Consider the following 56758-nt stretch of genomic DNA (forward strand, 5'->3'; position numbering starts at 1 on the left):
GGAACTGAGCGAAGAACGGTGTCGTGGCTCCGGGTGCGATGCCCGTCGTGAATTGAGTACAGAGGCACCTGCCATCCGTGTCCCGCAAGGACAGGTATCGCTTCTTCCCTGCTTGGTCTACGAGAGAGGCCCCGGCAACTGATGCCCCGTTGCCAACCATCTCCTCCTCGGCCCCCTGCCAACCCACGGCGGTGAACTGCTGTTTCGAGCCGTTCGTGACGCTGCCCCTGACGGTGACGAATCCACCTGCGTCACGCTGGGCAGAATTGATGACAAGGTCGATCTCTCCCGGCCCCTTCACGCTGGCAATCACTTCCGACGTTTCAGGGCTCTCCTGCGTGTCCGGCGATTTAGGCTGCTGTGACGCCGAAGCGTTGGGCTGCTTCTGCTCGCCGTCCGACTGATCGTCCTTGCCGTCGCCTCCCCCGCAAGCTGTCAGGACGACAGCCATGGCTACGGAAGCGGCGGCTGCAGCAGCCCTTTTGAGACGAATCCGGGTCATGGCTGCACGCATCGGCGTGTCCTCTCGGTGTCGATCATCTACTTGTCGGCCAGGTGGACGGAGAAAAGGTCTGCCAGGTCCGGCAGCAGATCGAGATGCTCCGGGTCGATGTCGAAGTCGTCGAAGTCTGCGTCATCGCAGACGACTTTGTACGCCATCTGCTCCTCGCCCTGCCCCGTGTCGTCGTCGTTGTCGCTCTCCTCGGCCGGACTTGGCTCGGGACGCGTGTCCTCTTCGACGCGGCATCGAGGTTCGATCACCGCTCGCGCGGTGGCCTTGGCCTTGGCGGTCTTCGTGATGGCGATCGCCGAGTCGCCGACAGGCTTGTTGGTCTCGACCGTGACGGTGTACGACGTCTCCGGCACATCCTCGGCGAAACAGTCGATCGTGCTGGCGTCGTTCTCAGCGGCCAGCCAGTCGGCGGCACCACACGAGTCCGAGCCGGCTCCGCGCCCGCTCAGAAGGTCGTCCCACTTGTCCAGGTCGAAGACCCCGGGCCAGCTCAGCTGATCGCGGGCGTCGGTGGCCGCTGCCAGCGCCGCCGCGTCCGCGGCTGTCTGCGCCTCGTTCTTCTTCATCGACGCCTGACCTACGGCGAAGTAGGCGAACGCAAGGAAGAGCAGGCCCGCCACCACCATGATGTAGATGGGGAAAGCCTGCCCTGCCTCGCGCTTCTGCCTTGCTCCTACTTGCCGCCAGTGATCTTGGCGATCTGCGTAGTAATGGCCCCACCGATCGCCGCACCGATGTTCGTCAGCATCAGCACCCCGATGATCGCCACCACCACCACGATGATGCCCAGGTACTCCACCGCGCCCTGCCCCCGGTCCCCGCGGGCCTTCATGCGCTCCACCGACGTGTTCGCCCACACCTTGGCGTTGACGGAAGCCTTCAGCATCAGCTTGCTCATGGTGTTCCCCTCCGGGTCCGGCCGACCGACGGCCGGCCGGCGCGTGTGTCTCTGCGGTGCCGCCTCGGGAACCGGCTTCCCCCTGGCCGGTGTCCGAGCCGACCGGAGCAATGTACGCCGGAACGGCTCCTCCGGCCGAGGGCCCCAGGACCCAATCCCGGGCCCAAAACGGTCGTTGAGCCCGCAGTCCCGCGCGTACCGCACCCGTCGCGGGGCCCCTCCCCCGTTCAGCCATGGCTGTCTGTCCCCCTCGGTCCAGGACCCGAGCCCGGTGCCGTGCCGAGCCAACGGGCTATCGCCTCACTGCGGCTGCTGCTGTGCAGCTTGGTGAAGATCCTGTTGATGTGGTTCTTGACGGTCTTCTCGCTGATGAAACAGGTGGCGGCGATCTGCTGGTTGTTCATGCCCGAGGAGATGAGCTCCATGACCTCCGCCTCCCTCGAACTCAGGTGGTACTGCCGTCTGTTGGGTGTCGGCGGTCGGACGGGTCCGCTGTCAGACGAAGACTGTGCCACAGCGGGTTGCAGTCGCGAAAGGCTTCGCGGATGTCCTGTGGGTTGCGGCGGGGCCCGCGTCGGCGTCGGCGCGGCGTCCGCGCCGCTCTCCGGGAGTGGTGCCGGGAAGCCGGGCCCGCGGCGCGGGCCGCCCGTCGCCCCTGCCTCTCCGAGCCTCTCCGCGAGCTGCCCGGGTTGCCGGTCCGCCCCTTGGCGCATATGGGCGAGGAGCGCGTTTGCCGCTGTGGCGGTGAACGGGGCCCGGCCGTTCTTCGTGTCGCGTACGGACTGGACGAGTTCGTCAGCGGTGAACTCGCCGTGCACCAGGTAGCCGCCCGCGCCCAGGCGCAGGGCCTCGTGGACGATGTCGCTCTCGCGGCTGTACGTCAGCATCATCACGGGTGCAACCTGCACCAGGTGCGGCAGGGCGGAGATGCCGTCCACCCCGGGCATCCGTACGTCGAGCAGGATGACGTCCGGGCGGTGGCGTACGGCGGCCTCGTACGCCGCGCGCCCGTCGGCCGCCTCCGCCACGACATCGATGTCGGCACGGCCGCCGAGCAGGACCCCGAGCCCTGCGCGGACCACGGGGTTGTCGTCCGCGACGACGACCCGCAGGGGCCCGGGGGCCGTCGTGTCGGGGGCGGTAGGGAACGCGGGCACCGGCTGCCCGGGGCCCGCAGGGAGCTGGGTGGCCGGGAATGCGGGGGAGCTGGGCTCCGTGCCGAGCGGGGTGTCGTGCGAGGACGTGCGCCGGAAGTGGTTCCGTGCCGCCCGGTCCTGGCCCGGCGTACGGGAGACGTCGTCCGGCATTCTGCGACCTCCTCTCAGGTGTCGTGGTGACGAAGGTACGGGGGCGGAGGGGCGGGAGGGGCGCGATTCGGACGACGTACACACTCCGTCAGGGGTCCGCGTCCGCCGTCGGGGGTGGAGCGAGCGCCCCCGTCCCGGTTGGAGCGAGTGCCGCCGTCCCGGGTGGAGCGAGTGCTGCGGTCGGCAGTTCCACGCGGACCTCGGTTCCCTTGGCGGCCCGCCCCTTGCCGATGCGGATGCGGGCTCCGATGGAGGCCGCGCGTTCGACCATGCCGACGAGCCCGAAGTGACCGGCCCGCCTCAGGTCGTCGAGGGCGAGCCCGGTGGGCAGCCCCTTGCCGTCGTCGTACACGCTGACGCGCAGGACGTCGCCCTTGACGCCCGCGAGGACGACGAGGTAGGTGGGCCGGGCGTGACGGCCGGCGTTCTCCATCGCTTCGGAGGCCACGGTGAGCAGCTGTCGGGCCACGACCGGGGGTACCGGGGGCACCGGGGTGTCGCCGAGGGTGCGGAACACCGTGTCCACCCCGTGTCGCCGCTCGAAGTCCTCCGTCCTGCCGCGGAGTTCCGTGATGAGGTCCACACCTCCGTCCAGCCCGGAGTCGCGGCGCAGGTCGGAGAGGAGTTCACGGGATTCGGCGGCGGCGCGGCGTGCGGATCTGGCCACCAGTTCCGCCTGGTGTCTGACGGTGAGCGGGTCCGCGTGCCCGGAGGAGTGGGCCAGGCCGTCGGCGGCCAGGGCCAGGCCGTGCAGGGTCTTGGCGACGGAGTCGTGCATCTCGCGGGCGAGCCGGGCGCGTTCGTCCTCGACGGCGACACTGACGGCGAGGCGGGCCCTGGTCTCCGTCAGTGCCTGGCTCGCCGCTCCGACCCGGAGCATCAGATTGCGCAGGGCGACACCGGCGGCTCCCGCGAGGACGCAGAAGACGGGGAGGAGGAGCACGTCGGCCGGGCTCGACTGCGGGTGGTGGTCGACGCCGTACGCCGCTGCCAGGATCAGGCACTGGACTGCGGCGAAGATGCCGGCGACCCGCCAGCCGTAGAGCAGTCCGGCGAGCAGCGGTGTGCAGACGACCGCGTAGCCGAGGGTCGATTCGGGGGTGGCGGTGAACAGGAGCAGCGCGCCGAAGACCGTGTCCACCGCGAGGAGCAGCGGGTAGCGCACGAGGAGCGGCCCGAAGCGTTCCCAGTCTCGGTAGAGGGCGTACGAGCCGACGAAGGTCACCACGACGGCTGATCCCACCAGCCAGGCGGCAAGGCCGGGGGCGCTGTTGCCGACGGCCTGCGGGGTGCCGATGGTGATCATGGCGAGCCGGAAGAGGAAGACCTGCCGGGCCATCGCCTGGAGGGCGTTGACCTGGATGGACACCGTGGGTGCGGGGCCCGCAGGGGTGGACAGGGTGTGGCGGGGGTCCGTGGGTTCGGGTTCCGGCTGCAGGGAGAGGCGCATCGGCTGGTCGCTCACTCCCCCGTGAGGGATCCGAAGTCGGTGCCGGATCCGAGCAGCATGGCGGCGCCCATGAGGAGCACGGTCGCGGGGATCATGAAGGTGGTGACCATCAGGGTCGCCTTGGGGACCGCTTTGGCCGCCTTGCGCCGGGCGTTCTGCGCGTCGGTGCGGCGCATGTCGTTGGCGATGGCGATGAGGGTGTCCACGATCGGGGCGCCGAGTTCCTCGCCCTGCTGGAGTGCGGTGACGAACATGGCGACCTGTTCGGAGTCGTTGCGCCTGCGCAGTTCGTCGAACGCCTGGCGGCGGCTGACGCCCATGTCCATCTGCCTGAGGGTGATGCGGAGTTCGTCGGCCCACGGTCCCTTGTACTTCTCCGACACCCGGTCCAGCGCCTGCCGGAATCCGAGTCCGGCGGAGACGACGACGGCGAGGACGTCCAGGAAGTCGGGAAGGGTGCGGTCGATGTCGTCCCTGCGTTTGCGGACGGCGGCCCAGATGCCGACCTCGCCCCAGAACAGGCCGAAGGCGACCATGAGCAGTGCCATGAAGATCTGGCCGCTGGTGAGCATCACGAAGGCGGCGAAGCCTCCGAGGGCGCTGTAGACGGCCCGGCGGGCGGCGTAGCGGTCGATGGTGAGGCCGCCGGGGTTGCCGGCCATGTCGATCTTGCGGCGCTTCTCGTTGACCCGCTTCGGCCCCATCGCGCGGAGCACCAGGGGCGCCCAGCGCATGCCGAGCCGGTCGATGCCGGAGCCCACCGCGGTGGTGCGGGTCGAGCCGACCTCCAGGGCGAGGGCGAGGTCACCGGGGAGGGTGGCCTCGGCCCGGTACATCCGTACGCCCTTGAAGACGCCGAGCACGCTGAGGCCGACGACGAGAGCGAGCAGCAGTTCCATACCGGTCCCCTCCTCAGATATCGATCTTGGAAATGCGGCGGATGGCGATGAAGCCGACGGCGTAGAGGCCGAGCGAGACGATGACGGCGATCTGGCCGGCGAGCGAGCCCGTCATGCGGTCGAGCGCTCCGGGGAGGATCGCGTTGACGAGGAGCATCGCGCCGACGCCGATGGCCGGGACGGCGTAGGCGGTGGCGTTGATCTGCGACAGCTGGGTGCGGACCTCGCGCCGGGTCTCCTTGCGCTCCTCCAGGGTGATGGTGAGGTTGCGCAGCGAGGAGACGACCTGGCCTCCGGCCCGGTTGGAGAGGATCAGCGTGGCGACGAGGACCACCAGTTCGCGGGAGGGCAGGCGGGTGGCGAGCTCGTCCAGTGCGTCGTCGAGGGTGCGGCCCACGCCCAGCTGGTCGGCGACGATGCGGAGCTCGTCGCCTGCGGGCGCCTCGAGCTCGTCGGCGGCCATGGCGATGGAGGTACGCAGGGAGAGACCTGCCTGGGTGGCGTTGGCCAGGACCCGTGAGATCTCCGGCAGCTGGCTGATGAAGGCCTCGGTGCGTTTGGCGCGGTGCCAGTTCAGGAAGGTGTTGGCACCCCAGATCGCGGAGATTCCGGCGAGCGGTCCGAAGAACGAGGCGAGGACGGAGGCGGCGACCAGCCACAGGGCCGCCACCGAGGCCACGACGTAGAGGACGTACTCGCCGGGCGTGACGTCGAGGCCGGTGGCGGCGAGCTTGAGCTCGATCCTCCTGCCCGGCTTCGTACGGCGCAGGCGGCGGTCGAGCCCCCGGAAGCGGCGCTGCGGGCCGCTCTCGGTCTGCCCCGTGGAGGTGAGCCGGTCGACGAGGGCCTCGCGCTGGGCCTTGCCCGAGGTGTACGCGTGCAGGCCCATGACGCCGAGTACGCAGCACAGCAGCGTGACACCGATGGTGAGCGGTGCGAGATTGTCCATGTCGGGGTACCTATCCGGCCTCTCGGGTGGCGAGGTATTCGTCTGACGGCGCGACCCCGAAGGCCTGGGGGACCGGCTGTCCGGCCATGTAGAGCCGGTCGGCGACACGACGCGGGAGCGGGAAGGCCTGGAACTCGCCGTGGACCACGCCGTCGACGTCCATCGGCCGGGCCGCGAACCGGGCGACGGTGACGATCCGGTAGGGGGCGCGCCCGTGCGAGTCGAGCACCGCGATCTCGGTGACCTTCCTGGTGCCGTCGGCGTGCCGGGTCAGCTGGACGATCACGTCCACCGCGCTGTTGATCTGGTCGTGCAGCGCCTCGAAAGGGATCTTGATCTCGGACATCGACGCGAGGGTCTGGAGACGCATCAGCGCGTCCTCGGCACTGTTGGCGTGCACGGTGGCGAGCGAACCGTCGTGGCCGGTCGACATCGCCTGGAGCATGTCCAGTGCCTCCCCGCCTCGGACCTCACCGACGACGATGCGGTCCGGACGCATGCGCAGGGAGTTGCGGACCAGGTCGCGGATGGTGACCTGGCCCTTGCCCTCGACGTTCGCGGGGCGCGACTCCAGCCGGATCACATGGTTCTGCTGGAGCTGGAGTTCGGCGGAGTCCTCGATGGTGACGATGCGTTCGCCGTCGGGGATGAGTCCGGAGAGCGCGTTGAGCAGCGTGGTCTTCCCGGTGCCGGTGGCACCGGAGACGATCACGTTGAACCTGGCCTGGACGAGGCCGGCGAGCAGCAGCAGCATCTGCTGGTCCAGCGAGCCGAAGCCGATCATCTCCTGGAGCGTGAAGGACCTGGGGAAGCGCCGGATGGTGAGCGTCGCGCCGGTGAGGGAGAGCGGCGGGATGATGACGTTGACGCGTTCACCGCTGGGGAGACGGGCGTCGACCATCGGATTGGCCTCGTCGACGCGCCGGTTGACCGTGGAGACGATGCGCTCGATCGTCTGCATGAGCTGCTCGTGGCTGGCGAAGCGTATGGGGAGCTGCTCGACCCTGCCCGCGCGCTCGACGAAGATCTGGTCCGGTCCGTTGACCATGATCTCCGTGATGGAGGCGTCCTCCAGGAGTGGTTCCAGTACTCCGAGCCCGAGCGCCTCGTCGACGACCCGCCGGATGAGCTGGGAGCGCTCGGCGGTGGAGAGGACCGGCCCCTCGCGGCTGATGATGTGGCCCAGCACGCGTTCCAGCCGGGCCCGGCGGTCGGTGGCGGCCAGCGAGGACATCTCCGCGAGGTCGATCTCCTCGAGGAGCTTCGCGCGGTACGTGGCGACCAGGTGGCCGTCCTCCCGTCCCCCTCCGCGCTCCTCGGGGGCCGTGATGCGTGCCCGCAGGCTCATGGGCGGTACTCCTCGGATGGGATGGGGTGCGCTCAGTCGTCGCGGGGCATGGTGGCGGACTTCTCGACGGTCCGGTCGCCGAGCAGTCCGAGCAGGACGTCCGGGATGGTGACCGTCACCGTGACCGTGACCGCGTCACCGCCGGACGGCGCCGAGATCCGGGACCGCTCCGCGACCCAGCCGGTCATGGAGGCCCTGCCGACCTGTGCGTAGGCCCCGGACACCTCCTCCTGCGCGGCGGTGCGGGCGGCGGCCCTCGCGCCGGTGCCCGCCTGCTGCGCGGTGTAGGCGATCAGGCCGAGCTGGATGCCGGCGAGGCCGATGAGGATGAGGACGGGGAGGAAGCCCAGGTACTCGACTGCGGTGGACCCGTGGTCACCGCGCATGCCCTGACCCGGGGCCCGGCCCCTTCCCGGCCCGGCCGTTCGTGAGTCCCGTACGGGTTTCATGGCACGTCACTTCCCTTCCGCGGCCGCGCCGGCCCTCGCCGTGACGGGAACGGGGAGGCTGGCGAAGCCCGGGAACAGGACGGGGGCCTTCAGCGTGACGGTGGTCGTGACCACGTCGCTCGCGCCGCCTCCGCCACCGCAGTCGATCTCCGCGGGTCCCTCCCAGGCCCCGGGAAGCCGTTCGTTCACCGCCGCCTCGCACCGGCTCTGCCGTTCCCCGGCGTCCGCGGCGACCGCTCTGCGTACGCCTTCGTCCGCCGCGCCGCTCGCCAGGGTGAACGTGTAGCCCACCAGCACGGCCTGCCAGAGCAGCACCAGCGTCACCAGGATGATCGGCACCATCCCCGTGAACTCGACGCTCAGCTGGCCGCGTTCGTCGCGCAGCCGGGTTCGTATCCCGCCCGGCTCTCCCCCGTGCCCCTTCACGTCCGGCCTCCCCCGCCGGTCGTGCCACCCCTGCGCCTGCGGCCTCCGATCGAGCCCCTGTCGCCGCGCGGCGTGCCCGCGCGGGACTCCGTACCCGGGGAGGGCTTCACGAGTCCGAGCTCCCCGGCCAGGGCCCAGAGGGCCTGCTTCACGCTGGAGCGCGGGTCCAGTTCGTGCATCCGGCCGGAGTCCACCGCCCCCTGGAGTTCCTTGAAGTTGGCTGGTACCGCCGTGCCCGCCATCCGGGTCCCGGTGATCCGCTGGATCAGGGCCGGCTGGATCTCCGTGTTGCGGTTGAACCGGTTGACGAGTGTGAGCGTCTCCTCGGCCTTGCGGATCTGGAGCCGGTCCCACATCCGCACGATGCGCTTGGCACCCCGTACGGCGACGACGTCCGGGGTCGTCACCAGCACCGCGGTGTCGGCCATCTCGATCGCCGCGGCGTTGGCCCCGCTCATCTGGCTGCCGCAGTCGATGACGACGACCTCGTAGCGCGAGCGCAGGGCGCTGACGATCTGGCGGGCCGAGCGGTCGCTGACCTCCTCGCCGCGTTCGCCCTCCCCGGGCGCCAGCAGCAGCGCCAGACCGGTGTCGTGCGAGAAGACGGCGTCGGAGAGGACCCGCGGGGATATGTCGGCGATGGCGGCCAGGTCGACCACGGAACGCCGGAACTGCACGTCGAGATAGGCGGCGATGTCGCCGGCCTGGAGGTCCAGGTCGACGAGCGCGGCGCTGTGCCCGGAGGCCTGTGCGGCGAGGGCCAGCTGTACGGCTGTGACGGTCGTCCCGACCCCGCCCTTGGCCCCGCTGACCGTGACGACCGTGCCGCCGGGCCCGGTGAACACATCGCCGCCGGAGCCGAGGTGACGCCGTACACCCGTGGACCACTGCGCGGCGGCCTGCACACGGTTGACGAGTTCCTCGTAGCTCAGGGGAAGGGTGACCAGTCCCCGCGCTCCCGCGTCCATGGACGCGGCGAAGAGCCCGGGACTCGCGTCGGTGGTGATCAGCACGACCCCTACGGCGGGGAAGCGGAGGGAGACCTCACGGATCAGCTCCAGGGCGGGCACCGGGCCGATCAGCTCATGCACCAGCACGACTTCGGGCAGTTCCTCGACGGCCTCGCCGGCGAGGCGGGCGAGGGTGTCGATGAGCTGCGTCGAGTCACCGACCGGCGCGGCCGGCTCCGCGTCGGGCAGCTGGCTCAGCAGGGTGGTCACGGACCTGGCCGCGTCGGCGTCACCGACGGCCGGGAGGATTCTGGTGGTCATCCCATCCTCACTTGTCCTTGTCGAGCGTGTAGGTCCGGTCACCCGGGCTGATGGTGCCGTCGCTGCCGGGAGCGATCAGTGCGAGACGGACGTGCTGGGCGAAGGACTCCGCATAGGCGACGCGCTGGGTGTCGACGGTGTTGAGGGCGAACGTGATCGGCACGGCCTCCGACGCCCGGTTCCTGTCGTCCCTCTTCGGCTCCAGCGCGGTCAGCTCACCGACGTCGAGGACCTTCGCGTTGGAGACGATCACCTTGGACTGGGACGCCGCACCGTCCTGCTCGCCCGCGAAGGTGGCGTAGATGTTCACCCTGTCGTTCGGCCGGATCTTGCCCGCCACTCCCGTCGCGGCGTCGATCATGATGGCGATCTCCTGCTCCCCCGGGCGCAGTTCGGGGCTCTTCACCATCATGTCCGACTGCATCAGGGAACCCTTCCGCAGCTGGGTCACGGCGATCTTGCCGTCGACCTCGTCGATGTCCCTGACAGCGTTGTCCGACAGCCAGCGTTCGGGCATGGAGACCTTCTCGAACTGATCGGCCGTGAGCGCCTTGTAGGGGGCCACGTTCGACTTGAGCCGGTAGGCGTCGACCTCGGGCCCGACCTTCGAGTTGACGTCGCTGATCACCGAGAGCACCCCGGCGAAGGCGCCGAAGGCGCACAGGACCGAGAGGAGCAGAAGTATCACGCCGCGGCGCTGGCGGGAGTTCATGGACCGGACAACCTCGTTCGATTCGGGTGCGTGGAGCAGCGGACAGAGGGTGGTGAGCGCGGTGCCTGCGGAAAGCCCGGGCGCCCTAGGAGCCGGGTGGGGCGGGCGCCCCCCGGCTCAGGGCGCGCGGGGAGGGCACGCGGTTCCCGGCCGGTGCCAGCGGGGAGGAGCAGAACCCGCAGCGGTCGCCGATGAGTTCCATTCCGCACCAGTGGCACCTCTCCCGACGTACGGAGGAGACGAGCTGGTAGACCACGGAGATGTCCGGGAGGAAGGAGGCGAACTCGACCACCTTCCCCGTGCCCCACCAGTGGGGCGAGGCGGAGGGCAGCGTGCACTCCTGGACGGCCTGTACCCCCCAGGCCGGGGCGAGGGTCTCCTGGACCCAGTCGGATGCCAGCTGCCCCCTGGCGATCAGCAGCTGGGTGGCGAACGGAGGTCCGGCCGGTGGTTCGGCGGCCGGAGTGATCCTGATCAGCTGGGGGCTGGGACCGGCGAGTACGGCGAACATCGAGCCGGGCACCCATGACCTGGCGTGCGTCCTGAGGCTGACGGGGACCCGGTCGAGCCTCGCCACCGAGTTCAGCAGGGCCCCGGCGTGGATGTAGTGGGTGAGCAGCCGCGCCGCCGAGGCCACCACCCCCGGACTGAAGTCGCAGATGGACAACTGCCGTAGCTGACGGACCAGTACGGCCACACCCAGCGGCGGCAGGTCCACCTTGAGCAGGGCGATGCGGTCGCTCTCCAGCACGGACCGGATGGCGTGCAGCCTGCGTTCGTGGGCGGGGCTGATGCCCGTGGGGTAGACCGCGACCACGTGGCCGTGCTGCTCCAGGAGCAGGTTCATGTCGCCGATCGCGAGGTCGAGGGGCTGGGCTTCGGGTGCCTGCAGATGGGCCGCTGTGGGCGTCTGCTGATCGGTCGGCGGTAGCACCAGATCAGCACTGGTCACTGCTATTGCGGTCGGCACGCTCTTCCCCGTTCGGCACCGGCCGTCGTCGGGGGTGACTCCGGCCGCACTTCGCTCCTGCTCCGTGCTTCTTCCCCAGCACTTTAACCACGTCATACCAGGCAGAGAACAGTTATCGGAACCCAGTACGAAGTCGTACGGCACACGCGTTCGCAACGCCTCCGTACGAAATCGGACGAAAAGCAGAGCCGTTAACTCCTGTACCACTGCGCAGAGTTACCCCGCCCCCTCGGGTTTGGAATCCGGCGGAATTCATCCGCGCAGGTCAGTGCGGACTCGGTGCGCATTCCCCGGCTCCCCGCGATATCCGCTCCGTCACATTACCGGTGCATGGCCTCGTCACCCGCGCGAGTGTTACCCGGGAGCCACCGAGCGGTCACCCGAAGGTGAGCGCCGAGAGGGCCCGGCATCCCGGATCTCCCGGCCCCGCACATCCGTGTCGCCAGAGGTCTTGACAACTTGATTGGTCTGGACCAGTTTATCGGCCAACGGTGGCCACCGTTCTCCGCCAGCACCCCCAACTCCCCCACCGGAGGCAGCAAGTGGAACGCTCCGCAGGCAGCAGCAGGCACAGAAGACGCCGGGTCCGGCCGCTCCTCGGCGGTGCCGTCGCCGTCGTCGCGGCAGGAGCACTGGCCGTCACCGGGCTCTCCGGCGCCGCACAGGCCGCCGACGTCAACGTGGCCAAGAACGCCGGATTCGAGTCCGGGCTCGCCAACTGGACCTGTTCCGGCGGCAGCGGCACCACCGTCTCCTCCCCCGTGCACGGCGGCACCTCGGCCCTCAAGGCCACTCCGGCCGGGCAGGACAACGCCAAGTGCACGCAGACCGTGGCCGTGAAGCCCGGCTCCACCTACACACTCAGCTCCTGGATGCAGGGTGGATACGCCTACCTCGGCGTCAGCGGCACGGGCACGACGGACGTCTCCACCTGGACGCCCGGCGCGAGCAGCTGGACGCAGCTGAAGACCGGCTTCACCACGGGTCCCTCCACCACCTCCGTGACCGTCTACACCCACGGCTGGTACGGCCAGGCTCCCTACGTCGCCGACGACGTCCAGGTGACCGGCCCCGACGGCGGCGGTGGAACGGACCCGGAGCCCGCGGTCCCCGGCGCTCCCGCCGGGCTGTCGGTCGGCACGACGACGTCCTCCTCCGTGGCCCTGTCCTGGAACGCGGTCTCCGGCGCGACCGGCTACACCGTCTACCGGGGCGGCACGAAGGCGACCACCTCCACCGGCACCTCCGCGACGGTCACCGGGCTGTCCGCCGACACGGCGTACCAGTTCTCCGTGAGTGCCTCCAACGCGGCCGGTGAGTCCGTCAAGTCGGCCACCGTGAGCGGCCGTACGTCCAAGGCCACCGATCCGGGCCCCGGCCCGGCGACCTCGGTGCCCAAGCACGCGGTGACCGGCTACTGGCAGAACTTCGACAACGGCGCCGCCGTCCAGAAGCTCAGCGACGTCCCCGCGAACTACGACATCGTCGCCGTCTCCTTCGCGGACGCCACGGCCACGCCCGGTGCCGTCACCTTCAACCTGGACTCGGCGGGACTGAACGGCTACACCGTGAGCCAGTTCAAGGCCGACATCAAGGCCAAGCAGGCCGCCGGCAAGAACGTCATCATCTCCGTGGGTGGCGAGAAGGGGGCCGTCGCCGTCAACAGCGACGCCTCGGCGACCGCGTTCGCCGACTCGGTGTACGCGCTCATCCAGGAGTACGGCTTCAACGGCGTCGACATCGACCTCGAGAACGGACTCAACGCCACCTACATGACGAAGGCGCTGCGCTCCCTGTCGGCGAAGGCGGGCTCCGGTCTCGTCATCACGATGGCACCGCAGACGATCGACATGCAGTCGACGTCCGGCGAGTACTTCAAGACGGCGCTGAACATCAAGGACATCCTGACCGTCGTCAACATGCAGTACTACAACAGCGGTTCGATGCTGGGCTGCGACGGCAAGGTCTACTCGCAGGGCTCGGTGGACTTCCTCACCGCGCTCGCCTGCATCCAGCTGGAAGGCGGCCTCGCCCCCTCCCAGGTCGGCCTCGGTGTGCCCGCCTCGACCCGCGGCGCGGGCAGCGGCTACGTCGCCCCGTCCGTCGTGAACGCGGCTCTGGACTGCCTGGCCAAGGGCACCTCCTGCGGTTCCTTCAAGCCCTCCAGGACCTACCCGGACCTGCGCGGCGCGATGACCTGGTCGACCAACTGGGACGCGACCGCCGGCAACGCCTGGTCGAACGCGGTCGGCCCGCACGTCCACGGGCTGCCGTAGACCCCACCGCCCCGTAAGGACGACGAACCAGCAGCGCCACCGCTCCCCCGGTGGCGCTGCTGCGTCGTCACGTACCTCTACACCGCGCTCACCAGGGCAGGTCACGCACCTGCTGGACGCACAGCACGACGAACAGCAGTCCCGCCCCGCCCAGCATGCCGTTGCTGAGCCAGCCGTTGCGCCATTCCCTGGGCGTACGGGAGGAGTTCAGAAGCCAGATCAGGGTCAGGGCCAGGAACGGCATGAAGAACGCGCCCAGGACCCCGTAGCCGATGACCAGCCCGAAGGGCTCGTCCAGCCACAGCAGAGTCATCGGGGGGAACGTCAGCCAGAGCAGGTAGGCACGGAAGGGTACGGACCGTTCCTGCCGCCCGACCGTCGCACTGCCGGCCTCCCCCTCGTCCGCCGTCTGCGTGCCGGTGTCACCGCGGCCGGCCCGGATCCGCTCCACGAAGTCCGCGAACATCAGGCTGACGCCGTGCCACACGCCGATGAGCGACGAGAACGACGTGGCGAAGAAGCCGACCAGGAAGAGCTTCGCGGTGCCCGCGCCGAAGCGGTCCTCCAGGACCTGGCCGAGGTCGATCAGCCCCCGGTCGCCCTTCGTCAGGGCGATCTGGGAGGAGTGCAGCAGTTCGGCGCCGACGACGAGCATCGCGACGACGAAGATGCCCGTCGTGATGTAGGCGACCCGGTTGTCGATCCGCATCACCTTCATCCAGGAGGAGTCGGACCAGCCCTTGGCGTTCACCCAGTACCCGTACGCCGCCATGGTGATGGTGCCGCCGACCCCTCCGATCAGCCCGAGGGTGTAGACGAGCGAGCCGTCGGGGAGCACGGGGAGCAACCCTGCGAAGGAGGCTCCGACGTCCGGTACCACCCGGATCGCGACGTAGACCACGACGACGAACATCACGCCGATCAGGACCGTCATGACCTTCTCGAAGACGGCGTACTGGTTGAACCAGACGAAGACCAGACCGATCAGCCCGGTGATGATCGCCCAGGTCTTCAGGCCCGGTCCGTCGGGGAACAGCGCCACGATGGGCAGGGCGCTGGAGGACATGGCCGTCGCCCCGTACACGAAGCCCCAGATGACGACGTACACCGCGAAGTAGCCGGTGGTCCACCCGCCGAGGGTGCGCCAGCCGTCGAAGAGGGTGCGGCCCGTGGCGAGGTGCCAGCGGCCCACCGCCTCCGCGAGGGAGATCTTGACCAGGCAGCCGATGACGGCCGCCCACATGAGGGTGTAGCCGAATTTGCTTCCCGCGATGAGCGTCGCGACCAGGTCCCCGGCTCCGACTCCGGTGGCCGCGACGACGATGCCGGGTCCGATGTACTTCCAGCTGGACTTCCGGGGGCCGCCGGATCCCGACTGCCCGGGTGCCGTTCCGGTCCCTGGCCCGGTGCCTGCCCCGGGCCCTGACTCTGTAGTTCCGCTTGTCTCCGCCATGTCGATCAACGAAGCGTAAAGAATGGGATCGCACAAGGGTGCGCGCACGCCCCGTTCACCGTCACGGGGCGTGCGCGCCACAGGGCGATTCCTAGATCACCAGGCTCAGCGCCGCCGCGACCACGAAGCCGGCGACCGAGAGGACCGTCTCCAGGACCGTCCAGGTCTTCAGGGTGTCCCGCTCGGAGATGCCGAAGTACTTCGAGACCATCCAGAATCCGCCGTCGTTGACGTGCGAGGCGAAGATGGAGCCCGCCGAGATCGCCATGATGATCAGCGCGAGGTGGGCCTGCGACATGTCCTGGCCCTCGACGAGCGGGACGACGATGCCGGCGGTGGTGACGATCGCGACCGTCGCGGAGCCCTGTGCGACCCGCAGGACGACGGAGATCAGCCAGGCGAGCAGGATGACCGGCAGACCGACGTCGTTGAACGTGTCGGCGAGCGCGTCGGCGATGCCGCTTCCCTTGAGTACGGCTCCGAAGATCCCGCCCGCGCCGACGACCAGCAGGATGTTGCCGACGGGCTTCAGCGAGGACGTCGAGACCGACTCGAGGGACTTACGGGACCAGCCGCGCCGGATGCCCAGCAGGTAGTAGGCGAGGAACAGGGCGATCGTCAGCGCGACGAACGGGTTGCCGAAGAACTCGATGACGGAGCGCAGCGTGGACGGGTCCAGCGCGATGGAGGAGAACGTCGCGGCCAGGATGAGGATCAGCGGGGTGCCGATGATCGCGAGCACGGTGCCGAGAGGGACGGGCTTCTCGTGCGGGGCGACACCGGCCGCGCGCTGTTCGGCGACGACGGCGGCTCTGGACTCCTCGGCCGCCTCGACCATGTCCTGCGGTACGTCGACGAAGATGCGCTTGCCGATCCAGGCCGCGTAGACCCAGGCGGCGAGGACGGACGGGATGCCGACGAGGACGCCCATCAGGATGACCCAGCCGAGCGAGACGTTGAAGAGGCCCGCGGCGGCGACCGGTCCGGGGTGCGGCGGCAGGAACGCGTGGGTCATGGACAGGCCGGCCAGCAGTGGCATCGCGTACAGGACGACGGACTTGCCGGAACGCTTGGCCGCGGCGTACACGATCGGCGCGAGGACGAAGATGCCGACGTCGAAGAAGACCGGGATACCGAAGATGAGGCCGGTGAGACCCATGGCGAGCGGGGCGCGCTTCTCGCCGAAGAGGTTCAGCAGCCGGGCGCTCAGGACCTCCGCACCGCCGGACACCTCCAGGATCGCGCCGAGCATCGTGCCGAGGCCGATGATGATCGCGACGTGCCCGAGGATGCCGCCCATGCCCGACTCGATGACGGAGACGGCGGCGGACTTCTGGACCGTGCCGAAGAGTTCGGTGACGGAGAGACCGGCACCCAGGCCGACGGCTATGGACACGGCGAGCAGCGCGACGAACGGCTGCAGCCTGACCTTGATGATCAGGTACAGCAGGAGCGCGATCCCCAGGGCGGCGACGGTCAGCAGACCGGGGGTCCCTCCGATCAGGAGGAGCAGTCCACCGGTGTGGGGTGGCACTTCGGGTGCGGGGGCGGCGGCGAGCAGCATGAGCGGTCAACTCCGTTGGTGACGGGGTCCTTCGGGGCAGGGGGGAGCGCGGCACGGCGCCCGTGTGCGGGGCGCCGCGCCGTGAGGCGAGCGGTTCCGGGGAGCCGGCTGCCCGGGAGTTCCGGGATCACCGGTCCGGCGCGTCGGGGGGCGGGCGGACCCGACGGTCAGCCGAGGACCGCGAGGGCGTCGATCTCGACGAGGAGGCCCTTGGGCAGGCCGACGTACACCGTCGTACGTGCGGAGGCGGGGGCCTTGAGGCCCTGCTCCTCGAAGTACTCGTTGTAGATCGCGTTCATCTCGGCGAAGTGGTCGACGTCCGTGAGGTAGACGCGCATCATCATGACGTCGTCCCAGCTCGCGCCGCCCTCCTCCAGGATCGCCTTGACGTTGGCGAAGGTCTGCAGGGTCTGCTCGCGCAGCGTGGGGCCGGCCGGGGTGGGGGCCTGGCCCTCCACGGCGGGCAGGAAGCCGACCTGGCCGGCGACCTGGAGGATGTTGCCCTTCTTCACGCCGTGCGAGAACTTCGCGGGCGGCGTGGTGTGGGTGCTGGGGGTGAGGGCGGTCTTCTCGGTCATGGTGCTTCAGGCTTTCTTGGTGGGGGTGGTGCCGGAGTACTCCCGGCTGATGGTGTCCGCGGTACGGCGCACCAGCGGGAGCAGGGTGAGGAGTTCCTCGGCCGTGACGACCACGTTCGGTGCGGACACCGACATGGCGGCGACGACCCGCCCGTCCGCGCCCCGGATGGGGGCGCCGACGCAGTTGATGGACTCCTCGTGGCCGCCGAGGTCGGTGGCCCATCCCTGTTCGCGTACGACGGCGAGCTCCTTGAGGAAGGAACCGGCGTTCGGGACCGAACGGGACGTGTACATGGGGTAGTCGAGCCGTTCGGCGATCGCGCGCCGCTCGGGCTCGGTGAGGTCGGCGAGGAGCAGCTTGGCGACCGCGGCGACGGTGATCGCGACGGGTTTGCCGATCCGCGAGTACATGCGCACGGGGTAGCGGCTCTCGACCTTGTCGATGTAGAGGACCTCGTTCTCCTCGTACACCGCGAGGTGGATGGTGTGCCCGCACTGCTCGTTGAGCGCGACCAGGTGGCTGTGGGCGATCTCGCGCACGTCGAGGTTCTCGACGGCTTCCTGCGCGAGCGCGAAGAGGCGCGCGCCGAGGCGGTAGCGCTGGTCCTCCTGCCGGTAGACGAGGCCGTGCTCGTGGAGCGTACGGAGCAGCCGCAGCGCCGTGGACTTGTGGACGCCGAGCCGCTCGGCGACCTGGCCGAGGTCGGCGGGGCCCTGGGCGAGCAGTGGCAGGATGCTCAGCGCGCGGTCGACGGTCTGGCTCATGTGGCTCGTACCTCCTCGTTCGCCCCGGCGGCGAGTGTCCAGCCGGGGCCGAGACGAAGTGTGCCCCAGGCGTCGTCGTCCAGGGCGGCGAGCCGGTCGGCGTACGCGCGGGACGGGGGGCCGGTGAGGTCGCCGGGGACGGTGAGGACGGCGGCGGCCATGAGGTGGCCGTGCCGTGCCCGGTCGCGGACGGGCAGGTCGCGCAGGGTGGCGGAGAGGAATCCGGCGGCGAAGGCGTCGCCGGCGCCGACGGCGGCGACGACGTCGACGCCGAGGGAGGGCACGGTGGTGACGGTGTCCCGCTCCGTGCCGTCGTCCGTCCGCGAGAAGACCGTGACCCCGTCCGAGCCCCGCTTCACGACGAGGACGGAGGGCTCCGGCAGGGCCGCGCGGACCGCTTCGGTACCGAGGACGCCCCAGGCCTCCTCGGCCTCGTCCTCACCGACGAAGACGAGGTCGCAGCGGCGGGCGAGGGCGAGCAGCACCTCCGGCCCGGCCGCGCCGTCGCGCCACAGGCCGGGGCGGTGGTTGACGTCGAAGGAGATCAGCGGGCGGGCGTCGCGCGGGGCGGTGAGGTTCTCCAGGAGGGCGAGGCAGTCGGTGGAGAGGGCCGCGGTGATGCCGGACAGGTGCAGGATGCGGGCGGCGAGGAGGTCCTCGTACGGGACGTTGTCCGGGGACATCGCGGAGGCCGCGGAACCGGCCCGGTAGTAGGCCACCTCGTGGGTGTCGGTGGCCCGGTCCGTCGCGGTGCGGAAGTAGATGCCGGTGGGACGGCCCGGGTCGCGGCGCACGGCCGAGGTGTCGACCCCGTAGCCGGCGATCGTGTCGACGAGGTGGTCCCCGAAGCCGTCGGCGCCGACCCGGCCCACCCACTTCGCCCGGTGGCCCGCGGCGGCGAGCGCACAGGCGACGTTGGACTCGGCGCCGCCGATGCCGCGGCTGAAGGAGGGGACGTCGGCGAGGCGGCCCGGCTGCGAGGGCAGGAACGTCACCATGGACTCGCCGAGGCAGACGACGTCCGCGGTGGCTGTCCTGGCTGCGGATCCGGACACTCTGGGCTCCTCTTGGTCGGCCGTGGGCGCCGGTGCTCACCATTGACCCGGCATCGGCCAGGATGTTAGACAGCGTTAAGCGATATGCGCAATGGTCGTTGCAGAGAATGCAACGATGACGTCTCCGAGGAGGATCCCTTGGCCGCCCAGCAGTCCGCCGAACAGCCCGTGACGGCACTCGCCGGTGAAGTGGTCGACCACCGCTTCAAGGCGCTGCCACCCGACGCGGAAGGGACGACCGTCGGCGCCCTCGCGGCCGAGCGCCGCAACCTCTTCACGGGCGGCTTCACCACCCCCGTGCTGGCCCTGTCCGCAGAGTCGGTCGAGGCCAACCTCGCCCTGCTCGAGACGTACGCGGAGCGGCACGGCCTGGCTTTCGCGCCGCACGGCAAGACGTCGATGTCCCCGCAGCTCTTCGAGCGACAGCTGGAGTACGGCGCGTGGGGCATCACCGCCGCCGTCCCCCACCAGGCCCGCGTGTACCGCGCCTACGGAATCCGGCGGATCTTCCTGGCCAACGAGCTCGTCGACGCGGTGGCGCTGCGCTGGCTGGCCGGCGAGCTGGACACCGACCCGGACTTCGTCTTCGCCTGTTACGTGGACTCCGTACGCGGCGTGGAGCTGATGGACGAGGCACTGCGGGATGCCGGTGCCGTGCGCCCGGTCGACGTCGTGGTGGAGCTCGGCGCCGGTGAGGGCGCCCGCACCGGTGCCCGTACGGAGGCCGACTGCGCGGCGGTCGCCGACGCGGTGGCCGCCGCGCCCACCCTGCGCCTGGTGGGCGTCGCCGGTTACGAGGGCGAGGTGCCGGACGCCTCCCCCGAGCGCGTACGGGAGTGGCTGCGCCGACTCGTCGCACTGGCAGCGGACTTCGACGCGGCCGGCCGCTTCAGCGCACTCACCGACGGCGAGGAGATCCTGGTCAGCGCGGGCGGCAGCGCGTGGTTCGACGCCGTCGCCGACGTCTTCGCCGACGTCCCCGAGCTGAGCCGGCCCGTCCTCAGGCTGCTGCGCTCCGGCGCGTACGTAAGCCACGACGACGGCCACTACCGCCATCTCACCCCCTTCAACCGGATCCCCGAGGAGGGCACGCTGCAGCCCGCCTTCCGGCTCTGGGCGCAGGTCGTCTCCCGCCCCACCCCCGAGCAGGCCTTCGTCAACGCGGGCAAGCGCGACGCGGCCTACGACCTGGACCTCCCCGAGGCGCAGGTCGTCCGCTCCGCGCGCGACGGCTCGGTGCGGCCGGCCACCGGCATCACCGTCAGCGGGCTGTCCGACCAGCACGGCTGGGTGCGCACGGAGCCGGGCGCCGAACTGGAGGTCGGCGACTGGATCGGCATGGGCCTCTCGCATCCCTGCACCTCGTTCGACAAGTGGCAGCTCATCCCGCTGGTGGAGGCGGACGGCACCGTCACCGACTACATCCGCACCTTCTTCTGATCCCGGCGGAGCCGCACCCCACCCCGAAAGGCCACATCTCATGGACCTGGTCATCCGCGACGCCCGCGTCGTCGACGGCACCGGCGCCCCCTCCTACCGCGCCGACGTGGGCATCACGGACGGCCGGATCTCCGAGATCCGGCGCGAGGGCGACGGGCCCCGCCCCACCGCCCCCCGCACCCTGGACGCCGACGGCCTCGCGCTCTCCCCGGGCTTCATCGACATGCACGCGCACAGCGACCTGGCCCTGCTGCGCGACCCCGACCACAGCGCGAAGGCCGCCCAGGGCGTCACCCTGGAGGTCCTCGGCCAGGACGGCCTGTCGTACGCCCCGGCCGACGACCGCACACTCGCCGAGGTCCGCCGCTCCATCGCCGGCTGGAACGGCGACGGCAGTGACATCGACTTCGACTGGCGCACCGTCGGCGGGTACCTGGACCGCCTCGACCGGAACTTCGGCGGCCAGGGCATCGCCGTCAACGCCGCCTACCTCATCCCGCAGGGCACGGTCCGCATGCTCGCGGTGGGCTGGGACGACCGTCCCGCCACCGCCGCCGAGCTGGAGCACATGAAGGAGCTCGTCGCCCAGGGCATGGCCGAGGGCGCGGTCGGCATGTCCTCGGGACTGACCTACACGCCGGGGATGTACGCGAAGGACGCCGAACTCACCGAGCTGTGCCGGGTGGTGGCGGCGCACGACGGCTACTACTGCCCCCATCACCGCTCGTACGGCGCCGGAGCCCTCCAGGCGTACGAGGAGATGGTGCGGCTCACCCGCGACGCGGGCTGCGCCCTCCACCTCGCCCACGCCACGATGAACTTCGGCGTGAACAAGGGCAAGGCCCCGGAACTGCTCTCCCTCCTGGACGACGCCCTCGCGGCCGGCGCGGACATCTCCCTCGACACCTATCCGTACACCCCCGGCTGCACGACCCTCGTGGCGATGCTGCCGAGCTGGTCGAGCGAGGGCGGGCCGGAGTCGATCCTGACCCGGCTCGCGGACGACGCGACGGCGGAGCGGATCCGTCATCACGTGGAGGTCCTCGGCTCCGACGGCTGCCACGGCGTCCCGATCGAGTGGGACAGGATCGAGATCTCCGGCGTCGGCAACCCGGACCTGTCCGGATACGTCGGCCGCACGGTGGCCGTGTCCGCCGCGCTGCGCGGTGAGGAGCCCTGGGTGACGGCCCGTCGGGTGCTCGTCGAGGACCGGCTGGGCACGACGATCCTCCAGCACGTCGGTCACGAGGAGAACGTCCGGCAGATCATGCGCCACCGGGTGCACACCGGCGGCAGCGACGGCATCCTCCAGGGCGACAAGCCGCACCCCCGCGCGTACGGCACGTTCCCCCAGTACCTCGGCCGGTACGTGCGGGAGCTGGGCATCCTCCCGCTGGAGGAGTGTGTCGCCCACCTCACCTCCCGCCCGGCCGCCCGCCTGCGCCTCCCGGACCGCGGGCAGGTCCGCGAGGGGTACCGCGCGGACCTTGTCCTCTTCGACCCGGCCACGGTGGCGGCCGGATCGACGTTCGAGGAGCCGCGCACGCTCCCGGTGGGCATCCCGCACGTCCTGATCGACGGCCGCTTCGTCATCGAGGACGGCAGGCGGACCTCCACGCTGGCGGGCCGGGCGGTGCGTGGCACGGGCTGAGCGCAGGGGCCGGGTGCGGCCGGATCCTGCCAGGGCAGCGCCGGAAGATGCCGCCACGGCTGCGGATCGCAGGTCGCGCGAGGTGGAATCGTTGTTCCGTCGGGATCAGTACCGCGCACGGTTCACAGGAGACCTCGATGGCACAGACCGACGGAGCCGACATGGTTCCGGTGACCGCCCTCGGTGTGGGGGACTCGCCACGGCTGCGGGGGCTGGACCTCTCACACGTCCAGCTCCTCGCGGAGCATCTCGACGACCTGCCGCCCCTCCTGGTCCAGCGGTCGACGATGCGGATCCTGGACGGGAGGCACCGTCTCGCCGCCGCCCGGTTGAACGGCACGGAGCTGCTCCCGGTGCGCTGGTTCGACGGCTCCGACGAGGACGCCTTCGTGGCGGCCGTGCGACTCAACCGCGGCCAGAGCCTGCCCCTGGCCGGAGTCGAGCGCTCGACGGCCGCCACACGCATCCCGACCTCGCATCCGCACCGGTCGGACCGGTGGATAGCGTCGGTGTGCGGGGTGGCGCCCCGCACGGTCGCGGCTCTGCGCCGGCGTCCAACCGGTGACGAGCAGCAGTTGGACATGCGGACCGGCCGCGACGGGCGGCGCCGCCCCCTCTCGGCGGAGGCAGGGCGGCGGATCGCGACGGAGATCATGCGGCGGCAGCCGGAGGCGAGTCTGCGTACGGTCGCGCGTCAGGCCGGCATCTCCGTCGGCACGGCACTGGACGTGCGGCGCCGACTGGCCGAGGAGGGCGGTACGGCGTCCCCGGCGCAGTCCCCGGGGGCTGCGCCCGCACCGTCGGCCGACGCCCCCGGAATCGTCTGCCCGTCGCTGATCAGGCATCAGCTGAACCGCTTGGTGAGGGACCCGTCCCTCAGGTACAGCAGCCAGGGCCGCGCCCTGCTGCGTCTCGCCTCCGCGACGTTGGCGTTCACCGAACAGGCCGAGACGATCGCCGGGGCGACGGCGGGGCACTCGCGGGAGCCGCTGCACCTGGTCGCGCAGGCATGTGCGCAGGGGTGGGCCCGATTCGGGAGTTACGTCGCCCCGGACGCGGACACCGTGGCCTGACCCGGGCCCGTCGGGAGGGGAGCACGTCCCGCAGGGACACGGGGCCGGCCCGCGGGCAGACCGGCCGCCAGCATCGTGGAGCCCAGCGGGGTCAGCGTATGCAGGACCGACATGGCGTGGCGGCGACTGACCAGCAGCCCCGCGTTGCGCAGGGCGGTGGCGTGCTGGCTGGCGGAGGAGGCGGAAACGCCCGTCGCCAGGGCGAGTTCACCTGTCGTGGCACCTGTCCCGGACGCGGCGGCGGACAGGACGGCAGCGCGTGTACGCCCGATGAGGGCCGAAAGCGGTTCGCCCCGGCCCCGGTCCGTGGAAGGCGGCCGGCGAGGCGATTCGTATGCGTGCCCCAGCGCGTACACCAGCACCGGCTCCAGCCGCGGGTCCGCCAGGGCCACGGGGTTCCCCCGGCAGAAGTACGAGGGAATCAGCCGGAGCCCCCGGCCCTCCAGGTACAGATCACGGTCCACCGGGTAGCCGACCGTCAGCACGGGCGGCTTCCATTCCGCCCCGCTGCCCGGGCTTCGCAGCAGACCGTCGAGTCCACCGTCGAGCAACGTCCGCGCGCGTACAGCCCGTTCGGCCTCGAACTGGGCCTGGATCTCGTCGCCGTGCGGGGCGACGACCGCGTCGTGGTACGCACGGATCGTCCGCGCCAGACGGCTCCGGGCATCTCCCTCGGCGAGGCGGGCGCCCCATGAGGGGCCGCCACCGGCGCCGGACAGCCGTCGCACCTCGCCCAGCACCCGTTCCGGAGATGTCGCCAGGATCCCCTTCAGCCCGGCGTCGATGCCTTCGGCCGACTCTGCGGGGGTGAGGAAGTCGGGGAAGTAGCCGGTCTGCGGGACCAACGGCAGCAGCAGACTCCGCACCGGACCCGCGAGACCACCCTCGTGCAGCCGCGCCCGGGCGGCCCGGTACCAGGGCGCGTAGGGCCGGCGGCCCTGACGGCTGCGCAGGCGGTGGAGGCTCATACAGACCTCCCACAGCGGGTCGGGTGATGCCGCCACCCGGACTCTGGTCAGATCCGCGGCGGTGAAATGTATGCGAAGCATCAGTGTTCCCCCGGTTTCCCAGCGCTTTTGAGGCAGGACCGAAAAGCCTGTGTTCGCATTCTCACGGCCGAGATACTTGCAGGGCAATTGAACGCGGCTCGGACGCCGCACCAGCCGTAGGGGGCGCGCTCACATGAGGCGGAAGGCCTGCATCACCGTTGCCGTCGCGGCAGCCGCCTGCACCGTGGCAGGTTGCGGCGAAGGAAACGGAACGACGGACACGGAGAAGTGGCGGAACAGCCAAGCGGTCGTGATCGCGGACAGCGAACTCCGGGACCTGACCGTCCCCGAGGAGATGGAAATCGAGTACGCCGAGTACGCGCTTGTCAAGAAGTGCATGGAGGACAAGGGATTCACGTACTGGATGGGGCCGGTGGCGAGCGCCGACGCCCGCAGAGCGGGCCGCTACGTGAACGACGACATCGCGTGGGCGAAGAAGTACGGCTACGGCCGGCCCTTCGACGAGGCGGCCGAGAAGGACCGCCGGGAGCACCCCAACGTCAGGTACCCCAACGGCCTCCCGCGGAAGGACCGCATCCGCTACAACACCTCTCTCAACGGCGACTACGACGATGTGCTGCGCGTGGATCTGCCGGCCGGCGGAACGATGGAGACCCCCCGGGAGGGCTGTTGGGCCGAGGCCAGGAACCGGCTCTACGGAGATCTCGAGACCTGGTTCAAGGCGAAGAAGACCGTCACGGGACTTTCACCGCTCTATGTACCCGACATCCTCGCGGACGAGAGGCTGAGAAAAGCGGTCGCCGCCTGGTCTTCCTGCATGAAGAAGGCCGGCCTGCCCTTCTCCTCGCCGGAACAGCTCCGCGAGAAGCGGATCGCACGCACCGAGGGAATGAGTTCTGGAGAGGCCCGGACCTACGAGACCGAATTGGCGGTGTCCGACGCCGGGTGCGCGGTGGAATCTTCTCTCGGAAAAACGGCGCGCGCCCTTGAGCGTGAACACCTGTCCGTGTTGCTGAAGGAATACGAAAAAGAGAACACCACCTATCAGCGCATGCGCCTGACCGCGCTCGCCCATGCCCGTGAACCCGACGGCCGGTGAGTCCGGCCCGCCCGGGCGACAGCGCCCATCAGATTTCCGCGGCAGAGCAGTCGCGGATTCGTTCGGAAAACGACACATGAAGGAGCACCACCTCATGCGCAAGGCTTTCGCCGTTCTGACGACCGTCGCCGTGGCATCCCTCGGCGCCCTGGTTCCCGCCACCTCCGCCCAGGCGGCGGACTGCTCCGACGCCATGGCCGGTGCACTGTCCGGCTACATGTACGCGTACGACGGCACCAACTGCAACGGCCACCTCGGCCACGCCTCCGGCGACGACTCGAACTGGGGGGACTCCGCGCTGAGCTTCCAGGGCGGGGACAACAACAAGGCGTCCTCGATCCTGAACAACGGCAACAACTACGAGGTCAAGTTCTACAGCGGCACCGGCGGCACCGGCGGGCAGATCTGCCTCAGCCGGTCCGAGGGCTGGGCCTCCAACCTCTCCGACGACTCCTTCACCAACGGCGCCTCGGCGAACAACAGCATCAGCGGCCACGCGTGGTCCAGCGCCTCCGCCTGCGGCAAGTGGGCGGTCTGACCGCTCCCGTGGGCGGGAGCACACCGCTCCCGCCCACCTGAACCACCTCGGCCCGCCGGCCTCGTTCCCCGGCGGGCCGAGGTGCGTCACAGGACATCAACGCCGCTGTTTTCCAGTGCTGTTCGCGGCTTTTCGCCATCGCCACGCCGATGCCAGGGACTGCTTTACCGGCTGTCGCGCCACTTCTACACTCCGTCGAAAACCCGGAGGTCACTCGGCCCCGCCGAGCCGACCGGTTCACCACGGAGTGTCCCCATTGGCTGAGCACGAAATGCTCGTACTCGGGCTGTCACACATCGAGGAAGACGTCTACCGGCATCTGCTCCGCAATCCGGGCATCGGGGTGGAGGACATCCACGTCCTCCTCCGCCACGAGGCCGGGGCGACCCGCCGGTCCATACAGAGGCTGCGGGAACTGAGGATCATCCAGGAGGCCGACGGGGTGGCCCGGGCCTGCGAGCCCGAGCTCGTGGTGGCGCGTCTCGCGGAACAGCGGCTGGAAGAGCTCTACGACGACATCCGCTCGCTGACCCATCTGCGCCCCCTGGTGGACTCTCTGGGCCGGGAGATTCCCGGGCCGGTGGATGAGGACCACAGGCGCGTCGAACGCATCACCGGCCTGGAGGCGATCCGCACACGCCTCGACGAGCTGGCGTTCTTCGCCAGGGACGAAGTGCTCGCCGCCGAACCGTACGACGCGCTCACGCCCGAGAACATCGAGAACTCCCGGCCACTGGACATGCGCTGCCTACGCCGCGGTGTCAGCTGCCGCAGCCTCATCCGGCGCACTGCCCTCAAGGACGGGCCCACCCGTTCCTACCTCCTGGAACTGACCGCCGCGGGCGCGCAGATCAGGGTCCTGGACGCCCTGGACGAACTCATGCTCGTCTACGACCGTCGCACCGCGCTGGTGCCCCTCGACCCCGGCAACACGTCCAAAGGGGCTCTGTGTTCGGCGGAGGAGGGAATCGTGACCACCGTGGTCAACAACTTCGAACGGCTCTGGGCGGGGGCGGACGACCTCACGGCCCTGCTCGGCCGGCGTGGCGAAAGCACGCCCGAACCGGGACCCACCGAGACCCAGGGGAAGGTGCTGCGCCTGATGTGCACGGTCGGCAAGGACGAGATCGGCGCACGCGAGGCGGGCGTCGCCCTGCGCACCTACCGCCGTCACATCTCGGACCTGATGCAGCTGCTCGGTGCGGAGAACCGAGCCCACGCGGCGCTGCTCGCCCGCGAACGCGGCTGGGTCTGAGACAGCGGCCGTCGGCTCCCCCGTCGTGCCGGGAAGCCGACGGCCTCGATTCTCCGCACCGGGCCGGTCAGCCGTTGGTGCAGGCAGGTCCTCCCTGCCAGCCGTTGATCGGGTCGCGGCAGGGGTCCTTCGGCGGGTACTCCACGGCGCCGGCCAGCGGGCGCACGCCTGGCTCCGTGACGCCCGTCCGCCCGTCGTGCCCGGTGTCCGACCAGGACGCCCCCGCCAGCGTGAGCACCAGGAGAGCCGCTCCCGCGATGGTTCCACCGATACCGCCGTAGATCACACGCATCATGTTTCCCCCAACCCGCCCGGCACCCCAGTCCCCGTACAGCTGGGGCGTCACGGGTGAACAGCCGCCAGTCTGGCAGCCGGAAGGCCCGTGCCGGGGGGCCGCACGAGGCAGTCTCCTGCCAACCGCCGGGCAGGATCCTGCAGGGCTTCGGGGGCGGCCCCGCGGTTACGGCTTGGGCAGGGCGCAACCGGCCCGGTTCAGGTCGATCTGGTTGCCGGTGCCGATGCACGGCACCATGTTGTACGTCTGCTGGGCGTAGTTGATGCCCTTACGGACGGTCACCGTGCCGTCCGCGGCCACCTCGCACGGGTTGTTGTCCGTGCACTGTTGACCGTCCTCGTTACCGGTGTTGTTGACGGCGACGACCTTGCCGGTCGCGTTGTCGATCACCGGGGACCCCGACGTACCGCCGATGGTCTGGCAGGCGGAGGTGTAGCGGACCGAGTCCTTCCAGGTCCATGCCCCCTCCTTGAGACGGTAGGCGAAGCCGTCCACGGCGCAGCTGTAGGTGCGCTTCCAGTACCCGGAGGCGACGGTGATCGCCCTGCCCTGCGCCGGGCGCGCGGTGTCGAGCTCGAGGGCCTTGATGCCGTAGGAACTCTCGATCTGGGCGTAGGTGCGCGTCAGTTGGTACAACGAGACGTCGGTGTCCGTCATCGTCCCGTAGGCGATCTTGGACGCCCGCAGGGTGCCGACCCCGCTGCCCGCGGCGTTCAGCAGAGTGAAGCTGCGGGTCGACGCCTTGTTGAGCACGACCTGGCCCGGGCCCGGGAAGCCGGTCTCCAGGCAATGCCCGTTGGACATGACGAGCGCGGGGTCCCCCGGCTGCGACGAGGGCGCCCGGACGACGGAGCCGGAGCAGTTGCTGAGGGCGACCGTGCCGGCGAAGGTGACCGCCTTGGCGCGGACTTCGGCCGTGTCCGGGCTCGTGGCCGCGGCCGCGGGTGCGACGCCCGCCCCGAGGAGCAGGACGGAAAGAAGTGCGCCGACGAGAGGCTTGTTCATGTGGGAGGTCCCCTCCAGATGCGTCTGTCACCGGAGTTCTACCGGTTTTTGACATGCGCATGCTGTCGCACGGCGATCAGTCCGACAAGGGGCCAATTCAAGCCGCCGGGCGATTCGGCACACCGCCCACGCCGTCCGCGAGGCCGTACGGGCCCTCTCCGCACTCCCGGTCACGGGCGGCCGGGGAGCCCGCCGGCCGGCACCGGGGCCGACGTGCCGTGGTCGGCCCGCCGGTGGTGGGCGGGTACATGTGAACCGAGGGCGGGCTGCCGGACACTCAGCCGGACGCCGCCCCCGCCGCTGTGTCCCGCAGGACGTTCTCCCGCCCCCACGCCCCCGCCGCGCGGAGTGGGGTGGGGCAGGGACGGGCTCGGCTCCGCGGGGCCCGTCTGCGTAGTGTCGGGGCATGACACTCGACCTCGACGCCTACTTCGCCCGCATCGGCTGGTCCGGGGAGCGCCGCCCCACCGTGGAGGTGCTGCGGTCCGTGCACCGCGCCCACATGCTGGGCATCCCGTTCGAGAATCTGGAGCCCCTCCTCGGCAGCGCCCCGTCCCTCGCGCTCCCGGACCTGGAGAAGAAGCTCGTCCGCGGTGAGCGCGGCGGGTACTGCTACGAGCACAACACCCTCCTGGCCGCCGTCCTGACGCAGCTCGGATTCCGGGTCACGCTGCTGACCGCGCGGGTGGTGGTGGGCGCCGCGCCCGGTGACGTCCGGCCCCGCACGCACATGCTGATGCAGGTGGACATGGAGGGGGAGCCCGACTCCTGGCTGGCCGATGTCGGCTTCGGCTCGCACGGCGCGCTGCTGGAGCCGATCCCGCTGGTGGTGGACGCCGAGCTGCTCGACACCCCGCGCCACCACCGGCTGGTGCACGCCCCGCACGACGGACCGCTGGAGATGTGGGAGCTGCAGACGGAGAAGGGGGGCTACTGGGAGCCGCAGTACGAGTTCACCCTGGAACCCTTCGAGGCCCCCGACTACGAGGTCATCAACTGGCACATCGCGACGAACCCACGCTCGCCGTTCCGGCAGGCGCTGTACGCCCAGCGCACCCTGCCGGGGCTTCACCGGGCCCTGTCCGGGCGGACGCTGGTGGAGACCGCCGACGACGGCACGGTCGCGGAGCGGGAGCTGGCCGACTCCGCCGAGGTGCTGCGGGTGCTGGCCGAGGACTTCGGCGTCCACCTCCCCGAGGGGACCGTCCTGCCGGACTGACCAGTGCGTAGGCCCCACCCGCGTGCCGCGCGGGGGCGGCGGGGGTCAGGAGCCGCCGGGGCGCGTACGGGCCGGGCCCGCGCCCCCGCGTGGCGCATCTCACCCGGTCCCGTGCCTCACGCCCGCATTCCAAGCCGCGGCGCCGCCCCGACCGGCCGTTCCCACGGTTCACGGCCGGGGCGGCATGCCGATGGAAGACCCGGCGCGCCGCCGTACGCCCCCGGAGGGAGCAACCGGCGCGCGAACCGGGAGCACCGCTCGAAACGCGGTCGTAAGCTCGCTGACATGCAGGTCATCCAGTCCACGAAGCTCTCCGGCGTCTGTTACGAAATCCGCGGCCCCGTGCTCGAGGAAGCGATGCGGCTCGAAGCCGCGGGTCATCGCATCCTCAAGCTCAACACGGGCAACCCCGCGGCCTTCGGCTTCGAGTGCCCGCCGGAGATCCTCGAGGACATCCTGCGCAACCTCTCGGGCGCGCACGGCTACGGCGACGCGAAGGGTCTGCTGTCCGCGCGCCGCGCGGTGATGCAGCACTACCAGACCAAGGGGATCGACCTCGACGTCGAGGACGTCTACCTGGGCAACGGCGTCTCCGAGCTGATCCAGATGTCGATGCAGGCGCTGCTCGACGACGGCGACGAGGTGCTCGTACCCGCACCGGACTATCCGCTGTGGACGGCATCGGTCTCACTGGCCGGCGGCACGGCCGTGCACTACCGCTGCGACGAGCAGGCCGACTGGATGCCCGACCTCGCCGACATCGAGCGGAAGATCACGGACCGCACCAAGGCGCTCGTGATCATCAACCCGAACAACCCGACCGGCGCGGTCTACGACGACGAGATGCTGCGCGGGCTGACGGACATCGCCCGGCGCCACGACCTGGTCGTCTGCTCCGACGAGATCTACGACCGGATCCTGTACGACGGCGCCACGCACACCCCGACCGCCGCGATCGCCCCCGACCTGATGGTGCTCACCTTCAACGGGCTCTCCAAGAACTACCGGATCGCGGGATACCGCTCGGGCTGGATGGCGGTCTGCGGCCCCAAGGCGCACGCCTCCTCGTACATCGAGGGCCTGACCATCCTGGCCAACATGCGCCTGTGCGCCAACATGCCCGCGCAGCACGCGGTGGCCACCGCGCTCGGCGGACGGCAGTCGATCAACGAGCTGGTGCTGCCGGGCGGGCGGATCCTCGAGCAGCGGGACGTGGCGTACGACCTGCTGACGCAGATCCCCGGGGTGACCTGCGTGAAGCCGAAGGGCGCGCTGTACCTCTTCCCGAGGCTCGATCCCAAGGTCTTCAAGATCAAGGACGACCGGCAGATGGTCCTCGACCTGCTGCGCGCCGAGAAGATCATGGTGGTGCAGGGCACCGGCTTCAACTGGCCGGAACCCGACCACTTCCGGGTGGTCACGCTGCCGCCGGCCAAGGACCTGACCGACGCGGTGACGCGCATCGGGAACTTCCTCGACGGCTACAGCCAGCCGTGAGCGACGAACCTCGTCAAGATCCGACACAACTTTAGAATCAATCCAAGATAGGATGGCCTTACTGCATCATCAGGAGGCCATCCATGTACGAGCCGATCCGCACCAAGTCGGTACACACATCGGCCGACGACGCCGATTTCCCGCACCGCAGCCGCGAGGACGAGCTGGACATCCAGCTCGCCGGACATCTCGCGGCCCTGCTCGCCGTCACCGACGAGCTGGGGCTCGCCACCATGGGCGACCGCGTCGCCCAGCAGGTGGCCCGGCTCCGTGGTGCCCCGCCCGCCCGGCACGCCGGACGGAGTGAGGCGTCCCCGGCCGCTCTGCACCGCCGCGCCCACGCCCTCGCGGGCCGGGCGCTCGTGGTGGCGGCGTCCCGCGCCGACACCGCCGCGGCGATCCTCGCGGCCGAGGCCATGGACGCGCACACCGCGGCCCTGTCCGCACCCACCGCGCCGACCGTCCTGGTCGGCACCCCCTGACGGCCCCGGTCCACGGGTCGAGAAGACGCGTGGACCGGGTGCCACACCCCTCACGCGGACCGCACGCGGCACGGGCCACGGGCCGGCAGACGTGAAGGTCCTGTGTCCACGTTGTCGCCGGTGCATGGACGTTCCCCCGGTGACGGGGCGGCGCCCCCCTGGAGAAGGTCTCCTGTAAACAAGCGGCACCCGGAACCATGAGGGGGCTCCGGGTGCCGTGGCCGCGGCGGGCCGCCGACCCCACAGGTCAGGGCGGATGTCGTGGAGACCCGGCCGCGGGGTTCACGAGGGATCAGCCGAGGCGCCGGACCAGCGCGTGGTACTCGTCCCACAGCTCCTTCGGCGTGTGGTCGCCGAAGGTGTTGAGGTGCTCGGGGATCAGCGCGGCCTCCTCGCGCCAGACCTCCTTGTCGACGTCGAGCAGGAACTCGAGGTCGGACTCGGAGAGTCCCAGGCCCTCTGTGTCCAGGGACCCCTTGGCCGGCAGGATGCCGATCGGGGTCTCGACGCCCTCGGCCCTGCCCTCGAGCCGCTCGACGATCCACTTGAGGACACGGCTGTTCTCACCGAAGCCGGGCCACACGAACTTGCCCGCCTCGTTCTTGCGGAACCAGTTCACGTAGTAGATCTTCGGGAGCTTCGACTGGTCCGCCTTGTCGGCGCCGACCTTGACCCAGTGCTTCATGTAGTCGCCCATGTTGTAGCCGCAGAACGGCAGCATGGCGAACGGGTCGCGGCGCAGCTCGCCGACCTTGCCCTCGGCGGCGGCGGTCTTCTCGGAGGCGACGTTGGCACCGAGGAAGACACCGTGCTGCCAGGTGAACGACTCGGTGACCAGCGGGACCGCCGACGCGCGGCGCCCGCCGAAGAGGATCGCCGAGATCGGCACGCCCTTCGGGTCCTCCCACTCCGGCGCGATGATCGGGCACTGCCCGGCCGGGACGGTGAAGCGGGCGTTGGGGTGCGCGGCGGGCGTCCCGGACTCGGGGGTCCAGTCGTTGCCCTTCCAGTCCGTGAGGTGCGCGGGGGACTCCTCGGTCATCCCCTCCCACCACACGTCGCCGCCGTCCGTGAGCGCGACGTTGGTGAAGACGGAGTTGCCCCACATCGTCTTCATGGCGTTGGCGTTGGTGTGCTCACCGGTGCCGGGCGCGACGCCGAAGAAGCCGGCCTCGGGGTTGATCGCGTACAGCTGGCCGTCCTCGCCGAAACGCATCCAGGCGATGTCGTCGCCGATGGTCTCGACGGTCCAGCCGGGGATGGTGGGCTCCAGCATGGCCAGGTTGGTCTTGCCGCAGGCGCTCGGGAACGCGGCCGCGACGTACTTCGACTCCCCGCGCGGTGGCGTGAGCTTGAGGATCAGCATGTGCTCGGCGAGCCAGCCCTCGTCCCGGGCCATGACGGAGGCGATGCGCAGCGCGTAGCACTTCTTGCCGAGCAGGGCGTTGCCGCCGTAGCCCGAGCCGTAGGACCAGATCTCGCGGTCCTCGGGGAAGTGCGAGATGTACTTGGTGGAGTTGCAGGGCCACGGCACGTCGGCCTCGCCCTCGGCCAGGGGGGCGCCGAGGGTGTGGACGGCCTTGACGAAGAAGCCGTCGGTGCCGAGCTCGTCCAGGACCTCCTGGCCCATGCGCGTCATGGTGCGCATGGAGACGGCGACGTACGCGGAGTCGGTGATCTCGACACCGATCGCGGAGAGCGGCGAGCCGACGGGTCCCATGCAGAACGGGACGACGTACATCGTGCGGCCACGCATGGAGCCACGGAAGACGCCCTTCTCCCCCGCGAAGATCTCCCGCATCTCGGCGGGCGCCTTCCAGTGATTGGTCGGGCCCGCGTCCTGCTCCTTCTCGGAGCAGATGAAGGTGCGGTCCTCGACGCGCGCGACGTCGCTCGGGTCGGACGCGGCGTAGTACGAGTTCGGGCGCTTGACCGGGTCGAGCTTCGTGAAGGTGCCCTTGGCGACGAGCTCCCCGCACAGGCGCTCGTACTCGGCCTCGGATCCGTCGCACCAGACCACACGGTCCGGCTGGGTGAGGGCGGCGATCTCGTCCACCCAGGAGACGAGCTCCTGGTGCCGAGTGGGAACAGAGAAGGGAGCCGCGATGTCTCGCGCCACGATCGCTCCTTGTAGAGAGGGTTGTGTTGTCAGGCCCCGTGGGGGCTGCGACCCGGATGCTGACCCCTACGAATTCCCCTGGCGCTCATCCGGTGCCGACCGCACTCATTTGATCATCCGACCAACTCGCCCATATGTCCAGAGGGCCGCACACGTGAGCATCGCCACTCGGATCGGCTACCTACGGAAGCGTAGGTAGCATGCGGATATGACTTCTGCCGCCGCCGCGCCCGGCCCCGTCGAGCTCACCGATCCCGTCCCGGTCAAACCACGGATGCGCGGCTGGCTGCACGCGGGAATGTTCCCCGCGGTGGTCATCGCCGGAATCGCCCTGATCGCCCTGGCCGACAGCACGCGCGCGCGGGTCGCCTGCGCCGTCTACGTACTCAGCGCCTGCCTGCTGTTCGGTGTGAGCGGGGTCTACCACCGGGGAACCTGGGGCCCCCGCGGCGAGGCCGTGCTGCGCAGGCTCGACCACGCCAACATCTTCCTGATCATCGCGGGCACCTACACGCCGCTGACCCTCCTGCTGCTGCCGGAGTCCACCAGCCGCCCGCTCCTGTGGGCGATCTGGGGCGCTGCGGCGGCCGGCATCGCCTTCCGCGTGTTCTGGGTCGGCGCCCCGCGCTGGCTCTACACCCCGTGCTACATCGCCATGGGCTGGGTCGCGGTGTTCTTCCTGCCGGACTTCATGCGCACCGGGGGGACCGCGGTGCTCGTCCTCGTCGTCGTCGGAGGGCTGCTGTACAGCGCCGGGGGCGTCATCTACGGCCTCAAGCGCCCGAACCCGTCACCGCGCTGGTTCGGCTTCCACGAGGTGTTCCACTCGCTGACCCTGGCGGCGTTCATCGTGCACTACGTCGGCATCTCACTGGTCGCCTACCAGCAGTGACCCGCCTCCCTCACCTACGGCGAAGGCCCGGCCGCGGCGGCCGGGCCTTCGCCGTAGGTGCGTCAGCCGCCCAGCTTCTCCGCCAGCTCCCTCGCGTCCGTCGTCGGCGCGTCGCACACGAAGTGCTGGCACACGTACGCGGTCGGCTCGCCGCCCACCAGCGGCCGGTCCACCAGCAGCGGGAACTCGGTGCCCGCGTCCGGCCCCTCGCCCGCCGCGACGACCGCACCCGGCGCCCGTCCCAGCAGCGCGGTCCGGTGCAGCTCTCCGGCGACCGGACCGGCCACCGCGACCTCCCGCGGGCCGTCCAGCAGCGCTTCGGCGACGGCCAGCCCCCAGCCGATGAACCGGGGTGCCTTCGGGCCGAGCGCCCCGACGATCCCGAGGGCGCCCTCGGCCGCCGTGCGGTGCGCTTCGGAACCGGTGTGGGCCGCGTAGGAGAGCAGCGCACCGGCGGCGGCGGTCCAGCCGGCCGGGGTGGCGCTGTCGGTGGGGTCCTGGGGGCGCCTGATCAGCTGCTCCGCGTCGTCCGCGGTATCGAACATCTGCCCGTTCTCGCCGGTGAACCGCTCCAGCACGATGTCGAGCAGGAAGCCCGCGAATTCCAGCCAGGCGCCCTCGCCGGTGACGGACGCGAGCGCGAGGAACCCTTCGGCCACGTCGCCGTAGTCCTCCAGGACCCCTGAGTTGTCACCGGGGCGCCCGTCCTTCGACGTGCGGCAGAGCCGGGCGACGTCGCCCATGTGCACCCGCACCAGCAGGTCGGCGGCCTCGGTGGCCCGCTCGACCAGGTCCGGCCGGCCGAAGTACGCACCGGTCTCGGCGAGCGCGGCGATCGCCAGCCCGTTCCAGGCCGCGACGATCTTGTCGTCGCGCTCGGGGCGCACCCTCAGTTCCCGCGCCGCGAGCAGCCGGGCCCGTACACCGGCGACCCGCGCGTCGTCGGCGTACTCCGCGTCCCCGGCCCGCGCGAGCCGCAGGACGGAGGAGCCCTCCTCGAAGGTGCCCTCCTCGGTCACCCCGAAGTATTCGGCGGCGAAGGCGGCGTCCTCCTCGCCCAGCACCTCACGCAGCTGCGCGGGAGTCCAGACGTAGTACGCGCCCTCGACGTGGCGGCCCTGCGCGTCCTCGCTGTCGGCGTCCAGCGCGGAGGCGAACCCGCCCTCGGCCGTCCGCAGCTCGCGCACCATGAAGTCGGCGGTCTCCAGAGCGACCCGGCGGGCCAGGTCGGAGCCGGTGGCCCGCCACAGATGGGCGTAGACGCGGCACAGCAGCGCGTTGTCGTAGAGCATCTTCTCGAAGTGCGGGACGACCCACTCCCGGTCCACCGCGTAGCGGGCGAAGCCGCCGCCGAGCTGGTCGTAGATCCCACCGTGCGCCATGGCCGCGCAGCTGTCGGCGGCCATCTGCAGGGCACCCTCGGCGCCCGTGCGGGCGTGATGGCGCAGCAGGAACTCGATGACCATGGACGGCGGGAACTTGGGGGCGCCGCCGAAGCCGCCGTGCTTCTCGTCGTAGTCGCGGGTGAGCCTCAGCAGGGCCTGCGCCAGCTCGGGTTCGCCCGGCAGGCCCTCCTCGCCGGCGGTCAGGGAGCGGCCCGCGAGGTCGCGGACGATACGCCCGGCGACCTCCGCGACCTCCTCGCGCCGATCGGTCCAGGCGGCCACGACCCCTTCGAGCACCTGGTGGAAGGAGGGCATGCCGTGCCGGGCCTCGGGCGGGAAGTACGTACCGAAGTAGAAGGGCTCGGCGTCGGCGGTCAGGAAGACGGTCATCGGCCAGCCGCCCTGGCCGGTGGCGGCCTGCACGGCCTCCATGTACACGGCGTCGACGTCGGGCCGTTCCTCGCGGTCCACCTTCACGGGCACGAAGTGCGTGTTGAGGTAGTCGGCGACGGACGCGTCCTCGAAGGACTCGTGGGCCATCACGTGGCACCAGTGGCAGCTGGCGTACCCGACGCTGAGCAGCACCGGGACCCCGCGCCGGCGGGCCTCCTCGAACGCCTCCGGCGACCACGGCCACCAGTCGACCGGGTTGTCGGCGTGCTGGAGGAGGTAGGGGGAGGTGGTCTGTGCGAGTCGGTTGGCCATGCCCCAATCCTTGCGCACCGGGCGTGGCGGCGGGGGGACGGGCTCACCGGGGAGGGGTGGAGGTTCGCCGCACTCTCACACGAAAGTGGCCTCGTCGTCCTGGGCGTCGCAGAGGTCGGTCCGCCTGTGCCGTGAGCACACCGTGATCGGGGCGAAGCGCCCGTACGACGACGACAAGGACCGCTGCCGGGACGGACGTTCCCGCGACCGGGCCGGTAGCGGTGAAAGGGCCGCCGGACCCGGCCACCCCCACTGCGAGGCCGTTCTCCTGAAGAGCCGCAGCACGTGCGACGTCCTTGGGCGGAACGCTCTGCGCTCCCGGGGGTTCATGTCCGCCGGGCCTCGAGCACGCTCACGTAGTTCGCCACGGCGAGCCCGCCCATGTTGTGGACGGCCGCCCGGTCGGCTCGCGGCAGCTGCAACTCACCTGCGGTGCCGGTGAGTTGCATGCAGGCAAGGACGTGCTGGGACACGCCGGTCGCACCGACCGGGTGTCCCTTGCTCTTCAGCCCGCCCGAGACGTTCACCGGCGTGTTGCCGCTCGGCATGACCAGGCCGCTCTCGATCGCCGACGCGCCCCTGCCCTCAGGGGCGATGCCGAGGACTTCATAGAGGTTGAGCTCGGCGATGGTGAAGCAGTCGTGCAGCTCGACGAACGACAGGTCACCGAGGCCGACGTCGGCTGCGTCCATAGCGGCTCGCCAGGCTGCCGCGGTGCCGTGGAACTCCAGCGGGTCGCGACGGCGACCTGGCAGGTAGTCGTTGGCGTGGGCGATCGCAGCGACGGCGACGCCGCGGGTGGCGGCTGCGGAAGACATGCGCCCGGCACGGGTGAGGACGAGCGCGGCCGCGCCGTCCGAGACCGGGGAACAATCGGTGCGTCGCAGCCGGCCCGCCACCAGCGGGTTCTTCTCGGAGACGGTATGGCAGAACTCGAAGTCCAGTGGCTTGCGCAGGTGGGCGAGGGGGTTCTTGACGGCTTGGGCGTGGCTCTTGGCCGCGATCCGGGCCATCGCCTCCGACGGGTCGCCGTGCCGCTCGGCATAGGCGTCGGCCACCTTGGCGAAGAGCCCGGCGAAGCCGCTGGTGCTGACCTGTCCCGCCGCCTCGTAGTCGGCTCCGAGCAATGCCTGCCCGACGGTGGCGCTGTCGCGCTCGGTCATCTTCTCCGCGCCGACGACCAGCACCGTGTCGGCGGTGCCGGCGAGGATCGACCGGATCCCGGTGTGCACCGCCGCCGAGCCGGAGGCGCAGGCGTTCTCGACCCTGGTGACCGGAAGCCCGCGCAGTGCGTCGTCGGCCTGCAGGACGAGCGAGGACGGGAACGCCAGGGCGTTCATCCCGGCGTTGAAGTTGCCGAGCACGATCTCGTCGACGTCGGAGGCCTCGATGCCGGCGTGCGCCAGTGCGTCGCGGACAGCGGTCACGAGCAGGGTCTCGAGCGTGCCCTCGTGCTTGCCGAACGGAGGATGGCCCCACCCTGCGATGACGACGTCGGGAGTGGAGTGGCCGCGGGTCACGCCGTCACCTCCCCCACCGGATCCGTGTGGGGCGCCGCGTCGGTGCGGGGTGCCGGCAGGGTCGCGCCGTGCCGGTCCGCCCGGTCGAAGTCGGACTGCTTGAGCACGACCAGCGCGACCAGCGAGAGGACACTGGTGGCGACGTAGAAGTACCACGGCGACGCGATGTCCCCGGTCCGCCCGATGAGCCAGGCCGAGATCAGCGGCGCACTGCCTCCGAACAGGGCCACCGGCACGTTGTAGGCCAGCGAGATGCCGGTCGATCGCACCCGGGTCGGGAACAGGTCGCACATGGTGCCGTACGTCGAGGAGGCGTACAGCCCCAGGCAGATCGACACCGTCAGCAACGGTGCGGCGAAGCTCGCCGGGGTCGCGCCCGGCGCGGACTCGAACAGCCAGATCACCGCGCCGGTGCCGGCCAGGCCGACCACGAGCAGGAAGTACTTCCGACCGAACCGGTCGGTGAACATGCCGCCGAACGGCATCACCGCAGCGGTCACGGCCATGGCGATCACGACCAACAGGAACTTGGCGTTGTTGCTGAAGCCCAGTGCGGTCGACATGTAGGTGGAGGCGTAAGTGACGACCAGGTAGAAGAGCGAGGCGTGCAGGGTGATGATGCAGAAGATCAACGCGATCGCCCGCTTCCATGCCCAGGCCTCCCGTGTCGGTGCCTCGGACTTCTCGCCGCGCTCGGCCAGTGCCTGGAACTCAGGGCTGTCCTCGAGCTTCAGCCGGATGTAGAGCGCGACCAGACCGAGCGGCCCGGCGACCAGGAACGGGATTCGCCAGCCCCACGCCAGCATCGCCTCGTCTCCCAGCAGCACGATCAGGCCGTTGGCCACGACGCCGCCGAGGAGCAGACCGAGCACGGCGGTGACCATCAGCCAACTCGTCGAGTAGCCGCGACGTCCCGGGCCCGCGTACTCGGCGATGAACGCGGTGGTCGTACCGATCTCACCGCCGGCGGAGAAGCCCTGCAGGCACCGGGTGAGCACCAGCAGCAACGGTGCGGTGATGCCGATCGCCGCGTGCGTCGGCAGCAGGCCGATGGCGAACGTCGAGGTGAACATCAGCAGCATGACGACGAGCAGTGTCTGTTTGCGGCCGACGCGATCAGCCATCGGGCCGAAGAAGAGCCCACCGAGTGGCCGGATGAAGAAGCTCAGCGCGAAGACGGCGAAGCTGCTCATCAGCTGGCTCGCCTCGTTGTCGGCCGGGAAGAACAGCTGTCCGATGTAGATGGCGACGAAGCCGTAGACGCCGTAGTCGTACCACTCGATGAGGTGGCCGGTGACGGCTCCGAGGAAGGCCCGGCGGCGCCGACGCGGCTCGACGGTGATGTGGGTGGCGGACATGGTGGTCCTCGCTGGTCGGACGGTGAGGGTCGGTCGGGCTTCAGTGCTGGGACGTGGCCTGGTCGGTGACGGCGAAGCGCCGCACCTTGCCGACGCTGGTGCGTGGGAGTTCGTCGATCAGGTGCCACTCCCGCGGCCGCGCCGCGGGTGCGAGCTCGCGCTCGGCCCAGGCATTGAGGTCGTCGGTGCTCGGCGGCTCGGCCGCGTCCCGCGGCACCAGGTAGGCGATGGGGACGACGTCGCGGACCGGGTCCGGCTTGGCCACGACGGCGGCTTCGAGCACGCCCGGCGCCTGGGCGAGGACGGCCTCGACCTCGGTGAGGCTGACGTTCTCGCCGGACACCTTGATCACGTCATCTGCGCGACCGACGAAGCGGAGCGTGCCGGTCTCGTCGCGAGTGGCGAGATCACCGGTGGCGAACCAGACCGTGCCGTCGGCGTCGATCGGTTCGCTGAAAGAGCGTCCGGTGGTCTCCGGGGCGTCGAGGTACTCGCGGAACAGGTCGATGCCGCGGCGGCCGGCGACATGGATCATGCCGGGCTTCCCGGTCCCCGCCTCGTCCCCGGTGCTCAAGTCGACCAACCGTACGCGTCGGTCCTGTACCGGCCGACCGATGACGTCGTGCGCCGGCGGCTCGGAGACGTCTGCGGTCACGATGGCGACCGTCTCCGTCATGCCGTACAGCTGACGTGGCGTGACACCGGTGATCTCGGCGAACCGGCGGTGGTGTTCCTGGCCCAGGCTCTGCGCGAACCACACGTGCTCGAGAGCGAGTCGGGGAGCGTCCTCGGGGGTGCGGGCGAGGATCATCCGGATCGGGGCGGCGAAGAGGCTGGCATGTGTGGCCCGCAAGTCGTGGGCGCTGCCCACCCATCCACCGGCGCTGAAGGACGCGGTCAGAGCCACGCTCGCACCGACGGCGATCGCCGGGGTGAAGCAGTAGTACTGGGCGTTGCCGTGGAAGAGCGGCAACGTCACGAACCACCGGTGCCGGGCCTCCAGGTTCGCCACTGCCGACATGACCCGGGCAAGCGTCGCGTAGTTGGCCTGGGTGAGCACGACGCCCTTCGGCCGGGACGTGGTACCGGAGGTGAACATCGTCGCGATCCGGTCCTTTGGCCCCGGGCGTTCCAGCGGCGGGAGCGCCGGCAGAGCGGCGGCTTCCGCGGCGAGCAGGTCGACGTCCACCGCGGTCTCGTCGAGTTCGAGCACCTGGTCGAGTCCGGCCCTCTCGGCTGCTGCGGCGTAGGCCTTTCGCCGCGCCTTCGCGCACACCCCGAGGCGTGGACCGACCCGCTCGAGCTGGAGGTGCAGGTCACGCTCGCCGGAGGCCGGGTCGACCGGCACCATCCAGGCGCCCAGCCGGGTGCAGGCCAGCCAGAAGGCCAGAAAGGCCGGGCTGTTGCGCAGCACGAGGTGGACCGATGAGCCCGGTGTGACGCCTCGGGCGAGCATGACCTGCATCGCGTGCCCGACCGTGGCGTCGAACTGCTCGTAGGTCCAGGAGCGGACGTTGCCCGCGTCGTCCCGGAAGACCAGGAAAGTGGCGCCCGGGGTGGCCTCCACCCGGTCGCACCAGATGTCGGCGAAGGCGCGGCCCTCCCCCAGGTCGATGTCCTGGGCGCCGTCGGTGTTACTTGTCACGGGAGATCTCCAGCACGGGTCGTGGGCACCGGAGGACCGAACCTCCAGATGTGTCCCCGGTCACGCGAACGACCCGTAGCGTGGCAGTCACCACGTCATGATTCCTACGGATCGACAGCTAACCTTGCGTCCCGCTCGTTGGAGAATTCTCCAACGGGATCAGCCGGTGCAGCCGAGGGGATCCAGGACCCAGGCGAGCTCGACGATCGTGTTCGTGGCGGTGAGCCGCACGCCGACGAGCTCCTCGTAGCGCGCCAGCCGGTAGCGCGTGGTGTTCGGGTGCACCGCCAGTGCCTCGGACGCCCGCACGATGTTGAGATCAGCTGCGAGGAAAGCCCGGACGGTGGAGAGCAGCAGCTCACCGAACTCGCCCAGTTCCCTCGCCGGCGCGACGTACCGGGACTCCAGAAGGGCCGTGACCGCGGGCTCACCGACCGTGGCCAGCCGCCAGGTCACGTCCTCCAGCGCGTACGCGCGGGGCGCCTCGTCGGCGACCAGGTCGAGGATCCGGGTGGCGATCCGCTCCGACGACGCCAGCTCGTCCAGCGGGACGGCGGGGCCGACGGCCACCGGGTGCGGCAGCTCGGCCAGGGTGTCCGGCGCCGACGTGAGGCCGATCCAGCCGCTGCGCCCGGACACGGTCACGAGCTCCGGCCGCGGCGTCAGCGCATCCATCCGGGCCCGAACGGCGTCGACGGTCGTTGCTTGGCCGTGCATCCGGAACACGGCGTAGCGCGCCGAAGGATCGAGCGCCAGCGAGGCCGCCGCCGCCCGGATCTGCGACTCGCTCAGCCCGCCGGCGAGCAGTTCGCGGAACAGCTCGACCTGCCGCATCGAATCCCGGACCGCCGAGCGGACCTCGTGGTCGCGGTATTCGGCAGCGGCGCCGGCGATGAACCAGTCGCCGACCTCCCACAGCAGGTTCGAGTACTCCAGGATCCGGTCTGCCGGCATTGCCTTCGCGCCGGCGAGCTCGATGAACCGATGGTGGATCACCCGAAGGGAGATCCGGTACCCGCGGATGATGTCCTCGATCGGGACTCCCTGCCGCAGCCGCTCACTGGTCGTCATCGCCGCCTCGGCGCTGGTTCCCGGTTCGGGGGCGCTGCGCGAGACCAGGGTGGCGATGGCGCGGGCGGTGTTCCTCCCGACCGAGGCGTGCACCGACGTCTCGTCGACGCCCGTGTAGCTCGGCAACGTCGAGAAGATCGCCGCGGCGGCCTGCCGGCCGAGCTCAGCGTGTTCGGCCTTGAGCTGCTCGGTGACCTCGACGATCAGATCGGGGGTTTCGTCGCTCGGCACCACATCACTCTAGCCAGGCAGCCCGGGACATCGGCGTTGTGAGGAAGTCCAATCTCGACGGACGCAGGTCGGGTGCTCGTCTCCGCTGTTCGCCGCCTTGGTCACCCGGATGACGCCGAGCGCCGAGGGCGACAAGCGGCACATGGAGAGGATCAGGCGATGACCGGACCACTCGAGGGCCGGACAGCGATCGTGACGGGTGCCGACGCCGCCGGAAGGAGGACCTCGGTGGCGCACTCGAAACAGCCGGGCGGGCAAGGGCTCTTTGCTGTGCCGTGTCCGGCACGGTCTCGCGCCGAAGCCCCGTACGCAGGACACTGGATGCTTGTGGCAGCCGGAGGATTCGAAGTCGCTGGAACCTAGGGGGACGCATGCGGGACAGCCATCGGGCTGAAGCCGAAGGGCTGTTGGTACGCGCCGTGGAGGAAGAGGCGCGGCGGACGGGAGGCCGGACCGACTCCGGCGCGCTGCTTGCGCGTGCGCGGGGCTCGTTCGACACCATGGCGGCGGGCGCGGCCGACGAGTACGCCGCCTACACGCAGGCGCTGGACGCCGCGGGGGCCGGCCAGCAGCCGCTGTCCGCGCGATTCAGCAGAACAACACTGGGAACACCACTGCTGGTGACGGGAGTTGCCGCCGCTGCGGCCTTCGGCGCGGATCTGGCGCTGGGCACCGCGACCGGTCTCGCCCTGGGGGCGGGCGCGGTCGTCGCCGTCGCGGGGACGACCGCGACGGTGGCTCGGGTCACCGCCTCGCACTGGCCGGCGGCGCATCGCAGGGCGGGTGAACGGAACCAGCCGGGCGGCCCCGAACAGCTGCGCCTGGAGTGGCTGACGGCTCTGGAGGTACGGGGCATCCGCCCGTTCCTCGACCAGCAGCGGATGCTGACCGCCTCGGCCCGCCCTCCGAAGAAGAAGGCCGGGGCGTCCGTGGTGGCGCAACTGCGCGGGGGTGACCGCAGCGCGGCCGCACGCACGCGCTCACTCCTCGAACAGTCCTTCGGTCATCTGCCCGCCGTGGACGGGCCGTTCGCGGGCCGTCGCGCTGAGATGGCGCAGATCGCCCAGTGGGTGCACGCCGCCCGCGCCGCGACCGAGACCAGGCCGACCGTCGTCGTCCTGCACGGCACTCCCGGCTCCGGGCGCACCGCACTCGCCGTACGGGCCGCGCACGCGCTCAAGGACCAGTTCCGCGGGGCGTGCGTGGTCGATCTGCGCGGCGATGTGACCGGCGAGGCGCCCCTGCCGACGCGGGACGCCCTGCTGCACCTGCTGAACCGCCTGGGGGCTCCCCGCGAACAGCTGCTCTTCCGGGAGAGGTCCTCCGCCGAACAGCAGGTACGGCGCCTGAGCGAGCTCTACCACCAGCACCTGACGGGAACGCCCGTCACGATCATCCTGGACGACGCCACCGACGCCGCCCAGATCCGCACCCTCCTGCCCGAGCGCTCCGACAGCCTGGTCCTCGTCACCGCCCGCGAGCCCCTCGAACTGCCCGCCGGCATCCCGGCGCGGGTGCACCATCTGCCGGTGGGCGGCCTGGACGCGGCGGGCGCCGAGGAACTGCTGCGCGAGTCCGCCCAGGACGAGGAGGGCGGCCCGTACGACTACCCCTCGACGGACGCCGTCGTCGAGCTGTGCGGCGGGCTGCCGCTCGCCCTGCGCGTCGTGGGCTCCGCCCTCGGGGCACGTACCCGGTCCGAGCTCGCCGAGGCCCTCGGGGCGTACGGCCCGGTCGCGCCCGTCGAGCGGGCCCTGTGGCTGCGCTACACCGATCAGCCCGAACCGGCCCGCCGGCTGCTGCGCCGCCTCGCCCTCGCCGGACGCGCCAGCCTGGGTGCCGCGGCGGCGGCGTCGCTGCTCTCCTCCGACGAGCAGGAGGCGGGCCGCCTGCTGGAGTCCCTGGCCCGGGCCGGGCTCCTGGTCCATGTGCGGGGCGCGCGCTACCGACTGCACGACCTCGTACGGGACTTCGCCCTGGCCCGGCTGCTCGACGAGGAGCCGGCCGCCGACCGTACGGCCGCGCAGGAACGCCTGATCCAGAACTACGCGGAGCTCGCCGACGCCGTGATCCGCATGGTGGACGGCAAGATGTCCACCCGCGCGGGACAGTTCGGCTCGCACGGCTTCAGCTCGCTGGACGCCGCCCTGCGCTGGCTGGACGACGAGTCGAGCTTCATCACCTCGGCGCTGCGGCACACCGAGGGCGTGGACCAGCGGGCCGTGCTCCATCTGCTGGGCGCCCTGTGCGACTACTGCCTGCTGCGCGGCGACCTCTACCGGCTGGGAGAGATCAGCGAGCTGACACAGGCCTTCGACCAGGGGCTCCTGGAGCGGTCGGTCCAGTGGCGTACGGGCATCGCGGCCCGGCAGCTCGGCGAGCTCGACAAGGCCCGCACCACCCTGTCCTCCGTCGTCGGCCTCTACCGCGAGGCGCACAACGACGCGGGCGCGGCCCTCGCGCTCTGCTCGCTCGGCATCACCCTGCACCACCAGGGCAATCTGACGGAGGCGTCGGCACGGCTGCGGGAGGCGCTCGCCCTGCAGGCCTCGCCGGAGCAGGCCGAGGACCGTGCCTGGTCCCTGCACGCCCTGGCCGCCGTCGAACGCGACCGGGCCAATCTGGCCGAGGCACTGACCCTGCTGGACACGGCGCTGGCCCTGCACCGCGAGGGCGAGTCACTGCACGGCGAGGCCTGGTCGCACTTCCAGCTCGGCCAGGTCTGCCTGCGGATGGGCGAGGTCGCCCGGGCCGAGGAGGAACTGTCCACCGCGCTGGACCTGTACGGCCGCACCCGCGACGAGCGCGGGGAGGCCTGGGCCCTGACCCAGCTGGCCCGTGCCCGGCTGCTGGAGGGCGACCCCGCCCCCGCGGTGGAGCAGCTGCGCGGGGCCCTCGCCCGGCACCGGGGCAACGAGGACGCCCGGGGCGAGGCATGGACGCGCTACTACCTGGGGCAGGCGCTGGAGGAGGACGGCGACACCGACCAGGCGGTGCGGGAGCTGGAACGGGCCCGCACGATGTTCTCCCGGATGCGGGACGTCTACGGCCTGGCCTGCGCCCGGCACCACTCGGGGCGCGTCACCCGCGACCAGCGGGCGGCGCAGACGGGCAACCTGCGCAACTCCGGTTTCGCCCGGCAGCTCCTGGTGGACGCCCGCGCCGACTTCAGGCGCATCGGAGTGGCCCACGGCGAGGCATGGACCTGCCTGGAGCTGGCGCTGGTCGACGGCGGGAACAACCGCGCGGCGCAGGCGCTGGAGCTCTGCGGCGAGGCGATCACCCTGTTCGCCTCGTACGGCGACGTCCGGGGCGGCGACTGGGCGGCGTTCCTGCGGTGCACGCTGCTGCCGTACGCCTCGCCGGGCGGCAGCGAGGTGGGTACGGCGGTGGCCCAGCAGGAGCTCGCGGACCTGCTGGCGGCCGCGCACCCGCTGCGGGACGCGAAGCTGGAGGACTGCGCGGAGGCGTTCCGGGTGGTCCTGAACCGCGGGGTGGACCTGGACGACGGCTGGCAGGCCTGGCGCCTCGGTCTGACGCCGTCCCGGCACGCCCGCGAGGTGATGGGGGTGCCGGTGGGTGTACGGCCCTGAGGGATGCCTCGAGGGCACCGTCGCTGCGGGCCGGGCGGCCGTTCGGGCCGCCCGGCCCCGCCGCGTCAGCCCTTGTCCGGGCCCGTGGTCCCCGTCGGCGTGCCGGTGGCGGAGACGGCAGCCGCCTCCGGCTTCCCTGCGGAGGCCGCGGGCTGTGCCGCCGGGTCCGGAGCCTCCTCGAAGTCGACCCTGCCCATGTGGCGGTTCATCGACTTCATCAGGAACCACACCCCCACGGCGAGCGCCGCGAAGACGAGGAAGCCGAGGACGCCGGGAGTCACCTTGTTCTTGTCGAGCTCATCGGCGGCGAACGGGACGAGCTGCGTCAGTGCCTGGGTCGCGTACATATCAGGCATTGTCGCGGATGCCCGCGAAGAGGTCGCTCTCGGGGAGGGATGTGGCGACCAGCGACTTGGCCAGCTCGTACTCCTCGGTCGGCCAGACCTCGCGCTGGACGTCCATCGGCACGCGGAACCAGCCGCCGTCCGGATCGATCTGCGTGGCGTGCGCGATGAGCGCCTTGTCACGGATCTCGAAGAAGTCGTCGCACGGGATGTGCGTGGTCAGCGTGCGTTCGGCGCGCTCGAACTCCTTCCAGCGCTCCAGCCAGTCGCCGTACGGGGACTCCAGTCCGCGGGCGAGGAGGGCCTCGTGCAGGGCGACCGTGCGCGGCTTGTTGAAGCCCTGGTTGTAGTAGAGCTTCTGCGGCTGCCAGGCCGGTCCGAACTCCCCCTCGGGGAACCTCTCGGTGTCCGCGGCGCCCTCGAACGCGATCATCGAGATCGTGTGGGTCTTGATGTGGTCGGGGTGCGGATAGCCGCCGTTCTCGTCGTAGGTGGTGATCACCTGCGGCCGGAACGCGCGGATCTTGGCGACGAGACGCCCCGCCGCCGTCTCGTCGTCCTCCAGTGCGAAGCAGCCGTCGGGCAGCGGAGGCAGCGGGTCACCCTCGGGCAGACCCGAGTCGACGAAGCCGAGCCACGCCTGCTCGACGCCCAGGATCTCCCGGGCCTCGTCCATCTCCTTCTTGCGCACCTCGTGGATGTTGGCCTCGATGTACGCGTCCCCCTGGAGCTTCGGGTTGAGGATGGACCCCCGCTCACCCCCTGTGCAGGTGACGACCAGGACGTCCACCCCCTCGGACACGTACTTGGCCATGGTGGCCGCGCCCTTGCTCGACTCGTCGTCGGGGTGGGCGTGGACGGCCATCAGTCTCAGCTGCTCGGTCAAGACTCGGTCCTCAGTGATTGGTCGTGGTGGTCGGCTTCTATAGTGACTGAACCGGGGGGTGGAAAATTCCTCGGTCCCCGGCACGGGAGGAACGATCATGGCAGCGGTGCGCGAGGCCTTGCCCGAGGGGCGCTACGGCCGGTCGCAGGATCAACGCGCGGACCGCAAGCTGAAGATCATCGGCTCGGTGCTGGGTGTGGCCTTCCTCGCCATGATCGGCTGGTTCGGTTACGACTACGTGGCGGGCCAGGACGTCAGCGCCGAGCTCATCAAGTCCAGGATCGTCTCGGACAGCCGCGCGGAGGCCCACCTCGAGGTCCGTAAGGACCTGGACGCCGACGGGCACTGCACGCTCCGCGCCCTGAGCGAGGACGGCGGGGAGGTCGGGCGGGCGGACTTCCGGTTCGACGGGCGCACCGAGCGGATCGACGAGGTCGTCTCCCTGCGCACCACCTCCAGAGCGACGGCCGTGGAGCTGACGGCGTGCACGTCCGCCGGCTGACGGCACCGAGGGGCGCGCGCCGCCGCTGATGCCCGCGATCCCGGGCCGACCTGCGCCGATGCGCCTGTGACGTTTTACCTTCTCCCCCTTTTCGCGCGGAATTGTTAGGCTCGTGGTTTCGCCCACCCGTGGCAGCGCATGCTTGGGGTAGGGCGTTGCTTTGTATTCCCAGCACCGACGAGGAGCACCCTGTGACCCAGACCAGCGATAACGTCACCTGGCTCACGCCGGAGGCGTACAACCAGCTCAAGGCCGAGCTGGAGTACCTGTCTGGTCCCGCGCGCACGGAGATCTCCGTCAAGATCGCGGCGGCCCGCGAGGAGGGTGACCTCCGCGAGAACGGCGGCTATCACGCGGCCAAGGAGGAGCAGGGCAAGATGGAGCTCCGGGTCCGTCAGCTGACCCAGCTCCTGGAGCACGCGAAGGTCGGCGAGGCACCGGCCGACGACGGCGTGGTCGAGCCCGGCATGGTCGTGACCATCGCCTTCGACGGCGACCCGGACGACACGGTCACCTTCCTGCTCGCCTCCCGTGAGTACGCGAGCACCGACATCGAGACCTACTCCCCCCAGTCCCCGCTCGGCACGGGCGTGAACGGCAAGCGGATGGGCGAGAACGCGGAGTACGAGCTGCCGAACGGCAAGAAGGCCACGGTGAAGATCGTTTCGGCGAAGCCGTATCAGGGCTGACCCCCACAGCACGTGAGGAGCCCCGGCCGCTGGTGCGGCCGGGGTTCCTCCGTATGCGTGGGGGTCAGGCGGTGGCCGAGCGGTATCTGCGGACCGCGAGCGTGCGGAAGACCACGATGATCACGACCGACCAGATCACCGAGGCGAGGATCGGATGCTGCATCGGCCAGGCGTCCGAGGTGACGAAGCCCGGCGGGACATTGCCGAACAGCTCGCGGCAGGCCGCCACGGTGGCACTGAAGGGGTTCCACTCCGCGATGTGACGCAGGACGGTCGGCATCTGGTTGGCGTCCACGAAGGCGTTCGAGATGAACGTCAGCGGGAAGAGCCAGATCAGCCCGCCGGAGGTGGCCGCCTCGGGGGTGCGCACGACGAGGCCGATCAGCGCCCCGATCCAGGAGAACGCGTAGCCGAGCAGGAGCAGCAGCAGGAAGCCGAGCAGCACCTTGCCCATGTTCTCGTGGGTCCGCCATCCGATGATGAGGGCGACACCGGCGAGCACGACGAGGGTCAGCGCGGTCTGCACGAGGTCGGCGAGGGTACGTCCCGTGAGGACGGCGCCCCGGGCCATCGGCAGTGATCTGAAGCGGTCGATCAGCCCCTTGTGCATGTCGTCCGCGATACCCGCTCCCGCACCCGCGGTGGCGAAGGTGACGGTCTGGGCGAAGATCCCGGCCATCAGGAATTCCTTGTAGGCCGTGGACGAGAGGGAGCTGCCCACCTTGATGGAGCCGCCGAACACATAGGTGAACAGCACGACGAACATGATGGGCTGGACGAGGCCGAAGATCACCATCTCGGGAATCCTGGCCATGCGGATGAGGTTGCGCCTGGCGACGACCAGGGAGTCGGCCACCGACCGTCCGATCGCCCCCCGGGACTTGAGGGCTACGGGTTTCGGTGTGTCCGTGACGGCGCTCACTGCACGCCCTCCTTCCGGCCCTGTGCGGCCTCGGTCGATGCGTTCCCGCCGTTCTTCTCCAGCTCGGCGGCGTGGCCGGTGAGCGAGATGAAGACGTCGTCGAGGGTGGGGCGGCGCAGGCCGATGTCGTCGATCTCCACGCCCCGGGTGTCGAGGTCCCGGATGACCTCGGCGAGCAGCTTGGCCCCGCCGGTGACCGGGACGGTCAGCTTGCGGGTGTGCTGGGCGACGGAGATCTCGCCCTTGCCGTACGTGGCGAGCACCGAGCGGGCCGGCTCGATCTGGTCGGGCTGGTGGACGACGACCTCGACGCGCTCCCCGCCCGTGCGGGCCTTGAGCGCGTCTGACGTGCCGCGGGCGATGACCTTGCCGTGGTCGATGACGCAGATGTCGTGGGCGAGGTGGTCGGCCTCCTCCAGGTACTGCGTGGTCAGCAGCAGCGTCGTACCGCCCGCGACGAGCTCCTCGATGACCTCCCACAGCTGCTGCCGGTTGCGCGGGTCGAGCCCGGTGGTGGGCTCGTCCATGAACATCACCGGCGGGGAGACGACGAGCGCCGCCGCCAGGTCGAGGCGGCGGCGCATGCCTCCGGAGTACGTCTTGGCGGTGCGGTCCGCCGCGTCGGCGAGGTTGAACTTCTCCAGGAGCTCCCCGGCCCGCTTCTTCGCGTCGCGCGAGCTCATCTGGTAGAGCTGCCCGACCATCTGCAGGTTCTCGCGGCCCGTGAGGTATTCGTCCACGGCCGCGAACTGGCCGGAGAGGCCGATCGAGCGGCGCACCTCGTCGGGGTTCTTCAGGACGTCGATGCCCGCCACGACGGCCCGCCCGCTGTCCGGCCGGAGCAGGGTGGTCAGGACGCGTACGGCTGTCGTCTTGCCGGCGCCGTTGGGCCCCAGCAGGCCGAGGACGGTGCCTTCGGGCACGTCGAGATCGACGCCGCCCAGTGCTCGTACATCGCCGAAGGTCTTCACCAGGCCTTCGGCGTAGATGGCGCCTGGCATACGGGATTCCCCCTGTGGTCTTCGCGTGCGTTCCTGAGCGGATCGTAGGGTTCCCGGGCCTTCGCGGGCGGGAACACCGGAGTGTTCGGCGATGCACGGTAACGCGATACATCGCGACCCACAACGGGTTTTCGGGGGAGGACGCGGGCGCTCAGGCCCTCACCAGGTAACCCGCCGCACGCAGTGCGGCGGCGACCTCCTCGCAGTGCGCGGGCCCCTTGGTCTCGAGCTGGAGTTCCACCTCCGCCTCGGTGAGACCGAGGCGCGGGTCGGTCCGGACGTGGCTGATGTCGAGCACGTTGGCGTCGGCGACGGACAGGGTGGCGAGCATCGCCGCCAGCGCCCCCGGCCGGTCGCTGAGCCGCAGCCGCAGACTCAGGTAGCGGCCCGCCGCGACCATGCCGTGCGTCAGGACGCGCTGCATCAGCAGGGGGTCCACGTTGCCGCCCGACAGCACGGCGACGACGGGCCCGCGGAACGCCCCCGGATCGCTCAGAAGTGCCGCGACCGGGCTCGCCCCGGCCGGCTCGACGACCATCTTCGCCCGCTCCAGGCACAGCAGCAGCGCGCTGGCGAGCTCGTCCTCGGAGACCGTGCGGACCTCGTCCACCAGCTCCTGGATCAGCGGAAAGGTGAGGTCGCCGGGCCGGCCCACCTTGATCCCGTCGGCCATGGTCTGCACCGAGTCGAGCGCCACCGGGTACCCGGCGGACAGCGAGGGCGGGTAGGCGGCCGCGCCCGCCGCCTGGACGCCGACGATCCTCACGTCGGGCCGCAGTGCCTTCACCGCGACAGCGATCCCCGCGGCGAGACCGCCCCCGCCGACGCCGACGACGATCGTGCGGACCTCGGGGCACTGTTCGAGGATCTCCAGGCCCACGGTGCCCTGCCCCGCGATGATGTCCGGGTGGTCGAAGGGGTGGATGAAGACGGCGCCGGTCCCCTCGGCGTACTCCTGGGCGGCGGCGAGCGTCTCGTCGACGACCTGTCCCTGCAGTCTGACCTCCGCCCCGTACTCCCGGGTCGCCGCGACCTTCGGCAGGGGTGCGCCGACGGGCATGAAGACCGTGGAGCGTACGCCGAGCAGCGAAGACGCGAGTGCGACACCCTGCGCATGGTTTCCGGCACTCGCGGCCACCACCCCGGCCGCCCGTTCGACGGGGCTGAGTCCGGCGATCCGTACGTACGCGCCGCGCAGTTTGAACGAACCGGTGCGCTGGAGGTTCTCGCACTTGAAGTGGACCGGCGCTCCGACGAGGGAGCTGAGGTGGCGGCTGCCCTCCATGCCGGTCGTTCTGGCCACCCCGGACAGCATCTTCTGCGCCCCTCGGACGTCGTCGAGGATCAGCGGAGGGAAGGGGCCTGACGTACGGAAGGTCATGTCAGCAAGTCTTGCAGCTCAAGGCGGTCGGGGCCCTCGCATCTCATGGCGGCCTGCGGTGGTGTCCACAGGTTTGTGCAGCGCTGGTACACGTTGCCCCGTGGCCGCGTACTCTGTCCCCCACTATCCGACACCGCACGAAGAGAGCCCCCGGCCATGCCCCCTCAGGACATGACGACTGCTGCGTCTCCTTCCGGGGGCGCGGCCCCCGGACATCCGGGAACGGACCACCTGCTCGACGCACTCCAGCACCAGGTGGCCGTCTTCGCCCGCCGTGCCGAGCAGACCCGCCTCGGTGGTGTCGGCCAGGTCCGCAACTCGATGGACCGGGCGGCCTACCTGCTGCTCAACCGGCTCGACGTGGAAGGCCCCATGGGCGTCAAGGCCCTGGCCGCGGGGATGGGCATCGACTCGTCGACCGTGACCCGTCAGGTCGCGCCGCTCGTCGACACCGGTCTGGTCAAGCGCACCTCGCACCCGGAGGACGGACGCGCCGTCGTGCTGCAGCTCTCGCCGCGCGGCCAGGCCCGTCTGGAGGAGGTGCGCGCCTCGCGCCGTGAGCTGATGCACCGGGTGACCGACGGGTGGACCGAGGAGGAGCGCGACACCTTCTGCGCCCTGCTGACCCGGTTCAACGGCTCACTGGCGGCCAGGCAGTGGACGGGCCAGCCGACGCAGGAGAGCTGACGGGGTTCGTCCCGGCCTGTACGTCCCGCTGTTCGGATCTACCCTGGAAGGGCGTGCACTCGCTAGTCGAGGAGGCCGTCATGACACGGAAGATCGCCGACTGCCGCAAGTACCCGAGCGTCTCGAACTGCTCACTCACCATTTCCGGTGAGGAGGACGAGGTGGTCCGGGCCGCCGCCGAACACGCGGTCTCGGTCCACGAGCACACGGACAGCCCGGAGATGCGTGAGCAGATCCGGGCCTCGCTGGAGGACGAGAAGGTCGCTGTCTGACCGCGGTGCGCGCCGCCCGGCAGCCGGAATCCGGCCGCCGGGCGGCGGCATGTCAGCCGAGGGCCTGCGTCAGGTCGGCCAGCAGGTCGTCGGCGTTCTCGATGCCCACGGACAGCCGGACGAGGTCGGCCGGCACCTCGAGCGGGGAGCCCGCCGCGGAGGCGTGCGTCATCCGGCCCGGGTGCTCCAGGAGCGACTCGACGCCGCCGAGGGACTCCCCCAGCGTGAAGAGCTTCGCGCGGTTGCAGACCTCGACGGCCGCCTCCTCACCGCCCGTGACCCGGAACGACACCATGCCGCCGAACGCCTTCATCTGCTTGGCGGCGATCTCGTGGCCCGGGTGCTCCGGCAGCCCCGGGTAGAGGACCTGGGTCACCTTCGGGTGCCGCGTCAGCAGGTCGGCGACCTTGGTGGCGTTCTCGTCGTGGCGGTCCATGCGGACCGCGAGGGTCTTGATGCCGCGCAGCACCAGCCATGCGTCGAAGGGCCCGGCCACCGCGCCCATCGCGTTCTGGTGGTACGCCAGTTCCTCGGCCAGCTCCGGGTCGCCGGTGACGAGCGCGCCGCCGACGACGTCCGAGTGGCCGCCCATGTACTTGGTGGTGGAGTGCACCACGACGTCCGCGCCGAGCGCGAGCGGCTGCTGGAGGTAGGGGCTGGCGAAGGTGTTGTCGACGACGAGGCGCGCGCCCGCCTGCCGGGCCACTCCGGCGACGGCCGCGATGTCGGTGATGCCGAGCAGCGGGTTCGACGGCGTCTCCACCCAGATCGCCTTCGTGCGCGGGGTGAGCGCGGCACGCACCGCGTCCACGTCCGAGGTGTCGGCGACCGAGAACTCCACGCCCCAGCGCGAGGCGACCTTCGCGAACAGCCGGAACGTGCCTCCGTAGGCGTCGTTCGGGATGACCACGTGGTCGCCGGGCGTCAGCAGCGTGCGCAGGAGGCAGTCCTCGGCGGCGAGTCCCGACGCGAAGGCGAGCCCGCGGCGTCCGCCCTCCAGTGCCGCCAGGTTCTCCTCCAGCGCGGTGCGGGTGGGATTGGCGCTGCGGCTGTACTCGTAGCCGCCGCGCAGTCCGCCGACGCCGTCCTGCTTGTACGTGGACACCTGGTAGATCGGCGGGACCACGGCGCCGGTGAGGGGATCCGCCGTGTTGCCGGCGTGGATCGCAAGGGTCTCGAAGCTGTGCTGGTCGCTCATGGGGCCCGAGCGTAGTTCGTCGGGAGGGTGTCGGAGGCCACTCGCCGCCCGACTGCCCGTCCGGGGACAATGGACCGCATGGAGATTCTGTGGTTCCTGCTCGCCCTGTGCATGCTCGTGGCCGTCGTGGGGCCGGTCATGGCGCGGCGCCGTGGCGGTATCCGCCAGGTCGCGCCCGGTTCACCGGACGCCGCCGACCCCGACACGTACGGTTTCGCGCGCCAGGAGGAGCTGGACGTCCGGATGCCGGGTCCCGACCAGGACCTGCTCGACGTCCTCGACGTCGTCCAGGGCACCCAGAGCTGGAAGGCCGCCTCCCAGCTGCTCGCGGGCACTCCCAAGGAGAGCGAGGTCCGCTGGCAGCGGGTGCAGGCGTTCGCCGGTGCGGCCTCCCTGGAGCTCGCGCAGCGGCCCGGTGCCGGTGGGGCGTGGCTGAGGACGTGGCGGGCCGAGGCCCCGAAGGACGCCGGTGCGGCGGCGGTGCACGCGGAGTTCCTGGTACAGCAGGCGTGGCGGACCGGCACCGTGGGCACCGACGACTTCCGGATCATCCTGGAGGAGGCCCGTACGGTCTGCGGCGAGGCTGCCCTGCTGGCTCCGGGGGACCCCGTCCCGTACATCGTGGAGCTGGCCGTCGCGCGTGGACTGGGTTACTCCCACGAGGAGTTCGACCAGCTCTGGGCGAAGATCATCGACCGTGCCCCGGCGCACATGGGCGCGCACATCGCGGCCCTGCACTTCTGGTGCGAGAAGTGGCACGGTTCCCGCGAGGCGGCCGAGCGCTTCGCGACGACGGCCGCCGCCCGCGCCCCGCAGGGCTCGCTGCTCGCCGCCCTGCCGCTGTTCGCGGTCTACGAGCATCTGCCCGAGGTCAATCTGGTGCAGGGCTTCTACCGCGGTGTCGTCGTGACGAAGGCGGTCGAGGGTGCGATGTTCGCGGTGCACGCGGCCCGCGCGGACGACCCGGTGCTCGCCCACGTCCGGCACCTGCTGGTCCTCTTCCTCGTCCGCATGGAACGCTGGTCCGAGGCGATGCACCAGCTCGTCCACATCGACGGCCACGTGGGCGCGCTGCCCTGGACCCAGAACCCCGACCCGGCCGCCGAGTACACCGTGTACCGGGCGCTGGCCGTCGCCGGGTACGAGTCGAACGGCGGCACCCCCGCGACACTGCTCCACTGACCCGGCACGCCCGCCCCTTCCGGATTGGACCGGCACACCATGGCACGACTGATTCCGCTGATCCTGATAGCCCTCGCGGTCTGGTTCTGGCTGCGGGCACGCAGGAAGACGGCCGCTTACATGGACTCCTACGAGTCGTCCGCGGGCCGGGACCGTGAGGGTGACGAGCGCCGCGATCCCCCGGCCCCGGCGGCCTGAGCCGCCCCGCGGTCCGAGGCACCCCCGCAGCCGGAGACCTCGGAATCCACGGCGCCCCCGCGGCGTTGTACGGAGCGAACCCCGACCCCGGAGGAGCCCACGCATGTTCCTGACCCACCGCACCCCGCAGCTCCCCACCCCGGAGGAGGCCCTGCGCGGCCGCTCCACCCCCGAATTCACCGTGCCGTCCCGCCACACGGTCCTCGGTAACCCGCTCACCGGCCCGTACCCGGAGGGCTTGGAGGTCGCCGACTTCGCGCTGGGCTGTTTCTGGGGCGCCGAGCGCAAGTTCTGGCAGACCGAGGGTGTCTGGACGACCCTGGTCGGCTACCAGGGCGGTTACACCGAGAACCCTTCGTACGACGAGACCTGCTCGGGCCGGACGGGCCACACGGAGGCGGTCCGCGTCGTCTTCGACCCGCGGGTCGTGAGCTACGCGGAGCTCCTGAAGCTCTTCTGGGAGTCCCACAACCCGACCCAGGGCTTCCGCCAGGGCAACGACGTCGGCACGCAGTACCGCTCGGCGCTCCACACCCACTCCCCCGCGCAGGCGGAGGCGGCGGAGGCCTCCCGTGAGGCGTACCAGCAGGTGCTGACGGCCGCCGGCCTCGGCACGATCACCACGGAGATCCTCCCCGCCGAGGGCCGCACCTTCTGGCCCGCCGAGGGGTACCACCAGCAGTACCTCGACAAGAACCCCGACGGCTACTGCGGCATCGGCGGCACGGGCGCCACGCTGGAGTCCCCCTCCGAGACCAACTGGGGCCGTGCCTGCCCGACGGGCATCGCGCCGGCGCCGGGGGCCTGAGGCTCCGCCGGGCCCGCACGCACGACGCGCCCCGTCCCCGGCACCCTGGGTGCCGGGGACGGGGCGCGTCCGGTTCAGGAGGCGACGAAGCGCGCGATCCGGCCCAGCACGATCGTGTCCGCCAGGTATCCGATGTGGGTCTGGCAGGCCACGTTGTTGTTCGTCGCGCCGCTCAGCCTGGTGCTGGTGTACGGGAGGATGACGCCGTCGCACGCGGAGTACCAGGTGGCGTACTTCGTGTCACCGGGGGTCTCGTCGCCCGAGGTGATCTGCGAGATGAACGAGGAACCCGGGTACATCTGCTGACAGGTCGTGTAGATCAGGCAGGCGGAGGCGAACGTCGTCCCGTGGTTCGCGCCCGCGATCGAGGCGAGGTGGCTGACGCTGGTGTTCCCGCCCAGCACCTTCAGGTAGTACTGGCTGACGAGGCCGCCCATCGAGTGGTTGACGATCGCGACCTTGCTCGCGCCGGTCCGTGACTTCACGTTGTCGACGAAGGACGCGAGGCCCTGCGCGTTGGTGATGTTGTTGCCGTAGGAGTTGTACTCGTACGCGAAGAGCTTGGAGCCGGACCAGCCGTTGAGCTGGAAGACGCTCATGGCGGTGACCCAGTTCGAGGCGTTGCCGGTGTAGCCGTGGACGAAGACGACCGGTGTGCTCGTCGACAGCGGCTGCACGGCGGTGTCGGCCTGCGCCGTCGACGTGGCGGTGGTCGTCGCGG

Annotated in this window: 52 protein-coding genes and 1 pseudogene (2 of these 53 only partly in view); 19 read left to right on the plus strand and 34 right to left on the minus strand. The window is 70.6% G+C overall.

Annotated elements, in window-relative coordinates:
* From ABZ441_RS04955 to ABZ441_RS05015, 13 genes and pseudogenes are all read right to left on the minus strand, one after another.
* Positions 1-514, minus strand: partial view of a hypothetical protein gene (locus ABZ441_RS04955; protein ID WP_358968451.1) — the 5' portion only. 80 nt of this gene lie to the left of the window's left edge; the window shows 514 of its 594 coding nt (coding positions 1-514); the start codon lies at positions 512-514; the stop codon falls past the left edge of the window.
* Positions 515-540: 26 nt separating this feature from the next.
* A pseudogene (locus tag ABZ441_RS04960) lies at positions 541-1152 on the minus strand (pilus assembly protein TadG-related protein); the annotation flags it as partial.
* A 35-nt stretch (positions 1153-1187) separates the two neighbouring features.
* Entirely contained in the window at positions 1188-1412 is a 225-nt protein-coding gene (locus ABZ441_RS04965) for a hypothetical protein (protein WP_205018582.1), read from the minus strand.
* A 227-nt stretch (positions 1413-1639) separates the two neighbouring features.
* Positions 1640-2719, minus strand: coding sequence for a response regulator transcription factor (locus tag ABZ441_RS04970; RefSeq protein ID WP_358968455.1), 1080 nt, complete (start codon positions 2717-2719; stop codon positions 1640-1642).
* A gap of 88 nt (positions 2720-2807) precedes the next feature.
* Complete coding sequence (locus ABZ441_RS04975) at positions 2808-4169, minus strand: histidine kinase (protein WP_358968819.1); 1362 nt, start codon at positions 4167-4169, stop codon at positions 2808-2810.
* A gap of 11 nt (positions 4170-4180) precedes the next feature.
* Complete coding sequence (locus tag ABZ441_RS04980; protein WP_358968458.1) at positions 4181-5068, minus strand: DUF5936 domain-containing protein; 888 nt, start codon at positions 5066-5068, stop codon at positions 4181-4183.
* Between the two features lie 13 nt (positions 5069-5081).
* Complete coding sequence (locus ABZ441_RS04985) at positions 5082-6017, minus strand: type II secretion system F family protein (protein WP_358968461.1); 936 nt, start codon at positions 6015-6017, stop codon at positions 5082-5084.
* Between the two features lie 10 nt (positions 6018-6027).
* Positions 6028-7365 (minus strand): CpaF family protein, encoded by a 1338-nt coding sequence (locus ABZ441_RS04990; RefSeq protein ID WP_358968464.1) that lies wholly within the window; start codon positions 7363-7365, stop codon positions 6028-6030.
* A 32-nt stretch (positions 7366-7397) separates the two neighbouring features.
* The gene (locus tag ABZ441_RS04995; protein WP_358968467.1) at positions 7398-7751 is read right to left on the minus strand and encodes a TadE family protein; all 354 of its coding nucleotides are present in this window, start codon (positions 7749-7751) and stop codon (positions 7398-7400) included.
* 69 nt (positions 7752-7820) lie between these two features.
* The gene (locus ABZ441_RS05000) at positions 7821-8240 is read right to left on the minus strand and encodes a pilus assembly protein (RefSeq protein ID WP_358968470.1); all 420 of its coding nucleotides are present in this window, start codon (positions 8238-8240) and stop codon (positions 7821-7823) included.
* A complete protein-coding gene (locus tag ABZ441_RS05005; RefSeq protein WP_358968472.1) occupies positions 8237-9511 on the minus strand; it encodes an AAA family ATPase in 1275 nt (424 codons plus the stop codon). Before ABZ441_RS05005 ends, ABZ441_RS05000 begins: the two co-directional genes overlap by 4 nt.
* Before the next feature lie 7 nt (positions 9512-9518).
* Positions 9519-10223 (minus strand): Flp pilus assembly protein CpaB, encoded by a 705-nt coding sequence (gene cpaB, locus ABZ441_RS05010; RefSeq protein WP_358968475.1) that lies wholly within the window; start codon positions 10221-10223, stop codon positions 9519-9521.
* Positions 10224-10308: 85 nt separating this feature from the next.
* Positions 10309-11175 carry a hypothetical protein gene (locus ABZ441_RS05015; protein ID WP_358968478.1) on the minus strand — a complete coding sequence of 289 codons (867 nt, stop codon included), beginning with the start codon at positions 11173-11175 and terminating at the stop codon, positions 10309-10311.
* A gap of 560 nt (positions 11176-11735) precedes the next feature.
* On the opposite strand from ABZ441_RS05015, the gene ABZ441_RS05020 reads away from it, so the two are divergent.
* Positions 11736-13469: a glycoside hydrolase family 18 protein gene (locus ABZ441_RS05020; protein ID WP_358968481.1), complete on the plus strand. Its 1734-nt coding sequence runs from the start codon at positions 11736-11738 to the stop codon at positions 13467-13469.
* A gap of 88 nt (positions 13470-13557) precedes the next feature.
* On the opposite strand, the gene ABZ441_RS05025 is transcribed toward ABZ441_RS05020, so the two are convergent.
* From ABZ441_RS05025 to ABZ441_RS05045, 5 genes are all read right to left on the minus strand, one after another.
* Positions 13558-14922, minus strand: coding sequence for an Nramp family divalent metal transporter (locus ABZ441_RS05025; protein ID WP_358968484.1), 1365 nt, complete (start codon positions 14920-14922; stop codon positions 13558-13560).
* Between the two features lie 91 nt (positions 14923-15013).
* Positions 15014-16486, minus strand: coding sequence for a gluconate:H+ symporter (locus tag ABZ441_RS05030; RefSeq protein WP_358968487.1), 1473 nt, complete (start codon positions 16484-16486; stop codon positions 15014-15016).
* Positions 16487-16653: 167 nt separating this feature from the next.
* Positions 16654-17064, minus strand: a complete 411-nt coding sequence (locus ABZ441_RS05035) for a RidA family protein (protein WP_358968490.1) — start codon at positions 17062-17064, stop codon at positions 16654-16656.
* A 6-nt stretch (positions 17065-17070) separates the two neighbouring features.
* A complete protein-coding gene (locus tag ABZ441_RS05040; RefSeq protein ID WP_205018567.1) occupies positions 17071-17829 on the minus strand; it encodes an IclR family transcriptional regulator in 759 nt (252 codons plus the stop codon).
* Positions 17826-18884 (minus strand): sugar kinase, encoded by a 1059-nt coding sequence (locus ABZ441_RS05045; RefSeq protein WP_358968494.1) that lies wholly within the window; start codon positions 18882-18884, stop codon positions 17826-17828. Before ABZ441_RS05045 ends, ABZ441_RS05040 begins: the two co-directional genes overlap by 4 nt.
* Before the next feature lie 138 nt (positions 18885-19022).
* Between ABZ441_RS05045 and ABZ441_RS05050 the strand changes: the two genes are divergently transcribed.
* The 3 genes from ABZ441_RS05050 to ABZ441_RS05060 all read left to right on the plus strand — a co-directional run bounded on the left by ABZ441_RS05050 (position 19023) and on the right by ABZ441_RS05060 (position 23048).
* Positions 19023-20324 carry an alanine racemase gene (locus ABZ441_RS05050; protein WP_358968496.1) on the plus strand — a complete coding sequence of 434 codons (1302 nt, stop codon included), beginning with the start codon at positions 19023-19025 and terminating at the stop codon, positions 20322-20324.
* A 40-nt stretch (positions 20325-20364) separates the two neighbouring features.
* The gene (locus ABZ441_RS05055; RefSeq protein ID WP_358968499.1) at positions 20365-21975 is read left to right on the plus strand and encodes a D-aminoacylase; all 1611 of its coding nucleotides are present in this window, start codon (positions 20365-20367) and stop codon (positions 21973-21975) included.
* A 137-nt stretch (positions 21976-22112) separates the two neighbouring features.
* Complete coding sequence (locus ABZ441_RS05060) at positions 22113-23048, plus strand: ParB/RepB/Spo0J family partition protein (RefSeq protein WP_358968502.1); 936 nt, start codon at positions 22113-22115, stop codon at positions 23046-23048.
* Here ABZ441_RS05060 and ABZ441_RS05065 read toward each other — a convergent pair.
* Complete coding sequence (locus tag ABZ441_RS05065; RefSeq protein ID WP_358968504.1) at positions 23015-24016, minus strand: helix-turn-helix transcriptional regulator; 1002 nt, start codon at positions 24014-24016, stop codon at positions 23015-23017. The two genes, ABZ441_RS05060 and ABZ441_RS05065, sit on opposite strands and share 34 nt — an antisense overlap.
* Positions 24017-24230: 214 nt before the next feature.
* Between ABZ441_RS05065 and ABZ441_RS05070 the strand changes: the two genes are divergently transcribed.
* The 3 genes from ABZ441_RS05070 to ABZ441_RS05080 all read left to right on the plus strand — a co-directional run bounded on the left by ABZ441_RS05070 (position 24231) and on the right by ABZ441_RS05080 (position 26950).
* A complete protein-coding gene (locus tag ABZ441_RS05070; RefSeq protein WP_358968506.1) occupies positions 24231-25157 on the plus strand; it encodes a hypothetical protein in 927 nt (308 codons plus the stop codon).
* A gap of 94 nt (positions 25158-25251) precedes the next feature.
* The gene (locus tag ABZ441_RS05075) at positions 25252-25695 is read left to right on the plus strand and encodes a peptidase inhibitor family I36 protein (RefSeq protein ID WP_358968509.1); all 444 of its coding nucleotides are present in this window, start codon (positions 25252-25254) and stop codon (positions 25693-25695) included.
* A 256-nt stretch (positions 25696-25951) separates the two neighbouring features.
* Complete coding sequence (locus ABZ441_RS05080; RefSeq protein ID WP_358968511.1) at positions 25952-26950, plus strand: helix-turn-helix transcriptional regulator; 999 nt, start codon at positions 25952-25954, stop codon at positions 26948-26950.
* Between the two features lie 67 nt (positions 26951-27017).
* On the opposite strand, the gene ABZ441_RS05085 is transcribed toward ABZ441_RS05080, so the two are convergent.
* Both ABZ441_RS05085 and ABZ441_RS05090 read right to left on the minus strand, forming a co-directional pair.
* Positions 27018-27245: a hypothetical protein gene (locus ABZ441_RS05085; RefSeq protein WP_358968514.1), complete on the minus strand. Its 228-nt coding sequence runs from the start codon at positions 27243-27245 to the stop codon at positions 27018-27020.
* Between the two features lie 165 nt (positions 27246-27410).
* Entirely contained in the window at positions 27411-28250 is an 840-nt protein-coding gene (locus ABZ441_RS05090) for a serine protease (protein ID WP_358968517.1), read from the minus strand.
* A 406-nt stretch (positions 28251-28656) separates the two neighbouring features.
* Here ABZ441_RS05090 and ABZ441_RS05095 point away from each other — a divergent pair, with 406 nt between their 5' ends.
* From ABZ441_RS05095 to ABZ441_RS05105, 3 genes are all read left to right on the plus strand, one after another.
* Complete coding sequence (locus ABZ441_RS05095; RefSeq protein ID WP_358968520.1) at positions 28657-29469, plus strand: arylamine N-acetyltransferase; 813 nt, start codon at positions 28657-28659, stop codon at positions 29467-29469.
* Between the two features lie 285 nt (positions 29470-29754).
* The gene (locus ABZ441_RS05100) at positions 29755-30966 is read left to right on the plus strand and encodes a pyridoxal phosphate-dependent aminotransferase (protein ID WP_358968523.1); all 1212 of its coding nucleotides are present in this window, start codon (positions 29755-29757) and stop codon (positions 30964-30966) included.
* 83 nt (positions 30967-31049) lie between these two features.
* Positions 31050-31448, plus strand: coding sequence for a hypothetical protein (locus tag ABZ441_RS05105; RefSeq protein WP_358968526.1), 399 nt, complete (start codon positions 31050-31052; stop codon positions 31446-31448).
* Between the two features lie 292 nt (positions 31449-31740).
* Here the strand turns inward: ABZ441_RS05105 and ABZ441_RS05110 are convergent, their stop codons facing one another.
* Positions 31741-33567 (minus strand): phosphoenolpyruvate carboxykinase (GTP), encoded by a 1827-nt coding sequence (locus ABZ441_RS05110; protein WP_358968529.1) that lies wholly within the window; start codon positions 33565-33567, stop codon positions 31741-31743.
* A gap of 208 nt (positions 33568-33775) precedes the next feature.
* Between ABZ441_RS05110 and ABZ441_RS05115 the strand changes: the two genes are divergently transcribed.
* Positions 33776-34459 carry a hemolysin III family protein gene (locus ABZ441_RS05115; protein ID WP_358968532.1) on the plus strand — a complete coding sequence of 228 codons (684 nt, stop codon included), beginning with the start codon at positions 33776-33778 and terminating at the stop codon, positions 34457-34459.
* Positions 34460-34521: 62 nt separating this feature from the next.
* On the opposite strand, the gene ABZ441_RS05120 is transcribed toward ABZ441_RS05115, so the two are convergent.
* The 5 genes from ABZ441_RS05120 to ABZ441_RS05140 form a co-directional block, all read right to left on the minus strand.
* Positions 34522-36549, minus strand: a complete 2028-nt coding sequence (locus ABZ441_RS05120; RefSeq protein WP_358968536.1) for a thioredoxin domain-containing protein — start codon at positions 36547-36549, stop codon at positions 34522-34524.
* 326 nt (positions 36550-36875) lie between these two features.
* The gene (locus tag ABZ441_RS05125) at positions 36876-38069 is read right to left on the minus strand and encodes a thiolase domain-containing protein (RefSeq protein WP_358968539.1); all 1194 of its coding nucleotides are present in this window, start codon (positions 38067-38069) and stop codon (positions 36876-36878) included.
* Complete coding sequence (locus ABZ441_RS05130) at positions 38066-39427, minus strand: MFS transporter (protein WP_358968542.1); 1362 nt, start codon at positions 39425-39427, stop codon at positions 38066-38068. The genes ABZ441_RS05125 and ABZ441_RS05130 overlap by 4 nt, the downstream gene beginning before the upstream one ends.
* Before the next feature lie 40 nt (positions 39428-39467).
* Entirely contained in the window at positions 39468-41072 is a 1605-nt protein-coding gene (locus tag ABZ441_RS05135; protein ID WP_358968544.1) for an AMP-binding protein, read from the minus strand.
* A gap of 159 nt (positions 41073-41231) precedes the next feature.
* Positions 41232-42374, minus strand: a complete 1143-nt coding sequence (locus ABZ441_RS05140) for a helix-turn-helix domain-containing protein (protein WP_358968547.1) — start codon at positions 42372-42374, stop codon at positions 41232-41234.
* Between the two features lie 371 nt (positions 42375-42745).
* On the opposite strand from ABZ441_RS05140, the gene ABZ441_RS05145 reads away from it, so the two are divergent.
* Positions 42746-45967, plus strand: a complete 3222-nt coding sequence (locus ABZ441_RS05145; RefSeq protein ID WP_358968550.1) for a tetratricopeptide repeat protein — start codon at positions 42746-42748, stop codon at positions 45965-45967.
* Positions 45968-46032: 65 nt separating this feature from the next.
* Here the strand turns inward: ABZ441_RS05145 and ABZ441_RS05150 are convergent, their stop codons facing one another.
* Both ABZ441_RS05150 and mca read right to left on the minus strand, forming a co-directional pair.
* Positions 46033-46323 carry a hypothetical protein gene (locus ABZ441_RS05150; RefSeq protein ID WP_358968553.1) on the minus strand — a complete coding sequence of 97 codons (291 nt, stop codon included), beginning with the start codon at positions 46321-46323 and terminating at the stop codon, positions 46033-46035.
* Positions 46316-47197, minus strand: coding sequence for a mycothiol conjugate amidase Mca (gene mca / locus ABZ441_RS05155; RefSeq protein ID WP_358968556.1), 882 nt, complete (start codon positions 47195-47197; stop codon positions 46316-46318). The genes ABZ441_RS05150 and mca overlap by 8 nt, the downstream gene beginning before the upstream one ends.
* A gap of 97 nt (positions 47198-47294) precedes the next feature.
* Between mca and ABZ441_RS05160 the strand changes: the two genes are divergently transcribed.
* Together ABZ441_RS05160 and greA are read left to right on the plus strand one after the other, a co-directional pair.
* Entirely contained in the window at positions 47295-47699 is a 405-nt protein-coding gene (locus tag ABZ441_RS05160) for a DUF4307 domain-containing protein (protein WP_358968562.1), read from the plus strand.
* Positions 47700-47890: 191 nt separating this feature from the next.
* Positions 47891-48388 (plus strand): transcription elongation factor GreA, encoded by a 498-nt coding sequence (greA, locus tag ABZ441_RS05165; RefSeq protein WP_358968564.1) that lies wholly within the window; start codon positions 47891-47893, stop codon positions 48386-48388.
* A gap of 64 nt (positions 48389-48452) precedes the next feature.
* Here the strand turns inward: greA and ABZ441_RS05170 are convergent, their stop codons facing one another.
* From ABZ441_RS05170 to ilvA, 3 genes are all read right to left on the minus strand, one after another.
* Positions 48453-49310, minus strand: a complete 858-nt coding sequence (locus tag ABZ441_RS05170; RefSeq protein ID WP_358968567.1) for an ABC transporter permease — start codon at positions 49308-49310, stop codon at positions 48453-48455.
* Positions 49307-50311 (minus strand): ATP-binding cassette domain-containing protein, encoded by a 1005-nt coding sequence (locus ABZ441_RS05175; RefSeq protein ID WP_358968570.1) that lies wholly within the window; start codon positions 50309-50311, stop codon positions 49307-49309. The genes ABZ441_RS05170 and ABZ441_RS05175 overlap by 4 nt, the downstream gene beginning before the upstream one ends.
* Positions 50312-50462: 151 nt before the next feature.
* A complete protein-coding gene (gene ilvA / locus ABZ441_RS05180) occupies positions 50463-51692 on the minus strand; it encodes a threonine ammonia-lyase (RefSeq protein ID WP_358968572.1) in 1230 nt (409 codons plus the stop codon).
* Between the two features lie 156 nt (positions 51693-51848).
* Between ilvA and ABZ441_RS05185 the strand changes: the two genes are divergently transcribed.
* Both ABZ441_RS05185 and ABZ441_RS05190 read left to right on the plus strand, forming a co-directional pair.
* A complete protein-coding gene (locus ABZ441_RS05185) occupies positions 51849-52379 on the plus strand; it encodes a MarR family transcriptional regulator (RefSeq protein WP_205018537.1) in 531 nt (176 codons plus the stop codon).
* Between the two features lie 80 nt (positions 52380-52459).
* On the plus strand, positions 52460-52651 hold the full coding sequence (locus tag ABZ441_RS05190; protein ID WP_205018536.1) for a DUF1059 domain-containing protein: 192 nt from the start codon (positions 52460-52462) through the stop codon (positions 52649-52651).
* A 52-nt stretch (positions 52652-52703) separates the two neighbouring features.
* Here ABZ441_RS05190 and ABZ441_RS05195 read toward each other — a convergent pair whose 3' ends face one another.
* Positions 52704-53849: a cystathionine gamma-synthase gene (locus tag ABZ441_RS05195; protein WP_358968578.1), complete on the minus strand. Its 1146-nt coding sequence runs from the start codon at positions 53847-53849 to the stop codon at positions 52704-52706.
* A 78-nt stretch (positions 53850-53927) separates the two neighbouring features.
* On the opposite strand from ABZ441_RS05195, the gene ABZ441_RS05200 reads away from it, so the two are divergent.
* The 3 genes from ABZ441_RS05200 to msrA all read left to right on the plus strand — a co-directional run bounded on the left by ABZ441_RS05200 (position 53928) and on the right by msrA (position 56037).
* On the plus strand, positions 53928-55031 hold the full coding sequence (locus ABZ441_RS05200; RefSeq protein ID WP_358968580.1) for a hypothetical protein: 1104 nt from the start codon (positions 53928-53930) through the stop codon (positions 55029-55031).
* Between the two features lie 39 nt (positions 55032-55070).
* On the plus strand, positions 55071-55229 hold the full coding sequence (locus ABZ441_RS05205) for a hypothetical protein (RefSeq protein WP_358968582.1): 159 nt from the start codon (positions 55071-55073) through the stop codon (positions 55227-55229).
* 103 nt (positions 55230-55332) lie between these two features.
* A complete protein-coding gene (gene msrA / locus ABZ441_RS05210; RefSeq protein ID WP_358968585.1) occupies positions 55333-56037 on the plus strand; it encodes a peptide-methionine (S)-S-oxide reductase MsrA in 705 nt (234 codons plus the stop codon).
* Positions 56038-56111: 74 nt separating this feature from the next.
* Here msrA and ABZ441_RS05215 read toward each other — a convergent pair whose 3' ends face one another.
* Positions 56112-56758, minus strand: partial view of an alpha/beta fold hydrolase gene (locus ABZ441_RS05215; protein ID WP_358968588.1) — the 3' portion only. Its footprint extends 100 nt past the window's final position; 647 of the gene's 747 nt are visible here — the last part of the coding sequence; the start codon falls outside the window, past its right edge; it ends in the stop codon at positions 56112-56114.

The organism is Streptomyces sp. NPDC005752 (assembly GCF_040630715.1).
GTDB lineage: Bacteria > Actinomycetota > Actinomycetes > Streptomycetales > Streptomycetaceae > Streptomyces.

Coding starts and splice junctions, on each gene's coding strand:
- ABZ441_RS04970 (WP_358968455.1), bottom strand. CDS start 2,719: ATGCCGGACGACGTCTCCCGTACGCCGGGCCAGGACCGGGCGGCACGG.
- ABZ441_RS05025 (WP_358968484.1), bottom strand. CDS start 14,922: ATGGCGGAGACAAGCGGAACTACAGAGTCAGGGCCCGGGGCAGGCACC.
- cpaB (WP_358968475.1), bottom strand. CDS start 10,223: ATGAACTCCCGCCAGCGCCGCGGCGTGATACTTCTGCTCCTCTCGGTC.
- ABZ441_RS04995 (WP_358968467.1), bottom strand. CDS start 7,751: ATGCGCGGTGACCACGGGTCCACCGCAGTCGAGTACCTGGGCTTCCTC.
- ABZ441_RS05175 (WP_358968570.1), bottom strand. CDS start 50,311: ATGCCAGGCGCCATCTACGCCGAAGGCCTGGTGAAGACCTTCGGCGAT.
- ABZ441_RS05130 (WP_358968542.1), bottom strand. CDS start 39,427: ATGTCCGCCACCCACATCACCGTCGAGCCGCGTCGGCGCCGCCGGGCC.
- ABZ441_RS04990 (WP_358968464.1), bottom strand. CDS start 7,365: ATGAGCCTGCGGGCACGCATCACGGCCCCCGAGGAGCGCGGAGGGGGA.
- ABZ441_RS05065 (WP_358968504.1), bottom strand. CDS start 24,016: ATGAGCCTCCACCGCCTGCGCAGCCGTCAGGGCCGCCGGCCCTACGCG.
- msrA (WP_358968585.1), top strand. CDS start 55,333: ATGTTCCTGACCCACCGCACCCCGCAGCTCCCCACCCCGGAGGAGGCC.
- ABZ441_RS05060 (WP_358968502.1), top strand. CDS start 22,113: ATGGCACAGACCGACGGAGCCGACATGGTTCCGGTGACCGCCCTCGGT.
- ABZ441_RS05120 (WP_358968536.1), bottom strand. CDS start 36,549: ATGGCCAACCGACTCGCACAGACCACCTCCCCCTACCTCCTCCAGCAC.
- ABZ441_RS05035 (WP_358968490.1), bottom strand. CDS start 17,064: ATGACCGAGAAGACCGCCCTCACCCCCAGCACCCACACCACGCCGCCC.
- ABZ441_RS04965 (WP_205018582.1), bottom strand. CDS start 1,412: ATGAGCAAGCTGATGCTGAAGGCTTCCGTCAACGCCAAGGTGTGGGCG.
- ABZ441_RS05145 (WP_358968550.1), top strand. CDS start 42,746: ATGCGGGACAGCCATCGGGCTGAAGCCGAAGGGCTGTTGGTACGCGCC.
- ABZ441_RS05055 (WP_358968499.1), top strand. CDS start 20,365: ATGGACCTGGTCATCCGCGACGCCCGCGTCGTCGACGGCACCGGCGCC.
- ABZ441_RS05030 (WP_358968487.1), bottom strand. CDS start 16,486: ATGCTGCTCGCCGCCGCCCCCGCACCCGAAGTGCCACCCCACACCGGT.
- ABZ441_RS05190 (WP_205018536.1), top strand. CDS start 52,460: ATGACACGGAAGATCGCCGACTGCCGCAAGTACCCGAGCGTCTCGAAC.
- ABZ441_RS05040 (WP_205018567.1), bottom strand. CDS start 17,829: ATGAGCCAGACCGTCGACCGCGCGCTGAGCATCCTGCCACTGCTCGCC.
- ABZ441_RS05195 (WP_358968578.1), bottom strand. CDS start 53,849: ATGAGCGACCAGCACAGCTTCGAGACCCTTGCGATCCACGCCGGCAAC.
- ABZ441_RS04975 (WP_358968819.1), bottom strand. CDS start 4,169: ATGCGCCTCTCCCTGCAGCCGGAACCCGAACCCACGGACCCCCGCCAC.
- ABZ441_RS05150 (WP_358968553.1), bottom strand. CDS start 46,323: ATGCCTGATATGTACGCGACCCAGGCACTGACGCAGCTCGTCCCGTTC.
- ABZ441_RS05070 (WP_358968506.1), top strand. CDS start 24,231: ATGAGGCGGAAGGCCTGCATCACCGTTGCCGTCGCGGCAGCCGCCTGC.
- ABZ441_RS04985 (WP_358968461.1), bottom strand. CDS start 6,017: ATGGACAATCTCGCACCGCTCACCATCGGTGTCACGCTGCTGTGCTGC.
- ABZ441_RS05115 (WP_358968532.1), top strand. CDS start 33,776: ATGACTTCTGCCGCCGCCGCGCCCGGCCCCGTCGAGCTCACCGATCCC.
- ABZ441_RS05160 (WP_358968562.1), top strand. CDS start 47,295: ATGGCAGCGGTGCGCGAGGCCTTGCCCGAGGGGCGCTACGGCCGGTCG.
- ABZ441_RS05085 (WP_358968514.1), bottom strand. CDS start 27,245: ATGATGCGTGTGATCTACGGCGGTATCGGTGGAACCATCGCGGGAGCG.
- ABZ441_RS05075 (WP_358968509.1), top strand. CDS start 25,252: ATGCGCAAGGCTTTCGCCGTTCTGACGACCGTCGCCGTGGCATCCCTC.
- ABZ441_RS04980 (WP_358968458.1), bottom strand. CDS start 5,068: ATGGAACTGCTGCTCGCTCTCGTCGTCGGCCTCAGCGTGCTCGGCGTC.
- ABZ441_RS05095 (WP_358968520.1), top strand. CDS start 28,657: ATGACACTCGACCTCGACGCCTACTTCGCCCGCATCGGCTGGTCCGGG.
- ABZ441_RS05105 (WP_358968526.1), top strand. CDS start 31,050: ATGTACGAGCCGATCCGCACCAAGTCGGTACACACATCGGCCGACGAC.
- ilvA (WP_358968572.1), bottom strand. CDS start 51,692: ATGACCTTCCGTACGTCAGGCCCCTTCCCTCCGCTGATCCTCGACGAC.
- ABZ441_RS05100 (WP_358968523.1), top strand. CDS start 29,755: ATGCAGGTCATCCAGTCCACGAAGCTCTCCGGCGTCTGTTACGAAATC.
- ABZ441_RS05205 (WP_358968582.1), top strand. CDS start 55,071: ATGGCACGACTGATTCCGCTGATCCTGATAGCCCTCGCGGTCTGGTTC.
- ABZ441_RS05200 (WP_358968580.1), top strand. CDS start 53,928: ATGGAGATTCTGTGGTTCCTGCTCGCCCTGTGCATGCTCGTGGCCGTC.
- ABZ441_RS05005 (WP_358968472.1), bottom strand. CDS start 9,511: ATGACCACCAGAATCCTCCCGGCCGTCGGTGACGCCGACGCGGCCAGG.
- ABZ441_RS05185 (WP_205018537.1), top strand. CDS start 51,849: ATGCCCCCTCAGGACATGACGACTGCTGCGTCTCCTTCCGGGGGCGCG.
- ABZ441_RS05090 (WP_358968517.1), bottom strand. CDS start 28,250: ATGAACAAGCCTCTCGTCGGCGCACTTCTTTCCGTCCTGCTCCTCGGG.